Origin of the sequence: Caballeronia pedi, from assembly GCF_001544915.2 — a bacterium.
Taxonomy (GTDB): Bacteria; Pseudomonadota; Gammaproteobacteria; order Burkholderiales; family Burkholderiaceae; genus Caballeronia; species Caballeronia pedi.
Map to the genome: position 1 here is coordinate 112,974 of NZ_FCOE02000004.1, position 57,671 is coordinate 170,644.

General features: G+C 63.0%; 51 protein-coding genes (2 of these 51 cut by a window edge). 10 read left to right on the top strand and 41 right to left on the bottom strand.

What is annotated here, in order from left to right:
* On the bottom strand, window positions 1–410 hold the start of the coding sequence (locus AWB80_RS07665) for a site-specific integrase (protein WP_061174055.1). It extends 889 nt beyond the left edge of the window; only the first 410 of its 1,299 coding nucleotides appear in the window; the start codon lies at window positions 408–410; its stop codon lies beyond the left edge, outside the window.
* A 228-nt stretch (window positions 411–638) separates the two neighbouring features.
* Entirely contained in the window at window positions 639–1,646 is a 1,008-nt protein-coding gene (locus tag AWB80_RS07670; protein ID WP_061174056.1) for an aromatic ring-hydroxylating oxygenase subunit alpha, read from the bottom strand.
* Between the two features lie 202 nt (window positions 1,647–1,848).
* On the opposite strand from AWB80_RS07670, the gene AWB80_RS07675 reads away from it, so the two are divergent.
* A complete protein-coding gene (locus AWB80_RS07675; RefSeq protein WP_061174057.1) occupies window positions 1,849–2,943 on the top strand; it encodes a GGDEF domain-containing protein in 1,095 nt (364 codons plus the stop codon).
* A 1-nt stretch (window position 2,944) separates the two neighbouring features.
* Here AWB80_RS07675 and AWB80_RS07680 read toward each other — a convergent pair whose 3' ends face one another.
* The 3 genes from AWB80_RS07680 to flhF are packed head-to-tail and all read right to left on the bottom strand — an operon-like array spanning window position 2,945 to window position 6,401.
* Window positions 2,945–3,676 (bottom strand): RNA polymerase sigma factor FliA, encoded by a 732-nt coding sequence (locus tag AWB80_RS07680; protein ID WP_061174058.1) that lies wholly within the window; start codon window positions 3,674–3,676, stop codon window positions 2,945–2,947.
* A gap of 18 nt (window positions 3,677–3,694) precedes the next feature.
* Window positions 3,695–4,612 (bottom strand): MinD/ParA family ATP-binding protein, encoded by a 918-nt coding sequence (locus AWB80_RS07685; RefSeq protein ID WP_061174059.1) that lies wholly within the window; start codon window positions 4,610–4,612, stop codon window positions 3,695–3,697.
* The gene (gene flhF, locus AWB80_RS07690; protein ID WP_061174060.1) at window positions 4,605–6,401 is read right to left on the bottom strand and encodes a flagellar biosynthesis GTPase FlhF; all 1,797 of its coding nucleotides are present in this window, start codon (window positions 6,399–6,401) and stop codon (window positions 4,605–4,607) included. Before flhF ends, AWB80_RS07685 begins: the two co-directional genes overlap by 8 nt.
* 311 nt (window positions 6,402–6,712) lie before the next feature.
* Between flhF and AWB80_RS07695 the strand changes: the two genes are divergently transcribed.
* From AWB80_RS07695 to AWB80_RS07705, 3 genes are all read left to right on the top strand, one after another.
* Entirely contained in the window at window positions 6,713–8,419 is a 1,707-nt protein-coding gene (locus tag AWB80_RS07695) for a thiamine pyrophosphate-binding protein (RefSeq protein WP_061174061.1), read from the top strand.
* A gap of 79 nt (window positions 8,420–8,498) precedes the next feature.
* Window positions 8,499–8,762 (top strand): PepSY domain-containing protein, encoded by a 264-nt coding sequence (locus tag AWB80_RS07700; protein WP_061174062.1) that lies wholly within the window; start codon window positions 8,499–8,501, stop codon window positions 8,760–8,762.
* Window positions 8,763–8,782: 20 nt separating this feature from the next.
* On the top strand, window positions 8,783–9,304 hold the full coding sequence (locus AWB80_RS07705; RefSeq protein WP_061174310.1) for a cytochrome b/b6 domain-containing protein: 522 nt from the start codon (window positions 8,783–8,785) through the stop codon (window positions 9,302–9,304).
* Between the two features lie 40 nt (window positions 9,305–9,344).
* Here the strand turns inward: AWB80_RS07705 and AWB80_RS07710 are convergent, their stop codons facing one another.
* Window positions 9,345–10,493: a branched-chain amino acid ABC transporter substrate-binding protein gene (locus tag AWB80_RS07710; RefSeq protein ID WP_061174063.1), complete on the bottom strand. Its 1,149-nt coding sequence runs from the start codon at window positions 10,491–10,493 to the stop codon at window positions 9,345–9,347.
* A gap of 100 nt (window positions 10,494–10,593) precedes the next feature.
* Window positions 10,594–14,520 (bottom strand): trifunctional transcriptional regulator/proline dehydrogenase/L-glutamate gamma-semialdehyde dehydrogenase, encoded by a 3,927-nt coding sequence (gene putA, locus AWB80_RS07715; RefSeq protein WP_061174064.1) that lies wholly within the window; start codon window positions 14,518–14,520, stop codon window positions 10,594–10,596.
* Between the two features lie 309 nt (window positions 14,521–14,829).
* Between putA and AWB80_RS44335 the strand changes: the two genes are divergently transcribed.
* Window positions 14,830–14,985 carry a hypothetical protein gene (locus tag AWB80_RS44335; RefSeq protein WP_167390433.1) on the top strand — a complete coding sequence of 52 codons (156 nt, stop codon included), beginning with the start codon at window positions 14,830–14,832 and terminating at the stop codon, window positions 14,983–14,985.
* 21 nt (window positions 14,986–15,006) lie between these two features.
* On the opposite strand, the gene AWB80_RS07725 is transcribed toward AWB80_RS44335, so the two are convergent.
* Window positions 15,007–17,244, bottom strand: coding sequence for a primosomal protein N' (locus tag AWB80_RS07725; RefSeq protein WP_087131106.1), 2,238 nt, complete (start codon window positions 17,242–17,244; stop codon window positions 15,007–15,009).
* 447 nt (window positions 17,245–17,691) lie between these two features.
* Window positions 17,692–18,789 carry a uroporphyrinogen decarboxylase gene (hemE, locus tag AWB80_RS07730; protein WP_061174066.1) on the bottom strand — a complete coding sequence of 366 codons (1,098 nt, stop codon included), beginning with the start codon at window positions 18,787–18,789 and terminating at the stop codon, window positions 17,692–17,694.
* Window positions 18,790–18,971: 182 nt separating this feature from the next.
* On the opposite strand from hemE, the gene AWB80_RS07735 reads away from it, so the two are divergent.
* On the top strand, window positions 18,972–19,814 hold the full coding sequence (locus tag AWB80_RS07735) for a transporter substrate-binding domain-containing protein (RefSeq protein WP_096031969.1): 843 nt from the start codon (window positions 18,972–18,974) through the stop codon (window positions 19,812–19,814).
* Window positions 19,815–19,817: 3 nt separating this feature from the next.
* On the opposite strand, the gene AWB80_RS07740 is transcribed toward AWB80_RS07735, so the two are convergent.
* The 27 genes from AWB80_RS07740 to AWB80_RS07870 form a co-directional block, all read right to left on the bottom strand.
* Window positions 19,818–20,765: an alpha/beta hydrolase gene (locus AWB80_RS07740; protein ID WP_061174312.1), complete on the bottom strand. Its 948-nt coding sequence runs from the start codon at window positions 20,763–20,765 to the stop codon at window positions 19,818–19,820.
* A gap of 620 nt (window positions 20,766–21,385) precedes the next feature.
* Entirely contained in the window at window positions 21,386–23,116 is a 1,731-nt protein-coding gene (locus tag AWB80_RS07745) for an AMP-binding protein (RefSeq protein ID WP_061174068.1), read from the bottom strand.
* A 275-nt stretch (window positions 23,117–23,391) separates the two neighbouring features.
* Entirely contained in the window at window positions 23,392–23,817 is a 426-nt protein-coding gene (locus tag AWB80_RS07750; protein WP_029672474.1) for a F0F1 ATP synthase subunit epsilon, read from the bottom strand.
* 74 nt (window positions 23,818–23,891) lie between these two features.
* The gene (gene atpD, locus AWB80_RS07755) at window positions 23,892–25,286 is read right to left on the bottom strand and encodes a F0F1 ATP synthase subunit beta (protein WP_061174069.1); all 1,395 of its coding nucleotides are present in this window, start codon (window positions 25,284–25,286) and stop codon (window positions 23,892–23,894) included.
* Between the two features lie 44 nt (window positions 25,287–25,330).
* The gene (atpG, locus tag AWB80_RS07760) at window positions 25,331–26,221 is read right to left on the bottom strand and encodes a F0F1 ATP synthase subunit gamma (RefSeq protein WP_061174070.1); all 891 of its coding nucleotides are present in this window, start codon (window positions 26,219–26,221) and stop codon (window positions 25,331–25,333) included.
* 62 nt (window positions 26,222–26,283) lie between these two features.
* Entirely contained in the window at window positions 26,284–27,825 is a 1,542-nt protein-coding gene (atpA, locus tag AWB80_RS07765; protein WP_061174071.1) for a F0F1 ATP synthase subunit alpha, read from the bottom strand.
* Between the two features lie 58 nt (window positions 27,826–27,883).
* Entirely contained in the window at window positions 27,884–28,426 is a 543-nt protein-coding gene (locus AWB80_RS07770) for a F0F1 ATP synthase subunit delta (protein ID WP_061174072.1), read from the bottom strand.
* Window positions 28,427–28,428: 2 nt separating this feature from the next.
* Window positions 28,429–28,899: a F0F1 ATP synthase subunit B gene (locus tag AWB80_RS07775; protein WP_061174073.1), complete on the bottom strand. Its 471-nt coding sequence runs from the start codon at window positions 28,897–28,899 to the stop codon at window positions 28,429–28,431.
* Window positions 28,900–29,032: 133 nt separating this feature from the next.
* Window positions 29,033–29,302, bottom strand: coding sequence for a F0F1 ATP synthase subunit C (gene atpE, locus AWB80_RS07780; RefSeq protein WP_006050844.1), 270 nt, complete (start codon window positions 29,300–29,302; stop codon window positions 29,033–29,035).
* Between the two features lie 89 nt (window positions 29,303–29,391).
* Window positions 29,392–30,243 carry a F0F1 ATP synthase subunit A gene (gene atpB / locus AWB80_RS07785; RefSeq protein WP_061174074.1) on the bottom strand — a complete coding sequence of 284 codons (852 nt, stop codon included), beginning with the start codon at window positions 30,241–30,243 and terminating at the stop codon, window positions 29,392–29,394.
* 177 nt (window positions 30,244–30,420) lie between these two features.
* A complete protein-coding gene (locus tag AWB80_RS07790) occupies window positions 30,421–30,954 on the bottom strand; it encodes an ATP synthase subunit I (protein WP_061174075.1) in 534 nt (177 codons plus the stop codon).
* Window positions 30,955–31,176: 222 nt separating this feature from the next.
* Window positions 31,177–32,313 carry an SLC13 family permease gene (locus AWB80_RS07795; RefSeq protein WP_061174076.1) on the bottom strand — a complete coding sequence of 379 codons (1,137 nt, stop codon included), beginning with the start codon at window positions 32,311–32,313 and terminating at the stop codon, window positions 31,177–31,179.
* 11 nt (window positions 32,314–32,324) lie between these two features.
* Window positions 32,325–33,227 carry a ParB/RepB/Spo0J family partition protein gene (locus tag AWB80_RS07800; RefSeq protein WP_061174077.1) on the bottom strand — a complete coding sequence of 301 codons (903 nt, stop codon included), beginning with the start codon at window positions 33,225–33,227 and terminating at the stop codon, window positions 32,325–32,327.
* A 44-nt stretch (window positions 33,228–33,271) separates the two neighbouring features.
* Complete coding sequence (locus tag AWB80_RS07805) at window positions 33,272–34,054, bottom strand: ParA family protein (RefSeq protein ID WP_061174078.1); 783 nt, start codon at window positions 34,052–34,054, stop codon at window positions 33,272–33,274.
* A gap of 77 nt (window positions 34,055–34,131) precedes the next feature.
* Window positions 34,132–34,797, bottom strand: coding sequence for a 16S rRNA (guanine(527)-N(7))-methyltransferase RsmG (gene rsmG / locus AWB80_RS07810; RefSeq protein ID WP_061174079.1), 666 nt, complete (start codon window positions 34,795–34,797; stop codon window positions 34,132–34,134).
* Window positions 34,794–36,758, bottom strand: a complete 1,965-nt coding sequence (gene mnmG, locus AWB80_RS07815) for a tRNA uridine-5-carboxymethylaminomethyl(34) synthesis enzyme MnmG (protein WP_061174080.1) — start codon at window positions 36,756–36,758, stop codon at window positions 34,794–34,796. Before mnmG ends, rsmG begins: the two co-directional genes overlap by 4 nt.
* 158 nt (window positions 36,759–36,916) lie before the next feature.
* Window positions 36,917–37,684 carry an ABC transporter ATP-binding protein gene (locus AWB80_RS07820; protein ID WP_061174081.1) on the bottom strand — a complete coding sequence of 256 codons (768 nt, stop codon included), beginning with the start codon at window positions 37,682–37,684 and terminating at the stop codon, window positions 36,917–36,919.
* The gene (locus AWB80_RS07825; RefSeq protein ID WP_061174082.1) at window positions 37,684–39,468 is read right to left on the bottom strand and encodes a branched-chain amino acid ABC transporter ATP-binding protein/permease; all 1,785 of its coding nucleotides are present in this window, start codon (window positions 39,466–39,468) and stop codon (window positions 37,684–37,686) included. The genes AWB80_RS07820 and AWB80_RS07825 overlap by 1 nt, the downstream gene beginning before the upstream one ends.
* Window positions 39,469–39,472: 4 nt before the next feature.
* Window positions 39,473–40,528: a branched-chain amino acid ABC transporter permease gene (locus AWB80_RS07830; RefSeq protein WP_061174083.1), complete on the bottom strand. Its 1,056-nt coding sequence runs from the start codon at window positions 40,526–40,528 to the stop codon at window positions 39,473–39,475.
* A gap of 145 nt (window positions 40,529–40,673) precedes the next feature.
* Entirely contained in the window at window positions 40,674–41,846 is a 1,173-nt protein-coding gene (locus AWB80_RS07835) for an ABC transporter substrate-binding protein (RefSeq protein ID WP_061174084.1), read from the bottom strand.
* A gap of 262 nt (window positions 41,847–42,108) precedes the next feature.
* Window positions 42,109–43,287 carry an ABC transporter substrate-binding protein gene (locus AWB80_RS07840; RefSeq protein WP_061174085.1) on the bottom strand — a complete coding sequence of 393 codons (1,179 nt, stop codon included), beginning with the start codon at window positions 43,285–43,287 and terminating at the stop codon, window positions 42,109–42,111.
* A gap of 518 nt (window positions 43,288–43,805) precedes the next feature.
* On the bottom strand, window positions 43,806–44,777 hold the full coding sequence (locus AWB80_RS07845) for a branched-chain amino acid ABC transporter permease (RefSeq protein WP_061174313.1): 972 nt from the start codon (window positions 44,775–44,777) through the stop codon (window positions 43,806–43,808).
* Window positions 44,777–45,661 (bottom strand): branched-chain amino acid ABC transporter permease, encoded by an 885-nt coding sequence (locus tag AWB80_RS07850; RefSeq protein ID WP_061174086.1) that lies wholly within the window; start codon window positions 45,659–45,661, stop codon window positions 44,777–44,779. Before AWB80_RS07850 ends, AWB80_RS07845 begins: the two co-directional genes overlap by 1 nt.
* A gap of 96 nt (window positions 45,662–45,757) precedes the next feature.
* Complete coding sequence (locus AWB80_RS07855; RefSeq protein WP_061174087.1) at window positions 45,758–46,978, bottom strand: ABC transporter substrate-binding protein; 1,221 nt, start codon at window positions 46,976–46,978, stop codon at window positions 45,758–45,760.
* A 73-nt stretch (window positions 46,979–47,051) separates the two neighbouring features.
* A complete protein-coding gene (locus tag AWB80_RS07860; protein ID WP_061174088.1) occupies window positions 47,052–47,813 on the bottom strand; it encodes an ABC transporter ATP-binding protein in 762 nt (253 codons plus the stop codon).
* Window positions 47,810–48,589, bottom strand: a complete 780-nt coding sequence (locus tag AWB80_RS07865) for an ABC transporter ATP-binding protein (protein WP_008352429.1) — start codon at window positions 48,587–48,589, stop codon at window positions 47,810–47,812. The genes AWB80_RS07860 and AWB80_RS07865 overlap by 4 nt, the downstream gene beginning before the upstream one ends.
* 361 nt (window positions 48,590–48,950) lie before the next feature.
* Complete coding sequence (locus tag AWB80_RS07870; protein WP_061174089.1) at window positions 48,951–50,627, bottom strand: GMC family oxidoreductase; 1,677 nt, start codon at window positions 50,625–50,627, stop codon at window positions 48,951–48,953.
* A 115-nt stretch (window positions 50,628–50,742) separates the two neighbouring features.
* Here AWB80_RS07870 and AWB80_RS07875 point away from each other — a divergent pair, with 115 nt between their 5' ends.
* Window positions 50,743–51,645: a LysR family transcriptional regulator gene (locus AWB80_RS07875; RefSeq protein ID WP_061174090.1), complete on the top strand. Its 903-nt coding sequence runs from the start codon at window positions 50,743–50,745 to the stop codon at window positions 51,643–51,645.
* A gap of 116 nt (window positions 51,646–51,761) precedes the next feature.
* A complete protein-coding gene (locus tag AWB80_RS07880) occupies window positions 51,762–52,292 on the top strand; it encodes a class IV adenylate cyclase (RefSeq protein WP_061174091.1) in 531 nt (176 codons plus the stop codon).
* On the opposite strand, the gene AWB80_RS07885 is transcribed toward AWB80_RS07880, so the two are convergent.
* Together AWB80_RS07885 and AWB80_RS07890 are read right to left on the bottom strand one after the other, a co-directional pair.
* Window positions 52,250–52,753: an Lrp/AsnC family transcriptional regulator gene (locus tag AWB80_RS07885; RefSeq protein WP_061174092.1), complete on the bottom strand. Its 504-nt coding sequence runs from the start codon at window positions 52,751–52,753 to the stop codon at window positions 52,250–52,252. The genes AWB80_RS07880 and AWB80_RS07885 overlap by 43 nt on opposite strands.
* Window positions 52,754–53,002: 249 nt before the next feature.
* Window positions 53,003–53,233: a DUF3717 domain-containing protein gene (locus AWB80_RS07890; protein WP_061174093.1), complete on the bottom strand. Its 231-nt coding sequence runs from the start codon at window positions 53,231–53,233 to the stop codon at window positions 53,003–53,005.
* Between the two features lie 169 nt (window positions 53,234–53,402).
* Between AWB80_RS07890 and AWB80_RS07895 the strand changes: the two genes are divergently transcribed.
* Together AWB80_RS07895 and AWB80_RS07900 are read left to right on the top strand one after the other, a co-directional pair.
* Entirely contained in the window at window positions 53,403–54,089 is a 687-nt protein-coding gene (locus AWB80_RS07895; protein WP_014192702.1) for a response regulator transcription factor, read from the top strand.
* 80 nt (window positions 54,090–54,169) lie between these two features.
* Complete coding sequence (locus tag AWB80_RS07900) at window positions 54,170–55,627, top strand: sensor histidine kinase (RefSeq protein WP_061174314.1); 1,458 nt, start codon at window positions 54,170–54,172, stop codon at window positions 55,625–55,627.
* Between the two features lie 56 nt (window positions 55,628–55,683).
* On the opposite strand, the gene AWB80_RS07905 is transcribed toward AWB80_RS07900, so the two are convergent.
* From AWB80_RS07905 to AWB80_RS07915, 3 genes are all read right to left on the bottom strand, one after another.
* Window positions 55,684–56,154: an SET domain-containing protein gene (locus tag AWB80_RS07905; RefSeq protein ID WP_061174094.1), complete on the bottom strand. Its 471-nt coding sequence runs from the start codon at window positions 56,152–56,154 to the stop codon at window positions 55,684–55,686.
* A 179-nt stretch (window positions 56,155–56,333) separates the two neighbouring features.
* Window positions 56,334–57,446, bottom strand: a complete 1,113-nt coding sequence (locus tag AWB80_RS07910) for an NADH:flavin oxidoreductase/NADH oxidase (RefSeq protein ID WP_061174095.1) — start codon at window positions 57,444–57,446, stop codon at window positions 56,334–56,336.
* Between the two features lie 96 nt (window positions 57,447–57,542).
* On the bottom strand, window positions 57,543–57,671 hold the 3' end of the coding sequence (locus tag AWB80_RS07915; RefSeq protein ID WP_061174315.1) for a glutamine amidotransferase. Its footprint extends 594 nt past the window's final position; 129 of the gene's 723 nt are visible here — the last part of the coding sequence; its start codon lies beyond the right edge, outside the window — the gene reads right to left on this strand; its stop codon occupies window positions 57,543–57,545.

A 57,671-nucleotide genomic window follows, 5' to 3' on the forward strand; every position in this document is an offset into this window, starting at 1 on the left:
AGTCGCGCAATCGACGCTGCGCTACTGCGTGTGTTCGCCGCCAGCCAATCTGCGTAACGATCGTTGATAAACGCATCGAGGGTGGGCGTGCCAACGATCTTCTCCGCCTCGGCCTTCCGTCTTCGCCGCTCGAGTACATCCGCAGTCGTGTCGCCCGTCTTGTCGACATCGCGCAAAGACTTTTTTGCTAGATCGCGAGCCTCGCCCGGATTCATGTCCGGCCAGTAGCCAATTACGCGCCGCCCACGCGACCCATCTGGCTTCGTCCACCGGATCGTGTAACTAACTCGTCCTGCCGGTGTGACCTTTACGACGAACGCGCGGACGTCGGCGTCAACGAATTCCTGATACTTCCCATTGGGGCAAAGCGCCCGCAAAAAATCACGATCAATCTTGAATCTCTGACCCATGCCCTAACCCCTGCCAGGAGGGCAGAAGTATAACGTAGGGCCGAATTAGGGCCGATCGTGCCGCGAACACGCATTTACGTGTCCGAACACTAATTATCTAAGTGACTGATTTTGTTGAGATCGCAAAACCTCTATGAACAGCCAAAAACATGATTTTTGGCTCTCCGAAGGCAGGGGTTGCTGGTTCGATCCCAGCCGGGCGCGCCAAATCTTCTCCCCGACGCGCAATCATCCCGCGGCCGCTCCCGCGATCACCGTCCCCCACCCAAACCCCATCCCCGCCAGCCACCGCCTGTAAGCCACCGCCATCCGGTCACATCGCTGATGCAACTCCGCATCCAGATCGAGCGGCAGACGCTGCGGCCATTGCGACTCCACGATCGGCGTGTCCTGCATCAGGATCTCCATGTTGAAGTCGTATAGCTCCTGGTCGCTGTGCGTCGAATCATCTTCGTGAATGGAAACGAGCCACGCGCGCGTTTCCGTCTGCGTCACCGGCGACGCTGCCAGCATGATGTGCAACGCGCCCTGCCCGCCCGACGCCATCTTCGTAAGACTCGCGATCAACGGCCGCTTCACGCGATACACATAGTCGATCATCGCGCCGCCGCCTTGTCCCGGCATGCCAGCGGGCTGCCAGTATCGACATTGCCGCGCTTCGAGTCCTCCATCGGCAGTCTGCACGACGTCGTAATCCGGCACTTCCGTATGCGCCTCTTCGCCGAGAATCCCGACATGCACGAACGAGAAGTGCGCCATATCCAGAAAGTTCTCGACGACGCGCGGGGCCGATGACCTCACCGTCTGCGGCGCAAGATTGATGCGCCGGCTACTCGAAATCGCGGCTTCGGGAAAGAAATCGAGCGCATGCACGGGTTCGCTGAAGCACATCCAGATCACGCCATACTTCTCCTCGCTGATGAAGGTCGTCGCGCACGCACGCTTCGATGGACGCAACGACGGATTCGACGGAATCCGCAAACATTGCCCTTCGATGTCATAACGCCAGCCGTGATAAGGACACACGATCTGATCGCGCATCACGTGTCCGAGCGACAACTGCGCCCCGCGATGCGGACAGTAATCGCGCCACACATGCGCCGCGCCGATACTGTCGCGCCACACGACAATGCGTTCATCGGCAACGATGAACCCGCGCGCGCCGCCGTCCGGCACGTCATCGCTATTGCAGACAGGCAGCCATTCGCCCGCCAGAGAAAGCATTCCTTCGCGCATCGCAGTGAATCAAAAATAGAAGTCCGAAAGCCGTTCTTACACGAAACACAGCGTCTTCGCAAAACGTTGCAAAATAGCGGATCGCTTGCTCGGTGCAACTCGATGCAACTCCACTCGACCGATGCCATGCGACGGGGCCGCAGGTCATGACAGCAAGATAACAGCAAGATAAAAGCAAGAAATCACCAGCCAGGGGTTCAGTATGGAGCAGGCGCATCAACCGGCACGCCGGGCTTATGCCTTCGCATGGTCCGAGCACCGGAATCCCGAACGCGAGCAGGCCACGCTGCGGGTCTGGATGGGAGCGGTGGTTCTGCTGGCCTACGGCATTTTCGCGTGGCTGCGTCCGTCGCACGATGCGTTGCTGGTGGCGCGCCTCATCGCGCTCTATGTGTCTTACGGCGCGGTCACACTGCTGATCGTCAGCCGCATGGCGTCTCCATCGGAAAAGCGTCTCACCGTCACGACCATCGCCGATCAATCGATTCTCGGGCTCGCGTTCGCGGCGGGCGGCGCCGTCGCGCTGCCGCTCATCTGGGTGATGTTCTGGTTTCTGATCGGTTCGGGATGCCGTTACGGCAAGCGCACGCTCGCCGTTTCGTCCGCGACGGCGCTCGTCATCGTCGTGGCGCTGGGAATCTGGCAGCCGTGGTGGCGCGCGAACCTGCCCGCCGCGATCGGACTGGGGCTGAGCGTGCTGGGCGCATCGGTGTATCTGAGCGTGCTCGTCGACCGGCTCGGCAGCGCGAATCGCGATCTCGCGCGTCAGGCATCGACCGATCCGCTCACGGGTCTATCCAACCGATACGCGCTCGAACGAATCGTCGATCGCACAATGAGCGCGCGCGAAGCGGACGACATTCACGCCACCGCGCTCCTGCTCATCGATCTCGATGGTTTCAAGGAAGTGAACGATACCTACGGCCACGCCGTCGGCGACATGCTGCTGCAATCGTTCGCGCAATCGCTCGAAAAACGCATGCGCAAGACGGACACCATCGCACGGCTGGGCGGCGACGAGTTCGTCGTGCTCGCGCATCAGGTGCGCGACCGGGCCGCCGTGCTCGCGGTGGCCGACAACATCCACGCCGTGCTGAACGCGCTCACATCGGTGCAGGAGCGGCCGGTGTCGGTGTCGGCGAGCATCGGCGCGTGTCTGCTTTCCAGCGCGACGGCCGCGCATCAGTCCGGCATGACCGCCGTGCTGCGCGCCGCCGACCGCGCGATGTATCGCGCCAAAAGTCTCGGCGAAGGCAAAACCGTGTTCGCCGAGACACGAGACTTCGAAACGAACTGAATCAGGCCTCGACGCTCGACCACGCCTGCTCGCGCAGCTTCACGCGCAGACGGGCGACCGCCTGGCTGTGCAACTGGCACACGCGCGACTCGCTCACTTCCATCACCGCGCCGATTTCGCGCAGGTTCAGGCCGCGTTCGTAGTAGAGGCTCATCAGGAGCTTCTCGCGCTCGGGCAGCTTGTCGATCGCTTCGATCAACGCGCCGCGCAGGCTGTCGTCGAGCAGCGCGGACAACGGGTCCGAACGGTCGACGCAGTATCGGTCGAGGAACGGCTCGTCGTCGGCGGAGCGGTCGAAGTCTTCGTAGTAGATCAACTGGCTGCCGTGCAGATCCTGCAGCATCGACTGATACTCGGGAAGCGGCAGGTTCATGTGCTCCGCGATCTCCGTCTCGCTCGCGGAGCGGCCGAGGTTCTGCTCGACCTTGTGCACCGCCGATTCCACTTCGCGCGACGTCTTGCGCATGCTGCGCGGCAGCCAGTCGTTGGCGCGCAGCTCGTCGAGCATCGCGCCGCGAATGCGCTGGCTCGCGTAGGTCTCGAACTGCGCGCCCTGATCTTCCTTGTAGCGGCTCGCCGCGTCCAGCAGGCCGATCATGCCGGCCTGGATGAGATCGTCGAGATCGACGCTCGCCGGCATCTTGGCGACGAGCTGAAGCCCCAGCCGGCGAACGAGCGGTGCATATTTCGTCAGCACGTCGGACTGTGAGAGTTTGCCTTGGGCGTTATACATCTTGGTCACCTATCTTGATCACATCGACGCCGTGCTGGTCATTGCAAAGTCGTGAAGCGCAGCCGCACGATGCGACGCCTCCCGCCCGCCCTGTTCAGGGTCGCCTACCGGAATTCGCGCGTCTGTCTGGCCGCCCGCCGCGCGCATGTACGGCGCGGGGCGCATCGGCCAGTGGAGGAGCTCCGCCGCTATCGCGCGGTAGTCGCGCGCCGCGGCCGTGGCCGGGAACGCTTCGACTGCGCAGCGTGAGAGATCCTTCGCCCGAGCGACGCGCGCATCCTCGGACACATACCCTGCCTGCACGAGCGACACGGCCAGATACCGGCTCGCGACGCCCGACAGGTTGTCGAACGCGACCGCCGCGTCGGCCGGGTTCTGCACGTGATTGATGAGCACGCGGAACTGGCCGATCGCATGGGCGTAGTGCAGACGCTTCATGCACGCATACGCCTCGGTGATCGCCGACGCGGCGACCCGCGTCACGATGAGAAAGTCATGCGCCTGCGCCGCGAGCGTCGACAGCGCGCCGTGGCGATCGAGTTGCGCATCGATCAGCACGATGTCCGCCGGACCGTCGAGCAACGCGCGGCACTGCGCGGCGTCGTGGCTGATGCGCTCGTCGCGCGGTGCTGCGATCAGCGAGAAGCCGAACGGCGTGCGCTCGACGACATCCGCGAGCGCGCGGCGGCCGGACATCGCCGCGGCGAGCGCGCCTCGGTCGGACAGGCCCAGCATGCGGCTCACCGATGCCGAATCGCGATGCTCGTCGATCACGAGCACGTCCTTGCCATGCACGGATAGCGCCGCGCCGAGATTCACCACCGCCGACGAGCAGCCGATGCCCGCCGGACCGCCCGCAACCGCCACCACGCGCGAACCGGCACGCGTGAGGAGCCGTCGCAGACCTTCCGCCTGGTCGAGCACGAGCTTATCCAAAGTGCACCCCATGCATTTCGGTCGTGGCGCGCGCCGACAATGCGGACAGCAGCGCCGGCACTTCCTCGTCCTGCGGCACGAACGGCGAGCCGTCGCGCGGAATGCAGAACGCGCTCTTGATGAGAAACCGCTTGGTCGCGACGTACAGGTTCTCCGGCACCTTCTGGCCGGTCGAGACGTAATGCACGGGCAGCTTGTAGCGGATCACCGTATCGAGCACGCCGCCGAGATTGGTCGCCTCGTCGAGCTTGGTGAGGATGCAGCCCGCGAGCGGCGGCTGATCCGGCGCGCTCTTGTACGCCTGCACGACTTCGTTGAGCGTGTCGCCGTGGCTGGTCGCGTTGAGCAGCAGGATGCGCTGTACCGGATGACCCGCGCCGCACAGCATCGCGATCTGGTCGGAGACCATGCGATCGCGCTGGCTCATGCCGATCGTGTCGATCAGCACGATATGTTTGTTGCGCAGCTCGGAGAGCGCGAGCTGCAGGTCGGCGGCGTCTTTCACCGCGTGGACCGAGACGCCGAGAATCTTGCCGAAGATGCGCAGTTGCTCGTGCGCGCCGATCCGGTAGCTGTCGGTCGTGAGCAGCGCGACCTTGCTCGCGCCGAAGCGCATCACGCAGCGCGCCGCGAGCTTCGCGGTGGTCGTCGTCTTGCCGACGCCCGTCGGGCCCATCAGCGCGAACACGCCGCCGCGTTCCATCAGCGCGTCTTCGCTGTCCATCACCGGAATATTCGTTTCGAGCACCTGCTGCACCCATTCGAGCGCGCCTTCCACGCTCTCCATCTCCGGCATGTTGTCCACCACCATGCGCACGAGCTGGGCGGAAAAGCCCGCTGCGAAGAGACGCTTGGTCAGCGCGCCACCGGTCGCGTTGCGGCGCTGGCGCTCGCCCCAGAGCAGGCCGGAAAAGTGTTCTTCCATCATCGAGCGCATCGACGACAGCTCGTTCATCACCGTTTCGTTGACCACCTGTTCCATGCGCGCGCGGATCGCTTCGGTCACGACCGCGGCCGCGTTCGCGGGCAAGCCTTCGAAAGCGCCTTCCGGCGTGGCGGGCGCGGCGCTCGCGACGGGCGCTTCGGCGTGCTGCGCGCTCGCGTTGATCTTCTGTGCGGCGCGGCGCGCGGCGACTTGCGCGGCTTCGCGCGCCCAGTCGGGCGTGTCGATCTTCGATTGAACCTGCGGTTGAACTTCAGGTGCGCGAGCCGCCTGCGCCTGCGCTTGCTGGCGCAACGCGTACTTGCCCGTTTCCGGCGTCTTTTCTGCGCGCGTCTCCTGGCGCGTAACCGGCACCGGCACGCCCATGCCGCGCGCAATGGCGGCCGACGCCGACAGCGGACGGTTCGACGGCATCGCCGCCTGCTGCGCGATGCGCTTCGCGTGCTCGATCAGCCAGGGATTCGAATCGGCCATCGTGCGCGGCGCTTCGTCGTTGGCGGCTTCGTGGTCGTGGGTGAGCGCGTCTTCATCGTCGGCGTCGGTGTTCGCACCGAAGACCGACGAAAACACGTCGCCGCTCGCGTAGGGATTCGCGGCGGCCTGCCTGACCGGCAGCGCGGCGGCGGCGGCAGCCAGCGCGGCGCGCGACGTCCCCGACGAGCGCACGGCCTGCTCATTCGCGGCGGGCGAGATCGAGGCGATATCGCTGTCCGCGACGCCGACGATCTCAACGGAGCCGTCATCCAGCGTGCGATTGGACAACACCACGGCATCGGGTCCGAGCGCTTCACGAACCTGGCGCAGTGCGTCGCGGCTGTTCGCGCCGATGAATTTACGAATGTTCAAACTTGCCCCCGATGAGGTGAGACTGCGATCTTTAGCTAGCGGGCTCACTCGTTTCATTGCGATGCCCGCTTTTCAGTGAGGCCATTATTGCGAACTTCGCCTTTTGTCCATCGCTGGATAAAGGGTGAGAAAAAGGGGTATTTCGGCTGATGGGAATACGGCGGTCCGGCACTAGAGCTGGCGCGCACCGGAAAAAGATTCCGCTTCGCCGCTGGTCGAACGCTCGCCCGACGGCGTAAGCTTTAGGGCATTTCGCTCACCGTCCGGCGCGCGTTCCGGCCGCACCGGATATTCAAAGGAGACTTCTTCGCATGGTGTCCGCTGTCCCCTCCGCGCAATCCGCATCTTCCGAAGGTCGAACCACCGGCGCGCGTCTCGTCGTCGATGCGCTGGTGCATCACGGCGTCGAGCGCGTGTTCTGCGTGCCCGGCGAAAGCTTTCTGGCCGTGCTCGATTCCCTGCACGACGAAACCGCGCAGATCCAGACGATCGTCTGCCGCCACGAAGCGGGCGCGGCGAACATGGCCGAGGCGGTCGGCAAGCTGACGGGCAAACCGGGCATCGCGATCGTCACGCGCGGGCCGGGCGCGACGCACGCATCGATCGGCGTGCACACCGCGTTTCAGGATTCGACGCCGATGATCCTGCTGATCGGCCAATGCGCGCGCGATCATATGGACCGCGAGGCGTTTCAGGAAATCGACTATCGGCGCATGTTCGGGCAGATGGCGAAATGGGTCGCGCAGATCGACGATCCGCGCCGCGTGCCGGAATATCTGAGCCACGCGTTTCATACGGCGACCTCGGGCCGTCCGGGTCCGGTCGTGCTCGCGCTGCCGGAAGACATGCTGACCGAAGCGGTCGACGCCGCGCCGCCCGCGCCCCCGTATCAGCGCGTGGCCGCGTCGCCTTCGGCGGCGCAGATCGAACGCCTGCGCGATGTGCTCGCGAACGCGAAGAAGCCGTTCGTGATCGCGGGCGGCAGCGGCTGGAACACGCAGGCGACGCAGGATTTCGCGCGCTTCGTCGAACAGTGGCAGTTGCCCGTGGGCTGCGCGTTCCGCTATCAGGACACGCTGAATAACGAACATCCGAACTACGCGGGCGATGTCGGTCTCGGCATCAATCCCGCGCTCGCCGCGCGCGTGCGCGACGCCGACGTGCTCTTCGTGCTCGGCCCTCGCATGGGCGAATCGACGACGGGCGGCTACACGCTGCTCGATATCCCGAAGACGAAACAGACGCTCATCCACGTGCATCAGGGCGCTGAGGAACTCGGCCGCGTGTACAGCGCGGATCTGCCGATCGTCTCCGGCATGCCGGAAATCGCGTCGATGCTGGCCGCGCTGGAAGCGCCGTCCGATATCGCGTGGAAGGGCGAAGCCGAGGCCGCGCACGCCGCGTATCTGGAATGGCGCGCACCGCGCCCGATGCTGGGCGATGTCCAGCTCGGCGACGTCATGCGTCAGCTCGCGGAAACGATTCCCGCCGATTCGATCCTCACCAACGGCGCGGGCAATTACGCGACGTGGCTGCATCGGCACTATTCGTATCGGCACTTCCGCTCGCAGGTCGCGCCGACGAGCGGTGCGATGGGCTACGGCGTGCCCGCCGCGATCGCCGCGAAGTCGCTGTATCCGGAGCGCACCGTGATCGCGTTCGCGGGCGATGGCTGCTTCATGATGTCGAGCCACGAACTCGCCACGGCAATGCAGTATGGGCTGGCGGTGATTTTCATCGTCGTGAACAACGCGCAGTTCGGCACGATCCGGATGCATCAGGAGCGGCACTATCCGCATCGCATGCATGGCACGGAACTCACGAATCCCGACTTCGTCGCGTATGCGCATGCATTCGGCGCGCACGGCGAACTGGTCGAGACGACCGATCAGTTCATGCCCGCGTTCGAACGCGCGGTGGGTTCGGGTTTGCCCGCAGTGATCGAAATCCGCATCCCGCAGGAGCAGAGCACGCCGGGCGCGACACTCGAACAAATTCGCCAGCAAGGCCAGCGCTAAGGGACAAACTTTCAATCTTCTTGCAGCACGCTCCCGGTGGCAGTAGAGTAGCCAGTTCAAAAAACACCGGGAGTTAGCGATGCTTAAGATTCTGGCTTTGTCGTTGGCAATGGGTTTGTCGGGCGCGGCGTTCGCGAAGGCCGACTGCACGGCGCATCCCAAGAGCGAGTGGATCAAGGAGTCGGACGCCAAGGCGCAACTCGAGGCGCAGGGCTACAAGATCAAGAAGTTCAAGGTCGATGGAAACTGCTACGAAATCTACGGCCACGACAAGAACGGCAAGAAAGTCGAGATCTATTACGACACGAAGACGCTGGCCGTCGTGAAGTCGGAAGTCGAATAAGCGTGACGCCCGTGGCTCGCGTGAGAGTGTGGGACGCGTGGGTGCGACTCACGCATTGGGCGGTCGCGGGCATCGTCGTGTGGAATCTGTTCGGGCCGACGGATTCCACGCATCGTCTGCTTGGGTATATCGCGGCGGGGCTCGTGGTCGCGCGCGTCCTGTGGGGTTTCGTCGGGTCGCGTCATGCGCGGTTCTCGGCGTGGTGGCCGACGCGCTTGCATCTCATCGAATATCTGCGCTCGCTTGCGTCAGGCAAGCCGATGCATCATGTCTCGCACAACCCGCTCGGCGGGTTGATGGCGCTTTTTCTGTGGTTTCTGATTCTCGCGCTCGCGATGTCGGGCTGGATCATGCGCCTCGATGCGTTCTGGGGTGAAGACTGGCCGCAGGAGATTCACGCGTGGCTTTCGGTTGCGGTCGAGGTGTGTGTTTGCGTGCACGTCGCGGCGGCTGTGCTGATGAGCGTGTGGACGCGGGAGAATCTCGTCGGGGCGATGGTGACGGGGAATAAGCGCGACACAACAAACAAAAAAGCCTCGTGACCTGAATCACGAGGCTTTCTTTTAGCTCGACTCGGAGCCCTTACTTCCCGCCCACGCTCTGCAACGTCGTCCACTTCCCGCCGACAACCTTATACAGCGTGATGCCGCCGTTCTTCAGATCGCCCTTCGAGTCGTACGACAGGTGCTTCGCCGTCACGCCCTGCATGTCGGTCTTCGCGAGGAACGGCAGGTACTTCGCCGGGTCCGTCGAGTTGGCCGCCTTCATCGCGTTGAACATGGCCATCGCGCCGTCGTAGGCGTACGGCGAATACGTCTGCACGTCTTCGTTGAAGCGCTTCTTGTACTTCGCCGAGTAATCCGCGCCGCCCGGCATTTCGTCCATCGGCAGGCCGGCGAGCGATGCCACCGTGCCGTCAGCCGCGTCGCCCGCGATCTTCACGAAGGTGTCCGTCTTCACCATTTCGCCCGCCATCAGCGGCGCGCGGAAGCCGAGCGTCTTCATCTGCTTGACCATCGGGCCGGCTTGCGAATCCGCGCCGCCGTAGTACACGAGGTCCGGATTCATCGACTTGATCTTGGTCAGAATCGCCTTGAAGTCCACAGCCTTGTCGTTCGTGAACTCGCGCACGACGATCGTGCCGCCCGCCGCCTTCGCCGCCTTCTCGAACTGGTCGGCGAGACCCTGGCCGTAGGCCGTGCGGTCATCGACGATCGCGATCTTCTTGACCTTCAGGTTCTTCACCGCGTACTCACCCGCGACCGAGCCTTGCTGCGTGTCCGAGGTCATCATGCGGAAGGCCGTCTTGAAGCCTTGCGTCGTGTATTCGGGCGCCGTCGCCATCGCGATTTCGGGGATGCCCGCGTTCGCGTAGATACGCGATGCCGGGATCGTCGTACCCGAATTGAAGTGGCCGAGCATGCCCTTGATGCCGTCGTCGACGAGACGCTGCGCGACGGTCGTGCCCGTGCGCGGGTCAGCCTGGTCGTCGGCCGAGTTCAGCACGATGCGAACCGGCTTGCCGCCGATCATCGGCTTGGTGGCGTTGAAATCTTCGACAGCCAGCGTGATGCCGTTCTGCATGTCCTTGCCGTAGTGCGCCTGCGCACCGGTCAACGGGCCTGCGTAACCGACCTTCACGTCCTCGGCTTGCTGCGCAACTGCGGTCCCCGCGAGCGACAGGCCGGCGAGCGTCATGGCTGCTGCCAGCGTGGTCATCGTGTGCTTCATAGCTTCTCCTGGTTCCAGTGTGGATGGCAGCTTGTGCCGGGATCGCCGTGCCTGCTGCCGCTTGTTTGAATTCGTTTGAATCGAGCGCTCGAGGGGTGTCTCAACCGATCGTCATCAAATTCGCATTACCGCCCGCCGCCGCCGTGTTCACGCTCACCGAGCGTTCCGTCAGCAGACGTTCGAGCGCGTAGTCCTCGCCGTCGTGGCCAGCGTCGGCGAATGCCCCCGCCGCCACGCCCTGCACCGATACGATCGGCCCCGGGCGCTTCGCGACTTCCTTCACGAGCGACAGCAGTTCGTCGCTGTCGCCTTCGAACAGCACCGCGTCGAAGTCTTCCGCCGCGCGGCGCACTTGCACATACGGCTTCAGCGACGCCGGCAGCGACGCCGCCAGCTGCTCGCCCGCCGATCCGCTGAACAACGCGCGGTTGCCCGTCGCGAGCACGGCGGCCAGTTGCGCGCGCGCACCGCTCGCCGTCGCCGCCACGCACAGCACCGTGCCGCGCGCGCCTAGCGTGTAGGTGTTGCGCTCGCCGGTCGGGCCGTTCAGCACCGCCGTCGCGCCCGCCATCACATGCTGCAGATAGCCGTCGCAGCGCGCAGCCGTCTGCGGATCGCGTTCGCCGATCGCCCAGTCGCGCAACGCGGTGAGCGCCGCGGCGGGCGTGTCCTTCGAGGCGGCCTGATCGACCACGAGCGTGCTCGCGAGCGACTTCGGCAAACCGGTCGGGCGCTTGGCCAGCAGCCGCTGCAAGTACAGCGCGCCGCCCGCCTTCGGACCCGTGCCCGACAGACCTTCGCCGCCGAACGGCTGCACTCCGACGACCGCGCCGATCACATTGCGGTTCACGTAGATGTTGCCCACGTGCGCCCGCGCGATCACATGCGCGATGGTTTCGTCGATACGCGTATGGATGCCGAGCGTGAGCCCGTAACCGGTCGCGCGAATTTGGTCGAGGAGTTTATCAAGGTTCGAACGGCGATAACGCACCACGTGCAGCACCGGGCCGAACACTTCGCGCTTGAGTTCGTCGAGGCCGTCGAGTTCGATGAGCGTCGGCGCCACGAACGTGCCTTGCGCGCAGTTGTCGGGCAGCGGCAGTTGCGTCACGTTGCGGCCCTTGTCGCGCATGCCGGCGATGTGCGCGTCGATACCGCGCTTCGCGTCCGCGTCGATCACGGGGCCGACGTCCACCGACAGGCGGTCCGGATTGCCGACCGCGAGTTGGTTCATCGCGCCGGTCAGCATTTCGAGCGTGCGGTCGGCGACATCGTCCTGCAGGCACAGCACGCGCAGCGCCGAGCAGCGCTGGCCAGCCGAATCGAACGACGATTGCAGCACGTCCGCGACGACCTGCTCCGCAAGCGCGGACGAATCGACGATCATCGCGTTCTGGCCGCCGGTCTCGGCGATCAGCGGAATCGGGCGGCCGTCCGGATCGAGGCGCTCGGAAAGCGTCTTGTTGATGAGGCGCGCGACTTCCGTCGAGCCGGTGAACATGACGGCGCGCGTGCGCGGATCGGCGACCAGCGCCGCGCCCACGGTTTCGCCATTGCCCGGCAGCAGTTGCACCGCGCCCGCGGGCACGCCCGCTTCGCGCAGGAGGCGCACGGCTTGCGCGGCGATCAGCGGCGTCTGTTCGGCGGGCTTCGCGAGCACCGGATTGCCAGCGGCGAGCGCGGCGGCGACCTGACCCATGAAGATCGCGAGCGGGAAGTTCCACGGGCTGATACACACGACCGGACCGAGCGGGCGATGCGTATCGTTCGAGAACTCGGCGCGGATCTGCGTCGCGTAGTAACGCAGGAAGTCGATGGCCTCGCGAATTTCCGCGATGGCGTTCGGCAGCGACTTGCCCGCCTCGCGCACGACGAGGCCCATCAGCGTGTGCATTTGCGCTTCGAGCAGATCGGCGGCGCGCGTGAGGCAATCGGCGCGATCTTCGACGGGCGTCGCCTGCCAGATCGGCGCGGCGGCCACCGCGTTCGCGATCGCGGCGCTCACTTGCTCCGGCGACGCTTCCACGACCGTGCCGACGAGATCACGCAGATCCGACGGATTGCGCACGTCGCGCGCGACGCCGTCGGCAGTGTCACCGCCTTCGAGCATCGGTTCGGCGCGCCACGGATGATGCGCGCTCGCCAGCAACGCCGACGACAGCGACGCCAGACGATGCTCGTTCGACAGATCGAGGCCCATCGAGTTGAAGCGCTCGTTGCCGTACAGCTGACGTGGCAGCGGAATCTTCGCGTGCGGCGCGCCGAGCGGCGTGATCTCCTGCGCTTCGTCGATCGGATCGCGCACGAGTTCCTTCACCGGAATGGATTCATCGGCGATGCGGTTCACGAACGACGTGTTCGCGCCATTCTCCAGCAAGCGGCGCACGAGATACGCGAGCAGCGTTTCGTGCGTGCCGACCGGCGCATACACGCGACACGGACGGTTCAGCTTGTCGCGGCCGGTCACTTCTTCGTAGAGCGGCTCGCCCATGCCGTGCAGGCACTGGAACTCGTACTGGCCGGGATAGTAGTTCTGTCCCGCGAGGTGATAGATCGCGGACAGCGTGAATGCGTTGTGCGTCGCGAATTGCGGATAGACGGCATCGGGCGCGCCGAGCAGTTTCTTCGCGCACGCGAGGTATGAAATGTCCGTGTAGATCTTGCGCGTGTAGACCGGATAGCCTTCGAGGCCATCGACTTGCGCGCGTTTGATTTCCGTGTCCCAGTACGCGCCTTTCACGAGGCGAATCATCAAACGATGACGGCTGCGGCGCGCGAGATCGATCAGATAGTCGATGACGAACGGGCAGCGCTTCTGATAACCCTGCACCACGAAACCGATGCCGTTCCAGCCCGCGAGTTCCGGATCGAAGCACAGCGCTTCGAGCAGATCGAGCGAGATTTCGAGGCGGTCCGCTTCCTCGGCGTCGATATTCAAACCGATGTCATAACGGCGCGCCAGTTGCGCGAGCGAACGCACGCGCGGCAGCAGCTCGTTCATCGTGCGTTCCTGCTGCGAGCGCGAATAGCGCGGATGCAGCGCGGACAGCTTGATCGAAATGCCCGGGCCTTCGTAGATGCCGCGCCCGCCGGCCGCCTTGCCGATCGCGTGAATGGCCTGCTCGTAGGACGCGTAGTAGCGCTGCGCGTCTTCCTCGGTCGTCGCGGCTTCGCCGAGCATGTCGTAGGAGTAGCGGAATCCGCGCGCCTCGTACTTGCGGCTGTTCGCGAGCGCCTCGGAAATCGTCTCGCCGGTGACGAACTGCTCGCCCATCAGGCGCATCGCCATATCGACGCCCTTGCGGATCAGCGGCTCGCCGCCCCGGCCGATGAGGCGCGTCAGCGCGGACGACAAACCCGTCTCGCTGTTCGTCGTCACGAGCTTGCCGGTGATCATCAGGCCCCACGTCGCGGCGTTCACGAACAGCGACGGCGCCTGCCCCATGTGCGATTTCCAGTCGCCCTTGCTGATCTTGTCGCGAATCAGCGCGTCGCGGGTCGCGCGATCGGGAATGCGCAGCAGCGCTTCCGCGAGACACATCAGCGCGACGCCTTCCTGACTCGACAGCGAGAACTCGTGGATCAGCCCTTCGACGCCGCCGCCCGAACTCTTCGCACGCAGCGCTTCGACGAGCCGCGTCGCGAGCTTTTCGGTTTCGGCGGAGACGGTCGCGGGCAGACGCGCCTGACCGATCAGGAACGGCACGCACTCCGGCTCAGGCCGGCGATACGCCGCCGTGATCGCCGCGCGCAGCACGGACTGCGGCTGCACGTTCTGCGCGAAATCGAGGAAGGGATGCGGCGCGCCGTCTTCGTCGCCGTCGACGGGCGCGGCGTCGGACATTTCGGACGAACCGTTCGCGCCCGACAGCTCGGGCGGAAGCTGGCCGTGCTCGATGCGCTCGAGGTAGGCGAAGATCGCCTGCTTGATCAGCCAGTGCGGAGTGCGCTCGAGGCGCGTCGCGGCATCTTTCAGCCGGGAACGCAGGAGATCGTCGACTTTGACGCCAAGGGTTGTGCTCGCCATATTTCCTTCGTTTGCCGGTCGTGCTCAGCCGGCCAGAGACCTGAAAAGTTGGCGAATCGTACTCCGCTGATATAAAAGGTGCAACCGAGATTTTCGCTAAGGTTGCACCACGATGAACCCTTGTGCCACAAGGGCTTGAGCGGTGCACCGCCAGTCGGTCGTCGGCGCTTTCGCCCTAGTATTTTCCCTAATCCGATTTTTTTGAGACATCCCCTAAATCAATGCCCGGCCCGCGCCGATATAAACGCAATGCGCCGCATGTCGCGGCATTCGCGGCCGATTCGCCGCGATATCGGGAGAAAGACGAGCATGAGCACTTGGATGGTGATAGCCAGCGTTTGGGCAATGTTCGCAGTCTGCGTCGTGCTGTTCGTGCGAGGCGCGTCGCCGCACGTGCAGCGGTCCGACAAGATCGCCGACGAACCCGACCGGCCCGCAGGCGACGTATCCCGGGCCAAGCTCTGAACCGCCGCGCTGCCGCGGCCGTCACACGTCCAGCGGATCGACTTCGACGTTCCAGCGCAGCACGCCCTTGAGCGAGCGCAGCACCGGCTGCCACGCGCGCAGCGACGCCTGCAGCGCCGCGCGCGACGCGCTTTCGAGCAGCAATTGCGCGCGGTGAACATTGAACACTTTCACGATGGTCAGCGGCACCGCATCGTAGACCGTCACGCGGTCCGCGCCCGGTAGCGGCGCGAACGCCGCCGCCGCCTGTTCCAGAAACGCGAGCGCCGCTTCCAGCGTGCGGCCTTCGGCACGCAGCATCGCCTGATAGACGAACGGCGGCAGGCGCGCGTCGCGCCGCTCGGCGAGCGTCGAGTTGGCAAAACCTACATAGTCTTGCCGCGACAGCGCCTGATACAGCGCGTGGCGCGCATAGCGCGTCTGAATCATCACCTCGCCGGGCAAGCCCGCCCGCCCCGCGCGTCCGCTCACCTGCGTCAGTTGCGCGAACAGCCGCTCGCTCGCACGGAAGTCGTGCGAGAACAGCGCCGTATCGGCGTTCAGCACGCCGACGAGCGTCACGCGCCGGAAGTCGTGGCCTTTCGCGATCATCTGCGTACCGACGAGAATGTCGACCTCACCCGCGTGCACGTCGGAGAAGAGCGCCTGCGCGCTGCCCTTGCGGCGCGTGCTGTCGGCGTCGATGCGCAGCACGCGGGCGCCCGGCACCACGCTCGCGAGCGTTTCCTCGACGCGTTGCGTGCCGCGGCCCATCGGCGCGATATCGATGTTGCCGCAGTCCGGGCACGACTTCGGAATGCGCGACTCCCATCCGCAATGATGACAACGCAGCGCGCGCTCCGGCTTATGCAGCACGGCATAGGCGCTGCAGCGCGGGCAGCCCGCGACCCAGCCGCAGGCGTCGCAGGACAGGATCGGCGCATAGCCGCGCCGGTTCAGAAACACGAGACTCTGCTCGCCGCGCTCAAGGCGCGTCTTCAACGCGGCGATAAGCGGCCCCGCCAGCCCGTCCACCGACGCGCGGCCGCGTTGTCTTTCCTCTTCCAGATCGATGAGCTTCACGCTCGGCAACGCCGCTTCGGCGACCGCGCGGCGCGTGAGCGTCAGCCGCGTGTAGCGGCCCTGCTCCGCCTGCCACCAGGTTTCGAGCGACGGCGTCGCCGAACCGAGCACGACGGGAATATCCAGTTGCTTCGCGCGATAGATCGCCAGATCGCGCGCGGAATAGCGCAGGCCTTCCTGCTGCTTGTAGGCGGGATCGTGCTCTTCATCGACGACGATGATCGCGAGCGTCGGCATCGACGCGAGAATCGCGAGGCGCGTGCCGAGCACGATGCGCGCGCTGCCGGTATGCGCCGCGAGCCAGTTGCGCGCACGTTCGCCTTCGGCGAGGCCGCTGTGCATCGTGACGATCGAGCCTTCGGCGAGCGCCGCGAAGCGCGCGCGGAACGCGGCTTCGAACTGCGGCGTCAGGTTGATTTCGGGAACGAGCACGAGCGCTTGCGCGTCCGGGCGGGCGGCGAGCAGCGCGGCGAGCGCGTGCAGATAGACCTCGGTCTTGCCGCTGCCGGTCACGCCGTGGAGCAGAAACGGCGCGAAATCTTGCGCGCCGGAAATGGCCTCGACGGCATCGCGCTGTTCATCGGTCAGCACGGGCAAGGGCGCGGCGCCGGTCGGAGCGGTGACTTCGGGTCCGGCGATGATTTCCGTCGCCGCTTCGATCCAGCCGCGCGCGAGCCAGTCGTCGAAAGTCGCGCTCGCTTTCGGATGCAGCGCGCGTGCATCGGACAAGGCGAGCCACGGTTGTTCGGCGAGCGCATCGGCGAGACGGCGCAGAGCGCTTGCGCGCGCGGGCAACGCGTCGGGCAGATGCGCGCGTCCTTCCCGCAAGAGCCGATAACGCGGCTCGACCGCGAAAAGGCGGTCCCAGCGCGAGGCATCGCGCAGCGCTTGAGGCAGCGCCGGCAACGCGACTTCGCCCAGACCGCGTTGATAGTAATCGGCGGCGAAGCGGGTGAGCGCGATCCATGCTTCAGAGAGCGGCGCGCAGCCCTCGCAGATTCCCGTGACGGCGCGCAGTTTGTCGGCAGGCACGTCACTTGTAGGGGTGATTTCGCAGATCAGGCCGACGATTTCCCGTCGCCCGAACGGCACCCGCACCAGCATGCCGATGGCCGGTGCTTGCTCGAGCGCGTAGCGATAGTCGAACAGCACCGGCATGGGCTGATCGACGGCCACACGGACGAAGAGTTCGATCACCGTGCGCGGCCTCGCGCGCAGCGGTGCGGCACCCGGACGTGGCTGGAACCGACGAAGTTAAAGTGAAACATCAGAATCGCCTGTAAACCGCCGATTATTTTTGGATTTCCGTCGCTTTCCACAGGCCTGTGGATAACTTTGTTGAGAAGTGCGCCCGGGATTGCCGCAAAGCCTGCCGCGAAACCCTTGTGTGCGCCAGCCCACATTTCGGACAAAGCTACGAAAAATCGTTAAATATCATTGACTTGAAGCACATATAGCGACACTTTATTGGCTGCTCGGACCCATACGTCTGATGGCGCGCCGCAGCGAACAAAATGTGCATAAGTTCAGTCTTGACATCGAGGGAGGTCGCGTGAGCCGGGCGATCCGGACGGAATGATCCAGCCCCTGACAACCCGTCATGGTGCATCGACGCTGCACCGCAGCATGTTCGCTGATGGCGACTCAGCGCGCCGACAGCCCCGCGCGCATCGCACGGCTGTGACGATGGACTTCGTCGACGAGTTCCGCCACGTGCTCGGGCGGCGTGAATTGCGAGATGCCGTGGCCCAGATTGAAGACGTGGCCCGGAAAATTCCCGAAGCTGTCCAGCACAGCGCGCGCTTCGGTGCGGATCGCCGCGGGCGGCGCGAACAGCACGCTCGGGTCGATATTCCCTTGCAGCGCCACGCGCGACCCGACTTTTTGCCGCGCGGTATTCAGATTCATCGTCCAGTCGAGACCGACCGCATCGACGCCCGTCGCGGCGATTTCCTCGATCCACAAGCCGCCGCCCTTCGTGAAGGTGATGACCGGCACGCGCTCGCCGTCGTGCTCGCGCTTGAGGCCCGCAACCACCTTCGCGATGTATTCGAGCGAGAAGCGCTGATACGCGCCGTCGGCGAGTGCCCCGCCCCAGGTGTCGAAGATCATCACGGCCTGCGCGCCGGCCTCGATCTGCGCGTTCAGATACGCGGTCACGGCTTGCGCGTTGATGTCGAGAATGCGGTGCATCAGGTCGGGGCGCGAATACGCCATCGACTTGACGGTGCGATGATCGTCCGAGCCGCCGCCTTCGACCATGTAGCACGCGAGCGTCCACGGGCTGCCGGAAAAGCCGATCAGCGGCACTTTCTGACGGCCTTGCGCGTCGGTGAGCGCGCGGCGGATCTGGCTCACGGCGTCGGTGACGTAGGACAGCGTGGCGCCGATGTCCGGCACGGCGAGGCGCTTCACGTCGTCTTCCGTGCGCACGGTGCGCTCGAAACGCGGACCTTCGCCCTGGACGAAGTTCAGGCCGAGGCCCATCGCGTCGGGCACGGTCAGGATGTCGGAGAAGAGAATCGCGGCGTCGAGCGGAAAGCGCTCGAGCGGCTGGAGCGTGACTTCGGTCGCGTAGTCCGGGTTCTTCGCGAGGCCGAGAAAGCTGCCCGCGCGGGCGCGTGTCGCGTTGTACTCCGGCAGATAGCGTCCTGCCTGGCGCATCAGCCAGATCGGCGTGTAGTCGGTCGGCTGGCGCAGGAGCGCGCGCAGGAAGGTGTCGTTCAGGAGAGTGTGTGCCACGGCGCTGGATGCTGAAGGCAGAGAATCGATCATTCTACCGGACCGGACCGGCGTTTTCGTTGACTGAGCCCGGCAATTCGGGGAGTCTGATGCCGCGCGGCCTATGCCGTTCAGCCGAGTGTCCGAGACCCAAAGGCCTCGTTATGATCGACGGGCCTGCACAACTAAAACCAGGAGAATCGATGCAACGCACGTCTGTCAGTCTCGCCGCTTCTGCCCTTGTCATGTCGCTCGCGCTCACGGGCGTCGCGCAGGCTCAAACGATTCAGGCCGGCACCGTCGCCGGCGCGAAGCCTGCGGCACCCGCGCCCGCCGCCGTGGCGCCCTCGCGGCTCGACGATATCCTCGCGCGCCACACGCTGCGCATCTGCACGACGGGCGACTACAAGCCTTATTCGTTCCTGCGTCCGGACGGGCAGTTCGAGGGCATCGACGTCGATCTCGCGGACAGTCTCGCGAAGTCTCTGGGCGCGAAGGCGGAGTACGTGAAAACGTCGTGGTCGAACCTGATGAACGATTTCGTCGCCAAGTGCGATATCGCCGTGGGCGGCATCTCGACCACGCTCGAGCGGCAAAAGCGCGCGTTCTTCACCGCGCCATACATGGAAGACGGCAAAACGCCCATCGTGCGCTGCGACGATGTCGACAAGTATCAGACCGTCGCGCAGATCGATCAGCCGAACGTGCGGACCATCGTCAATCCGGGCGGCACCAACGAGCGGTTCGCGAAGCAGTTCTTTCCGCACTCGCAGTTGATCGAGTATCCGGACAACGTGACCATCTTCAAGCAGATCCTCGAAGGCAAGGCCGACGTGATGGTTACGGACGCATCCGAAACCCTGCTTCAGCAAAAGCTCAATCCCGGCTTGTGCTCGGTGCATCCGGACAAGCCGTTCCAGTTCGGCGAGAAGGCGTATCTGCTACCGCGCGGCGACGTGCCGTTTCAGCAGTATGTCGATCAGTGGCTGCATCTCGCCCGGTCGTCGGGCGAGTTTCAGGGCGTGTACGACAAGTGGCTGAAGTAACGCTCAGCGCGCCGCGCGCGTGAGTTCGCCCGCGCGTTCGCCGAGCCGGCGCAGCCAGCCGAGCGCCGCGTCCGACTGCGTATGGATGCGCGCGAAGCCGTGCGTCATGTCGCGCGCGTCGATCATCTCGACGCGGCCGCGGTTGGCTTCCAGAAAGCGCTTGAGTTCGATGGCGTCGTCGTAGAGCGGATCGTAGCCCGCCGCGACGACGATCGCGGGCGCCGGCGTGCGCTCGTACGGTTCGGACAGAGGAAACGCGCGCACATCGTGCTCGTGCGGGGCATCGCCCGACAGAAACTGCGTCCAGTACCACTTCATTTCGTCGTTGGTGAGGCCCGGACCGTTCGCATTGGCGATGCAACTAGGGCTCTCGAACTGGCGCCGCAGCGCCGGATAGAGCAGTAATTGCAAGCCGACGAGGCCGGCCACGCGTTCGTTCGCCCCGCGCGCCGCGACGACGGCCAGATGCGCGCCCGCGCTGTCGCCGCCGACGGCGAGCCGGTCGGTCGCGAAGCCGAGCCGCGAGCGATGCTCGGCGAGCCAGATCAACGCGTCGAGTGCGTCGTCGCACGGCGCGGGAAACGGATACTCGGGCGCGAGCCGGTAATCGACGCTCACGACAGCGCACTGCGAATCCTGCGCGAGCTGTTCGACGAGACCGTCGTGCGTGTCCAGATCGCCGATCACCCAGCCGCCGCCGTGAAAGTAGACGATGAGCGGCAGCGGGCCGCGCGCCGCTTTCGCCTTGTACACGCGCGCGGCAAGCGTGCGGCCTTCCAGCGGAATCTCGATGTCCTCGGCAATCACATCGCTGCCGCGCTCGCGCGCGTATGCTTTGGCGATGTCACTGAAGCGCTTGCGAACCGTTTGCGCGTCCGCATCCGCCCCCAAAGGAGGATAGGCTTCGGCAATCGCGCGGTAGTAGCGAAGCAAGGCTGCATCGATGGTCATGCGTGTCTCCATAGCTTTTCGTCAGTGAAATATCGTACGGTCAGGGTTTTGCGCATCGATTTCATGCGTCCACGCGTTCGATTTTCGCGGAAAGCTAGAATAATCGCACTAGTCCTTAAAGCGGCATTTATCGGTCGACGGGGACCGAACGCGTAAATCCTCCGAATATCAGACAACATATCCGCGCGAATCAGAAGAATCGCGCGAGAAAATTTCCCGTGAGCCTTATTCCACGGGGGTTACAACCTGAAACACTTTGTTACGGCGACCCGGAATCAATTCGCCCACAATCTGTTGAAACGGTTTCAACACGGATGTATTCGGGCGCGCTGTGCAAATTGCCGCGTGATCCGGTGGCAGACTTTGGTCGAAGCTCTCTTGGTGGGGGCATCCGTGTTGGGATCGTTCTTCGAGTGTGGAAACATTCGAAACATCCCACGTTTGGTCTCCTCGCGCTAACCCCGTAGCGTGTGGTTTTTAGCGGGCTCCAGGCCCGCTTTTTTTTCGCCTGGACAAACGTTTGCCGTGTCTGAGTTCAACGACATGCGCGTTTGGTTCCACGACAAAGGGAGCGCCACGGCGCTCCCTTTGTCATTTCATGCCGCCGCGTAGCGCGCTGCTTACGCGGTTTTCGCTTCGGCCAGCTTCAGCTCGTCGATCATGCGGGCGCGCATCACGAACTTTTGCGCCTTGCCGGTGACGGTCATCGGCAGTTCGTCGACGAAGCGGATATAGCGCGGAATTTTGTAGTGCGCGATCTGCCCGTGGCAAAACTCGCGGATTTCTTCCTCGCTCGCCTGTTCGCCCGGCCGCACGACGATCCACGCGCACACTTCCTCCCCGTACTTCTGATCCGGCACGCCGAACACCTGCACCGACTGCACCTTCGGATGGCGGAAGAGGAATTCTTCGATCTCGCGCGGATAAATGTTCTCGCCGCCGCGAATCAGCATGTCCTTCAGCCGCCCGACGATGTTGCAGTAACCTTCAGCGTCGAGCGTCGCGAGGTCGCCGGTGTGCATCCAGCCGTCGACGATCGCCTCGCGCGTCTTCGCGTCGTCGTTCCAGTAGCCCTTCATCACCGAGTAGCCGCGCGTGCACAGTTCGCCCGTCTCGCCGACCGGCACGATGTTGCCCAGCGGATCGACGATCTTCACCTCCAGATGCGGCTGAATGCGCCCAACGGTCGTCGTGCGCTTGTCGAGCGGATCGGTGGTCGAGCTCTGAAACGACACCGGACTAGTCTCCGTCATCCCGTACGCGATCGTGATCTCGCTCAGGTGCATCGTCGAAACGACGCGCTTCATCGTCTCGATCGGGCACGGCGAGCCCGCCATGATGCCGGTGCGCAGGCGGCTCAGGTCGTACTTCGAGAAGTCGGGATGATCGAGTTCGGCGATGAACATCGTCGGCACGCCGTGCAGCGCCGTGCATTTCTCCTCATGGACAGCGGCGAGCGTCGCGCCCGGGTCGAACGCTTCGCCCGGAAACACCATCGCGCAGCCGGTCGAGACGCACGCCAGCACGGCCAGCACCATGCCGAAACAGTGATACAGCGGCACGGGAATGCAAAGCGAATCCTGCTCCGTGAGCCGCATCGCCATCGCGATGTAGCGCGCGTTGTTGACAATGTTCCGATGCGTCAGCGTCGCGCCCTTCGGATTGCCGGTCGTGCCGCTCGTGAACTGGATGTTGATCGCGTCGTCCGGACCGAGCTGCGCTTCCAGCGCGTCCAGTTTCGCCGCACCGGCCTGCTCGCGGCCCGTGCGCATCACATCGTCGAAGTTGAGCATGCCGGGCGTCTTGCCTTCGCCCATGCGGATCACGGCGCGCAGTTCCGGCAGCTTCGCGGCGTTTAGCGCGTTCGGCGCGGCGCCGGCGAGTTCGGGTGCGAGCGCCTGAAGCATCTCCAGATATTTCGACGACTTGAAATGCTCGGCCGCGATGATCGCCTTGCAGCCGACCTTGTTCAGCGCGTATTCGAGTTCGGAAAGCCGGTACGCCGGATTGATGTTCACCAGCACCGCGCCCATGCGCGCGGTGGCGAATTGCGTCAGCAGCCATTCGGCCCGGTTCGGCGACCAGATGCCGACGCGGTCGCCCGCCCGGATGCCGAGCGCGAGCAGCCCGCTCGCCAGCACGTCGACTTCATTGGCGAACTCGCGCCAGGTCCAGCGGATGTTCTGCTCGCGGAACACGACCGCCGGGCGGTCGGGAAACCGGCCCACTGTTTCGAGAAGAAATCGCGAAACGGTTGCGTTCGTCAACGGGATGTCGGCCGCGCCGCGAACGTGGGAAATGCCGTCGCGCGGTTCGATCTGCGCGCCGGCTTGCGTCGGTTCAATTGCCATCGATGGTCTCCGCCAAGGTGAATCGCCGCCCGATGAAGGCTAAATGGAGGCCATTGTGCATCGCAAGACGCATACGGGCATTGAGTGTTTCCCCGCAATGCCGATTTGCCACCGGCAACAAAAATCGCGCTGGATCAATGACTTATCGACGAATCGAACGTGACCTACATAACCGTTATGCAGTTTTGCGTGCGCGATTTGCCGATTTGGAGCATAAAAAAAGCAGCCCGAAGGCTGCTTTCTCGTTCTGCTGAACGCCGCGCGGCGCGTCACGCTCAGTGCTTCGCGTGCGCCTTGCGCAGACGCTGGATTGCTGCGAGCTGAGCCGTCGCATAGGCGAGTTCCGCTTGCGCGGTCGCGTACTCGAGCTCCGAGGTGTTGTTCTGAATCGCTTCCTCGGCACGCTTCTTCGCCTGCTCTGCCTTCGCTTCGTCGAGATCGGCGCCGCGGATGGCGGTATCGGCGAGCACGGTCACGATGCCCGGCTGGATTTCGAGAATCCCGCCTGCAACGAACACGAACTCTTCCGAGCCGTCTTCCGCCTCGATGCGCACCGCGCCCGGACGAATGCGCGTGATGAGCGGCGTGTGGCCGGGCAGAATGCCCAGTTCACCCGCTTCGCCCGGCAGCGCGACGAATTTCGCCTGGCCCGAGAAGATCTGCTCTTCCGCGCTGACGACGTCTACCTTGATGGTTGCCATTTATGTCGACTCCTGGTGAGTGTTGTTCGCGGACGCCAGCCGTCAGACCGACGCCCCAGAGACACACCCGACCTTTACTGGATCTTCTTGGCCTTTTCGAAGGCTTCGTCGATCGTGCCGACCATGTAGAACGCCTGCTCCGGCAGATGATCGCACTCACCGTCGACGATCATCTTGAAGCCGCGGATGGTTTCCTTCAGCGGCACGTACTTGCCCGGCGAACCCGTGAACACTTCCGCGACGTGGAACGGCTGCGACAGGAAACGCTGGATCTTGCGCGCGCGCGAGACCGACAGCTTGTCTTCCGGCGACAGTTCGTCCATGCCCAGAATCGCGATAATGTCGCGCAGTTCCTTGTAGCGCTGCAGCGTTTGCTGCACGCCACGCGTGATCGAGTAGTGTTCTTCACCGATCACATGCGGGTCGATCTGACGCGAGGTCGAGTCGAGCGGGTCCACTGCCGGATAGATACCGAGCGAAGCGATGTCACGCGACAACACGACGGTTGCGTCCAAGTGGCCGAAGGTCGTAGCCGGCGACGGGTCGGTCAAGTCATCGGCAGGAACGTACACGGCCTGAACCGACGTGATCGAGCCGGTCTTGGTCGACGTGATGCGCTCTTGCAGCTTGCCCATTTCTTCAGCCAGCGTCGGCTGATAGCCCACTGCCGAAGGCATACGGCCGAGCAGAGCGGACACTTCCGTACCCGCCAGCGTGAAACGGTAGATGTTGTCGACGAAGAAGAGAACGTCGAGGCCTTCGTCACGGAAGTGCTCGGCCATCGTCAGACCGGTCAGCGCGACGCGCAGACGGTTGCCCGGCGGCTCGTTCATCTGGCCGTACACCAGCGCCACTTTGTCCAGAACGTTCGAGTCCTTCATTTCGTGATAGAAGTCGTTCCCTTCACGGGTACGCTCGCCAACACCCGCGAACACGGAATAACCGCCGTGTTCCTTCGCGATGTTGTTGATGAGTTCCATCATGTTCACGGTCTTGCCCACGCCCGCACCGCCGAACAGACCGACCTTGCCGCCCTTTGCGAACGGGCAGATCAGATCGATAACCTTGATGCCGGTTTCGAGCAGTTCCGTCGACGGCGACAGCTCGTCGAACTTCGGCGCTTGCTGGTGAATCGAGCGCGTCGTTTCCGAGCTGATCGGACCGGCTTCGTCGATCGGACGGCCGAGCACGTCCATGATGCGGCCCAGAGTCGGCTTGCCGACCGGCACGCTGATGGGCTTGCCCGTGTTCTTGACCACCGTGCCGCGGCGCAGACCGTCGGATGCACCCAGACAGATGGTGCGCACCACGCCGTCGCCCAGCTGCTGCTGGACTTCGAGCGTCAGTTCGGTGCCTTCCAGAATGAGCGCGTCGTAGATCTTCGGCATTTGCGCACGCGGGAATTCCACGTCGATAACGGCGCCGATGCACTGTACGATCTTGCCTTCTACCAAAGCAGTAGTACTCATCGCATTTCCTTTAGATACTATGTTCTTTCACGCGGTCAGCAAAATCAGACCGCTGCGGCGCCGCCGACGATTTCCGACAGTTCTTTCGTAATCGCGGCCTGGCGGCTCTTGTTGTAGACGAGCTGCAGTTCGTTGATCACGGTCTTCGCATTGTCCGAGGCGGCCTTCATCGCGACCATCCGCGCCGATTGCTCCGACGCCATGTTTTCCGCGACTGCCTGATAGACGAGCGCTTCGACGTAGCGCACGAGCAGCTCGTCCACCACGGTTTGCGCGTCCGGCTCGTAGATGTAATCCCACGAGGTCTTCGGCGTCTCGCCTTCTTGCTTGTCCGCTTCCTTGTGCAGGTCTTCCGCCGACAACGGCAGCAGCTGCTCGATCACCGCTTCCTGCTTCATCGTGTTGATGAAGCGCGTGTACGCCAGGTACACCGCGTTGATCTTGCCTTCCGAGTACAAGTCGAGCTGCACCTTGATCGCGCCGATCAGCTTTTCCAGATGCGGCGTGTCGCCCAGTTGCACGACTTGCGACACGACCTTGGCCTTCAGCCGGTTCAGGAAGCCGAGACCTTTGCCGCCGATCGCGGACGCTTCGATCTGCACACCGCTCTGGTCGAGTTCCCTGATCTTGCTCAGCGACGCACGCAGCACGTTCGTGTTCATGCCGCCGCACAGACCCTTGTCGGTCGTGACGAGGATCAGGCCGGCCGTCTTCACGCCCTTGTTCTCGACCATGAACGGGTGGCGATACTCAGGGTTCGCCTTGCTCATGTGCGATGCGATTGCGCGGACCTTGTCGGCATACGGACGGGCGGAACGCATGCGTTCCTGGGCGCGACGCATCTTCGATGCGGCGACCATTTCCATCGCTTTGGTGATCTTGCGCGTGTTCTGCACGCTCTTGATCTTGCCGCGAATTTCCTTCATTCCAGCCATTGCTTACTCCTTGATCGAAGCCGCGCGAAGCGTATGCCCCGCGCGATGCCTCAATATCCCGATCAATAAGCGCCCGACTTCTTGAAGTCCTTCAGCGCGGCATGCAGTGCGCCTTCGTCGTCCTTCGACAAGTCTTTATTGTCTTCGATGCGCTTAATCAGATCGCCGTGGCTGGTCTTCAGGAATTCGCGCAGGCCCTTTTCGAAAGGCAGAACTTGCGAGACTTCGAGATCGTCCAGGTAGCCGTTGTTGGCTGCGAACAGCGCAACCGACAGTTCCCACACTTGCAGCGGTTGATACTGCGGCTGCTTCAGCAGTTCCGTCACGCGGCGCCCGCGTTCGAGCTGCTTGCGGGTGGCTTCGTCCAGATCCGATGCGAACTGCGCGAACGCAGCCAGCTCGCGATACTGCGCGAGGTCGGTACGGATACCGCCCGACAGCTTCTTCACGACCTTGGTCTGAGCCGCACCACCGACGCGCGACACCGACACGCCCGCGTTGATCGCGGGACGGATACCGGCGTTGAACAGGTCGGTTTCCAGGAAGATCTGGCCGTCGGTAATCGAGATCACGTTCGTCGGAACGAACGCGGTCACGTCGCCGGCTTGCGTTTCGATGACGGGCAGTGCCGTCAGCGAGCCGCTCTTGCCCTTCACTTCACCGTTGGTGAACTTCTCGACGTAATCTTCCGAGACGCGAGCCGCACGCTCGAGCAGACGCGAGTGCAGATAGAACACGTCACCCGGATACGCTTCACGGCCCGGCGGACGGCGCAGCAGCAGCGAAATCTGGCGATACGCCCACGCTTGCTTGGTCAAATCGTCATAAACGATCAGCGCGTCTTGCCCGCGATCGCGGAAGTATTCGCCCATCGTGCAGCCGGCGTACGGTGCGAGGTATTGCATCGCGGCCGATTCCGAAGCCGAAGCCGCCACGACGATGGTGTAAGCCATCGCGCCGGTTTCTTCGAGCTTGCGCACCACGTTCATGATCGACGAAGCCTTCTGGCCGATTGCGACGTAGATACAGAAAAGGTCTTTGCCCTTCTGGTTGATGATCGCGTCGACGGCCACCGCGGTCTTGCCGCACTGACGGTCGCCGATGATCAGTTCGCGCTGGCCACGGCCGATCGGCACCATCGAGTCGATCGACTTCAGACCCGTTTGCACCGGCTGCGACACCGACTTACGCCAGATCACGCCCGGCGCGATCTTTTCGATGGCGTCCGTCGCCTTCGCGTTGATCGGGCCCTTGCCGTCGATCGGGTTGCCGAGCGCATCGACCACGCGGCCGATGAGTTCCGGACCAACCGGCACTTCGAGAATGCGGCCCGTCGTCTTGACGATGTCGCCTTCCGAGATGTGCTCGTACTGACCGAGAATAACGGCGCCGACCGAGTCACGTTCGAGGTTCAGCGCGAGGCCGAAGGTGTTGCCCGGGAATTCGAGCATTTCGCCCTGCATCACGTCCGACAGGCCGTGGATACGCACGATACCGTCGGTCACGGAGATCACGGTGCCCTGGTTGCGAACGTCCGCGCTCGCTTCAAGGCCCTGGATCCGGCTCTTGATCAGCTCGCTGATCTCAGAGGGATTGAGTTGCATTATTCGCTCCTGATAGTCAATTCTGTTGCGTGCCAGCTAAGGCGCTTCTTTGGAAGCGTCAGGCGGTCAGAGCCGTCTGCATGCTGGCGAGGCGCGCGCGGACCGAGGTATCGAGCACTTCGTCGCCAACCGTCACGCGAACGCCGCCGATCAGCGACTGATCGATTTCGACGATCGGTTTCAGCTTGCGCTGGAACTTGCGTTCGAGGCTTGCAACGAGGTCGTTCAACTGTTCGCCTTCGAGGGGGAACGCGCTCACGATGTGAGCATCGGCAGCACCTTCACGGGCGTTCTTCAGCTCGTCGAACTGGACGGCGATTTCCGGCAGCAGCGGCAGGCGATGGTTCTCCACCAGCATGCCGACGAAATTCTTCGCCTGAGGCTGGCTCTGCGCGAGCGGCGACTTCACTGCGGCGAGCAGCAGGTCGACGATTTGCTGACGGTTCACCTTCGGGTTCGAAGCGACCGATTCCACTTCGGGCAGACGCGCAACCTGTGCCAGCTCCTCGACGAAGGTGGACCAGCCCGCGAGATCGCCGCTTTCGGCTACGCGGAACAGCGCTTCTGCGTAAGGACGAGCGATGGTTGCAAGTTCGGCCATGATCAGAGCTCGGCTTTGAGTTGATTCAGCAGATCGGCGTGAGCCTTCTGATCGACTTCGCGTTTCAGAATCTGCTCGGCGCCTTTGACAGCCAGTGCCGCGACTTCAGCGCGCAGCGTCTCGCGCGCCTTCACGACCTGCTGGTCGGCGTCCGCCTTGGCTTGCGCGACGATGCGCGCGGCTTCGGCCTGGGCGTTTGCCTTGATTTCTTCCGCGACTGAGGCTGCGCGCTTTTCAGCGTCGGCGATGCGTTGCTGGCCGTCGTTGCGCGCTTGCGCGAGTTCCTGGTCGACGCGCTTGTGCGCGGCTTCGAGTTCCGCTTTGCCCTTGTCGGCGGCGGCGAGGCCGTCGGCAATCTTTTTCGAGCGCTCGTCGAGGGCGTTGATCAACGGCGGCCACACGAACTTCATCGTGAACCACGCGAGGATCAGAAACACGACCATTTGCGCAAACAGGGTTGCGTTGAGATTCACGGTGTTTCCTTAAACGTTGCTTGATCGGAGGTGAAACGGTTAAAAGGCGCTCATCGGCTTGTTGAGCTCGATCAGCGCCTCATCCGTTCCGTTCAGGCGTCTTTAAAAGTCAGACGCACAGTTCCGAGGAACCTCAGCCTGCGAGCTTCGCGAGCAGCGGGTTCGCGAACGCAAACAGCATTGCCACACCAACGCCGATCAGGAACGCCGCGTCGATCAGACCAGCCAGCAGGAACATCTTGGTCTGCAGCGGGTTCATCAGTTCCGGCTGGCGGGCACATGCTTCGATGTACTTGCCGCCCATCAGACCGATACCGATACAGGCGCCGATTGCACCCAGGCCGATGATGATGCCGATACCGATGGCGGTCAGACCCTGGATGTTGGCGATGAAAGCTTGCATGATCACTCCTTTGATTTAAAGACTTTGGAACTGGATTTATAAAAAACGAAAACCTGAAACTGAACGATTCCGGAACGTGCCGTCACGCGTCAGTGCGAATCATGCGCCTGGCCGATGTACACCAGCGTCAGCATCATGAAAATGAACGCCTGCAACAACACGATCAGAATGTGGAAGATCGCCCAGACCGTGCCCGCGACCACATGGCCGATGAAACCGAGCACGGAAGCGTCCGCACCGAACGTCCACATGCTGCCCAGAAGGGCGATCAGCAGGAACAGCAGTTCGCCGGCGTACATGTTGCCGAACAGCCGCATGCCGAGCGAAACCGTCTTGGCGACGAACTCGATGATGTTCAGCGCGAGGTTCGGAATCCACAGCAGCGGATGCGCGCCGAACGGAGCGGACAGGAGTTCATGCACGAAGCCACCTGCGCCCTTGATCTTGAAGTTGTAGTAGATCATCAGCACGAACACGCCGAGCGCGATGCCGATGGTGCCGTTCAGATCGGCCGTCGGCACGATGCGATGGTGGGGCAGAACGTGTTCGAGACCCAGCCAGCCGATCACGCGGCCCGGCAAATCAACGGGGATGAAGTCGAGCGAATTCATCAGCGCGACCCAGACGAACACGGTCAGTGCGAGCGGAGCGATGAAGCGGCGGCTGCCGTGGATCATCGACTTCGACTGGTCTTCGACCATTTCGACCAGCATCTCGATGGCGCACTGGAAACGGCCGGGAACACCGGACGTCGCCTTGCGCGCCGCAAGACCGAGAATGAGAATGGTCACGAGACCGCACACGATCGACCAGAACAGCGTGTCGAGATTCCAGACGTGGATATCGAAAATCGACGCCTGTGTGTGCGTGGAAAGATTCTGCAAGTGGTGCGCAATGTACTCGGACGGATCCAGAGCGTGCGTTCCTTCGCTAGCTGCCATATCGTTAAAGCCACCCAAATTGTCAAAAATCTTTCGCCGCCTGTCGGTGCCGAGCCGCCGCATCGCGTCGCGGCTCCAGCCCGAGAGGCCCGAGTGCGGAACATGATCCGCACCTGTACATAACTGATGCTACTTGCTACCCGTGCTGCAGGCACTTACCTGGGACGTCAAGAATCGTCACCGAAGCGCCATTGCAACCCAGTAAGTCTTCAGGGCGACGATGTACGTAACGAGCAAGGGCAGCCACAACGCGCTCTTGTACCAGTACGCGACCGCCACGAACATGGCGATCGTCGCTCCCATCTTGAGCGCCTCGCCGATCATCCAGCTCATGACCGTCTCCGCGCCGCTTTTCGCTTTCAGGCGCGAGGCGAACAAGGCGCTCGGCACCCAGCAGATTGCTCCCCCCAGAAATGCGGACAGCGCAGCATCGCCCGGCGGCTTGTAGAACAGCCACCACAACAGCGTCGCACCCAGGGACAAAACCATTTGCGCCGCCACGACTCTAAAAGGCGTGACACGCGATGGACGACTCACCTCGGGGCCAAACAGCTTCTCTGCCTGATCCCGCGTGAGCGGAACGATATTGTTTTCTTGCGCTTCGGCATCCCACGAGTCGTTCGACGAACTGCGCGGCTGATTTCCGGAGGCGTTCGCCTCGCCGGTTGCGTGAGCGTCCGGCGCTCGATTTTCCTCTCGCACCGTCTTCAAACCTTCAACCAAAAGTCCGGGAAATCACCTTGCGCTTTCGCAGCGCTTTCGAGGTGGCCTAGCTGATAAATCCGGGCGATTGTAAGCGATTGTTGTCGGGGATTCAATAGTTTAGGTGTGTCAAAAGCCAAGCGGACAAACCTTAAAAAACGGTCTCAAAAGTGAGACTTTCCTTGCAATTGCAAGGAGATTATCAGTCGATGGAAGAGCTTCCGATCAGCATCAAACGAGCGCCCAACCGATGCACATCGCCACGATCCAGAACGGTATCGACACGATGTGAAACGGCATCCACATGCCCTTTTCGCCCGACAGTCTGACCGCGATCAGATTGGCCAGCGAACCGATCGCCACGCCGAAACCGCCGACGCTCACGCCGAAAGCGAGCGCGCGCCAATCCTTGGAGAACTCCGCGAGAACGATGGCCGCGGGCACGTTGCTGATCGCTTGTGAAAGCACGGCGCCGGCCGCGTACGCGCGCACCGGCGTGCCGATGCCGAGATGCGCGATCGCCGCGTGAATCGACGGCAACGCGGCCGCGCTGCGCAGCACGATGAACATCAACACGAAGATGAGCAACAGCAGCCAGTCGATCCGGAACACGACTTCGCGACGCCACAGCAGAAAGACGATCGCGAGCACGGCGAGCGCGGGGCCGGCGTGATGCGCATCGGCGAGGGCGACAAACGCGGAGAACGCAAGCACGCTGACGCCGCACAGCACGCGATCGACGCGATGTTCTTCGACATCGCCCGATAGATCGAGCGGTTCGGCACGGAACATCGCGAACGTGACGACGCCGAGCAGCGCCATCAGCGCGGCGCACAGCGGCAACAGCGCCCACACAAACGCCGGGAAGCCGACGCCGCTCGTCTGCCATAGAAAGAGGTTCTGCGGGTTGCCGAGCGGCGTGAGGACCGATCCCGCATTGACTGCCAGCGCGATCACGATGACGAGCCGCTTGATCGGCAGCGGCGCGAGCTTGTGCAGCGACAACGCGAGCGGCACGACTGCGAAGAGCGCGACGTCGTTGGTCAGCACGGTCGACAGGCCCGCTGCGAGCGCGACGAGCAAGAGCGCAAGAGTTCGCTCACCGTGAATGTGATGCACGAGCCGATGCGCGGCCCACATCAGGAATCCTGACAATTCGATCGCTTTGGTCAGGATCAGGAGACCGGCGAGCGTGAGCACCGTCTGCCAGTCGACGAGGCCGGGCAGCGACATCATCGGCCGCGGATGCGCGATCTGCAGCGCGATCAGCGCGACGACGAGAATCGACAGAACCGGCTCTTTGGAGACGGCTCGCCAAATACGCGTGAAGAGATCGGACCGCGGGCGATCTGCGTTGAATTCGGACAAGTGGCGCGAATTCAGGCTGCGGGCGTGGTCGTCTCGATGCTGCCGCGCAGCTTCGTCAGAATGCCTTCGAGCGAGTCGAGATTGCCGAAGTCGATCGTGACCTTGCCGCGCCCTCTTCCGCCGAGCTTGATCTTCACGTTCGCGGACAGCAGATCCGACAGCTCTTCTTCCAGCCGACGCGTATCACGTCCGCCATCGTTCGCGGCGCGCGCTTTTGTCGCAGGCGCCTCTTTTGTTGTTGCTGCGACGAGACGTTCGGTTTCACGCACCGACAGGCGACGGTTCACGACGTGATTGGCAAGCTGGATCTGCGTAGCGGCGTCGACCGCGAGCAGCGCGCGCGCGTGGCCCATGTCGAGGTCGCCGGCGAGCAGCATCGTCTGCACGGGCGTTGCAAGGTTCAGCAGGCGCAGCAGATTCGACACCGCACTGCGCGAGCGTCCGACCGACTCGGCGGCCTGTTCATGCGTGAAGCGGAATTCATCGAGCAGACGCTGGATGCCCTGCGCCTCTTCCAGCGGGTTCAGGTCCTCACGCTGGATGTTCTCGATCAGCGCCATCGCCGCAGCAGCCTGATCTGGCACGTTTTTTACCAGAACCGGAACTTCGTCAAGACCGGCCATGCGCGCGGCGCGGAAACGTCGCTCGCCCGCGATGATTTCGTAGTGATCGTCACCGACCGAGCGCACGAGAATGGGCTGCATCAGGCCTTGTGCACGTATGCTCGCGGCGAGCTCCTGGAGCGCGCCTTCGTCCATGCGTGTACGCGGCTGATATTTGCCGGCCTGCAGCTTGTCGAGCGGCAGCACCGTGGGCGTGCCTTCGCCGCGCACGGCTTCCGTGATGTCGACGCTGCCGCCGAGCAATGCATCCAGGCCACGGCCCAACCCCTTCTTCTTCATCACAGCGCTCATTTCGGTTCCTCCGTCGGCGTTCTCTGCCGCATCGAATGGGTTTCTTAGTTGACGACGTCGAGCGCGCGTACGCGCTCGATCATTTCCGTGCCGAACTGGATATACGCCTGCGCGCCGCGCGACGACTTGTCGAACACGACGCCCGGCAGCCCGTAGCTCGGCGCTTCGGCGAGGCGCACATTTCGCGGGATCACAACGTCGAACAACTTGCTGCCAAAGTGTTCCTTCAATTGATCCGACACTTGCTGCTGCAACGTAATTCGGGGATCGAACATCACGCGCAGAAGGCCGATGACCTTGAGATCGCGATTCAGATTCGCGTGGACCTGCTTGATGGTATTGACGAGATCGGACAGCCCTTCCAGCGCGAAGTATTCGCACTGCATCGGAATCACGACGCCGTGTGCGGCGCAGAGCGCGTTGAGCGTCAGCAAGGAAAGCGCCGGAGGGCAATCGATCAGCACAAAATCATAGTCATCGACTACTTCGGCAATCGCGGCGCGCAGAATGCGTTCGCGATTTTCCATATCCACGAGTTCGACTTCGGCGCCTGCCAGTTCGCGATTGGCCGGCAGCACGTCGTAATTGACGGCGGGTGGCCGCACGCGCGCCTCCCGAAGCGTGATGCCATCGACCAGCACTTCGTAGACGGTGTTCTCGCAGGCCGCCTTGTCGATGCCGCTGCCCATCGTGGCGTTGCCCTGCGGATCGAGGTCGATCAGCAGCACGCGCTGATCGAGCCCTGCGAGGCTTGCCGCGAGATTGACCGCTGTCGTGGTCTTTCCAACGCCGCCCTTCTGATTTGCGACGCAGAAGATTTTTGCCATCGTTTAGTGTCCTCGTTTCTTCGCTGTCAGAAGATCAGCGTGGCTGGAATGCCGAATGGAAACCGCACGGCGGACCGTTATTCTGGATCGACGGCAATCTCGACCAGATGCCGCTCCGCATCGAGCATCGGAACGATCAGGCGCTCGATACCGAGCACCTTGGCCCCTGCCGGGAGACGCGTGGCTTCGGCATCGGGCCTCACGCCCTTCATTGCCAGAATCCGTCCATCATCGGCAACCAGATGACGCGAAAGTGTAACGAAATCGGAGAGCTCTGCGAATGCGCGCGACACGATTACGTCAAATTTTTCTTGCACTTCGACGCCCGGACGTAAACTTTCGACGCGCCCCGTCACAACCGACAGATTGCTCAGACCTAACTGCACCTTCACTTGCGACTGAAATGCAGTTTTCTTGTGAACGATATCGTTCAACGTGACACGCAGTTCCGGCAGTGCGATCGCCAGCACGACGCCGGGTAAGCCGCCGCCCGAACCAACGTCCAACGCTGCTGCAGGTTTACGCGCCGATACAGCCGGCACGATGGCAAGCGAGTCCAGGATGTGCTGGATCATCATCTGCTGCGGATCGCGGATCGCTGTCAGGTTATAAACGGCGTTCCACTTGCCGAGCAGCGCGACATAATCGAGCAGCGACTGTTTTTGCGACGACGACAGCGCAAGGCCGAGCTCGGCGACGCCCTTCTCGAGCGTCGTCGCCAAGATTGGATTGCGTTCGGTCATTGAACCGCCGTCGGGTTAGCGGATGCGGCATCGTCGCCGGCCGAATTGCGGCCACGACGACCCGCGCCGCGCTTCAGATGAACCATCAGGAGCGATATCGCGGCGGGAGTGATGCCTGAGATGCGCGATGCTTGCCCGATCGTCTCTGGGCGGTGTTGCAGCAACTTCTGGCGCGCCTCGAAGGACAAGCCACGGACCTCGTTATAGTCGAGACTCTCGGGCAAGCGCGTATTCTCCTGCGCGCCGTTGCGGACGATCTCGTCGGCCTGCCGATCGATATAACCCTGATACTTCACGCCGATTTCGATCTGTTCCTTGATCTGCGCCGCGAGTACCGGGTCTTCGGCGAGCGTCGCTTCGGGACCACATGTGCCGTCGCGCAGCGCGCAAACGCCGTCATAGGAAACGCCAGGACGACGCAGAAGATCTGCCAAGCTGTATTCGTGATCGATTGGCTTGCCCAACAGAGCCGTAGCCTCGTCCGCCGGCAGAGTCTTCGGATTGACCCACGTCGAGCGGAGGCGTTGTGTTTCACGTGAAACAGCGTCGCGTTTGCGGCTGAATGCGTCCCAACGGACGTCGTCGATTACACCCAACTCGCGTCCGACCTCGGTCAGGCGCATATCCGCGTTGTCTTCGCGCAGCGAGAGACGATATTCTGCACGGCTCGTGAACATCCGATACGGCTCAGAGACGCCACGCGTGACGAGATCGTCCACGAGAACGCCCAGATAAGCCTGATCGCGACGCGGCGACCACGCCTCTTTCTCTTGCACTTGCAGCCCCGCATTGATGCCCGCGAGCAAGCCCTGCGCTGCAGCTTCTTCGTAGCCTGTCGTACCATTGATCTGTCCGGCGAAGAACAAACCGCCGATTGCTTTCGTTTCCAACGATGCCTTCAGCGCGCGCGGATCGAAATAATCGTATTCGATCGCGTAACCCGGCCGCAGGATGTGCGCGTGCTCCAGACCGCGCATCGACCGGACGAGATTGAGCTGGACATCGAACGGCAGGCTGGTCGAAATGCCATTCGGATAGAACTCGTTCGTCGTCAGCCCTTCCGGCTCCAGGAAGATCTGGTGCGCGTCTTTCGAAGCAAAACGATGAATCTTGTCCTCGATCGACGGGCAGTAGCGCGGTCCAACGCCCTCGATGACGCCCGCATACATGGGCGAGCGGTCCAACCCGGAGCGGATGATGTCGTGCGTCTGCGCGTTCGTATGCGTGACCCAGCACGGCACCTGCTGCGGATGCTGCTCCACTCGTCCGAGGAACGAAAACACTGGAATCGGATCGAGATCGCCGGGTTGCTCTTCCAGCTTCGAGAAATCGATCGTGCGCCCGTCGATACGAGGCGGCGTGCCGGTCTTGAGCCGGCCTTGCGGAAGCTTCAGCTCCTTCAAACGCGCCGACAGTGAAACCGCTGCCGGATCGCCCGCACGACCACCGACGTAATTATTCAACCCGACGTGAATCTTTCCATCGAGGAACGTGCCCGCTGTCAGCACCACCGCACGGGAACGAAAACGCAGACCAACTTGCGTCACTGCGCCGACCACGCGATCACCTTCGACCATCAAATCGTCGACGGCTTGCTGAAAAAGCCACAAATTCGGCTGATTTTCGAGCCGATGACGGATCGCCTGCTTGTAGAGGAGACGATCCGCCTGCGCGCGCGTCGCCCGCACCGCCGGCCCCTTCGAAGAGTTGAGAATGCGAAACTGGATACCCGACTCGTCCGTCGCCGCGGCCATGGCGCCGCCGAGCGCGTCGACTTCCTTGACGAGATGGCCTTTGCCAATCCCGCCGATCGACGGATTGCAGCTCATCTGGCCCAGCGTCTCGATGTTATGGGTCAAAAGTAGCGTCTTGCAGCCCATGCGCGCGGAGGCGAGTGCCGCCTCAGTGCCTGCGTGACCGCCGCCAACGACGATCACATCAAATTCTGTGGGATAAAGCATTGGAGATCTCGTGTACGAACGACACGAACCTGAAGAGGGAATAGCTTTGAATTATAACGGTTTCCTTCCTGCCTCGAATTCGATCGACCGTCCATGGACGAAAAAAATGGCGTGTTTCACGTGAAACACGCCATCGACGGGCACTGCACGTGTCGCGTTTAAGCCACCTTTTTCGTCAGACCAAGATACGTCTCGATGACTTGCGGATCATGCTGGAGAACGTCGGCTTTTCCTTCGAGAGCGAATTCACCCGTCTCAAGCACATAGCCATAATCAGAGATTTGCAACGCGGCCCGTGCGTTCTGCTCGATTAACAGCGTTGCCACGCCAGTCTGACGCAGTGCGCTAATGATGTGAAAGATCTCCTTCACAATCAACGGTGCGAGGCCAAGGCTCGGCTCATCCAGCATGAGCAACTGCGGTTTTCCCATCAAGGCGCGCCCAACGGCGAGCATCTGCCGCTCCCCGCCCGACAGCGTTCCTGCTGCCTGTTTGCGCCGCTCCTTCAGACGAGGAAACAGTTCGAAGACGTGCTCGAGTTGGTCGAGGTAGTTTCGCTCCCCCGCCCGCTTGCGCCGATACGCCCCTAGCACGAGATTGTCTTCCACCGCCATAGTCGCGAACAATTCGCGTTTTTCGGGTACGAGGCACATCCCACGAGAAACGCGACGCTCGATCGGCAGCACCGACACCTCTTCGCCGAGATATCGCACGCTGCCCTTCGAATGACCCGTTTGCGGCAACGCGCCCATGATTGCGTTGAGCAACGTCGACTTGCCAGCGCCATTCGGCCCGATCACGGAAACGATCTGCCCCGCGCCGACCGTGAGCTTCCCATCGTGCAGCGCTTCTACCTTGCCATAGCGCACGGACAAGCCATCCACCTGCAGAATTGCGTTTTCCACTGCATTCGATTCCTTCGCCATCACTCCACCCCGCCCAGATACGCTTCGAGCACCGCCGGATCCTTCTGCACGTCCTTCGGCAAACCTTCCGCGATCTTCGTCCCGAACTCCATCACTACGAGTCGATCCGTGAGATTCATCACGAAGTCCATGTCGTGTTCGACAAGAAGAATGCTCATGCCTTCGGCGCGCAGTTTTCGCAGCAACTCGGCGAGTTGCTGCTTTTCCTGATAACGCAAACCCGCAGCCGGTTCGTCGAGCAGCAACAGCGTCGGGTCGCAGCACAGCGCCCGCGCGATTTCGAGAATCCGCTGCTGACCTAGCGCGAGACTGCCGGCTTCACTGTAAATATGTTTCTCCAGCCCGACGCGTGCGATCTGCTTCGCGGCCTCTGCCATCAACCGCGCCTCTTCCGCCGCGTTCAGACGCACGACGCTGCGCCACACGCCCGTTTTGCCACGTAAGTGCGCGCCGATTGCGACGTTCTCCAGCACGGTCATCCCCGGCAGCATCTTGACGTGCTGGAACGTCCGTCCGATGCCACGCTTGACGATTTCACGTGAAGTGAGTTTCTCGATCCGCTCGCCATGGAAGCTGATCGCGCCGCTGGTCGCCTGAAGCACGCCTGTGACGAGATTGAAGGTCGTCGACTTGCCAGCGCCGTTCGGTCCGATCAATCCGATGATCTCGCCCGCCTTCACCTCGAAACTCACGTCGTTGACCGCGACGAGTCCGCCGAACTGCTTGCGCGCCTTCTCGACGACGAGCAAGCGCTCCCCCGTCACCGGTTTGCTGCGCTGCGGCAATGAATCGCCGTGATCGGGTACGTGAGCGCGCGGCCCGCGCGGAAACAGCCGCGCGACGAACGGCCAAACGCCCTGTCTTGCGTACTGCAGCAACAACACCATCACAACGCCGAAGACGATGATCTCAAAATTGCCGTTCGCACCGAGCAGTTTGGGTAGTAGCGTCTGAAGATAGTCCTGCAGAACGGTGAGGATCGTCGCACCGAGAATCGCACCCCAGACATGCGAGACGCCACCGACCACCGCCATGAACAGGAATTCGATGCCGTGATTCAGGCCGAACGGCGTCGGGTTCACGGCGCGCTGCAAATGCGCGTACAGAAAGCCCGAAACGGCCGCCAGAACCGCCGCGTAGATGAAAATGACCACGCGCATCCACGCGGTGTTGACGCCCATCGCTTCGGCCATCGTGCCGCCGCCGCGCAGCGCGCGAATCGCGCGACCGGGCCGGCTATTAAGCAGATTCTGAACAGAGATCACCGCGAGCAGCACGACGACCCAGATCAGGTAGTAGATGCTGCGGCCGGACTCCAGTTGCCAGCCGAACAGGTTGAGCACGGGAATGCCGTTGATGCCGTCATACTTGCCGAGCAACTCCATGTTGCCGAACAGATAGAACAGCGACAGCCCCCACGCAATCGTCCCGAGCGGCAGAAAATGCCCGGAGAGACGCATCGTGATGAGCCCGAGCAGCAGCGCGATGAACGCCGTCAGCACGACGCCCGCGATCAGCGCCAGCCACGGCGACACGCCATAGCGCGTCGTCAGGAAGGCCGTCGCATACGCGCCCACGCCGACGAACGCGGCCTGTCCGAAGCTCGTCATCCCGCCGATGCCCGTCAGCAGCACCAGTCCGATCGCGACGATCGAATACAGCCCGATGTAGTTCAGCAGCGTGATCCAGTACTCGGGCACGGCGACCGGCCCTGGCAGGATCGGCAGCGCGAAGACGACGAGCAGGAACACCCAGAAAAATCGATATCGATGCAGGAATTTCATCGGCTTACTCCTCGTCCTCGTCCGAATGCGGGCTCGCCAGGCTTCGCCACAGCAGGACCGGAATAATCAAAGTGAAGACGATCACCTCCTTGTACGCGCTCGCCCAGAACGACGAATACGATTCGAGCAGCCCCACGAGCAGCGAACCCGCCGCCGCCAGCGGGTAGCTCACCAGACCGCCCACGATGGCGCCCACGAAGCCCTTCAGACCGATCAGGAAGCCCGAGTCGTAGTAGATCGTGGTAATCGGCGCGACGAGCACGCCGCAGAGCGCGCCGAGGCCCGCCGCGAGCGTGAACGCGAGTCGCCCCGCCTGCGTCGTGCCGATGCCCACGAGACGCGCGCCGAGCCGGTTCACCGAGGTCGCTCGCAGCGCCTTGCCGGAAATCGAGCGGTCGAAATAGAAGTACAGCGCGACGATCAGCACGACGGCCGTCCCGACGACCCACAGGCTCTGCCCGGAGACCGACACGCTGCCGAGATTGAACGTGGCGTCGGAGAACGCGGTCGTGCGCGAGCCTTCCGCGCCGAACATAACGAGGCCGAGGCCGACCATCGCGAAGTGCACCGCCACTGCGACGATCAGCAGCAACAGCGTGCTCGCTTCCGCGATCGGCTCATACGCGAGCCGGTAGACGAACGGTCCCATCGGCACGACGATCAGGAGCGTCAGCGCGATCTGCGCGATCATCGGCAAAGGCTGCGCAAAGGCGGCTTGCGTGATGCCCCAGACCGCTACGGGAAACAGCACATACTTGCCCGCGAGTACGGCGAGCAAACGGCCTATCCGGTGATATCGCGCCGGATGCCTGACGATACCGCCTACTTCGGCGACGAAGCAGCCGATGCCCATCGCGATGAGCAAATAACAGGTCGCGGGCAGCTTCTGCGTCTGCAGCGCGGCCAGTGTGAGCGCGCCGTACGCGACGAACTCCCCCTGCGGAATGAAAATGACGCGTGTCACGGAGAAAACGAGCACCAGAGCGAGCGCGAGCAACGCGTAGATCGCACCCGTGGTGATCCCGTCCTGCGCGAGGATCGCCGCAATCGATAAGTCCATACTTCCTCTTCGGAGCTTCTTCCGAAACAGGCGGTTAAAGAACCGCAGCCGGAACATGTTCAAAGCGGCGCGCCGTTGCCGGTGCGCCGCCCGTTCATCTTGAAAATAAGGCACGCGAACGCGCGATGAAGCGCGTTCTGTCGACTCAGTCGTTCAGCAACTTCCACTTGCCGTCGACGATCTGCACCATGACCCGCGCGCGATTGTCGAAGCCGTTGTGATCGGTCGGCGTCGTGTTCATGATGCCGTGCGACACCGGCAGGTCCTTCAGGTTTTCCAGCGCCGCGCGCAGCCCTTCGCGGAATTCCGGCGTGCCCGGCTGACCCTTCTTCAGCGCCTCGGGAATCGCGCGCTGAAGCATCTGGCCCGCGTCCCACGCGTGACCGCCGAAGGTCGACAGCGAGCCCGCGCCGTACGCCTTCTCGTACGCGTCCTTGTAGGCCGCCGACGACTTCTTCACCGGATTGCTGTCCGGCAACTGCTCGGTCACGAGCACCGGACCCGCGGGCAGGATCTCGCCCTCGCAATCCTTGCCGCACACGCGCAGGAAGTCGTTGTTGGCGACGCCGTGCGTCTGATAGACCTTGCCCTTGTAGCCGCGCTCCTTCAGCGCCTTCGCCGGCAGCGCGGACGGCGTGCCCGCGCCCGCGATCAGCACCGCGTCGGGGTTCGCGCCCATCGTCTTCAGCACCTGGCCGGTCACGGAGGTGTCGGTGCGGTTGAAGCGTTCGTTCGTGACGATCTTCAGCTTGTGCGCCGCCGCCGCCGTGTTGAACACGTTGTACCAGCCGTCGCCGTAGGCATCCGCGAAGCCGATGAAGCCCACCGTCTTCACGCCGTGCTTCTCCATGTAGCTCGCGATCGCATCGGCCATCAGGGCGTCGTTCTGCGGCGTCTTGAAGACCCACGCCTTTTTGGCGTCCATCGGCGAGATGATCGCGGCCGACGCGGCCATCGAGATCATCGGCGTCTTGCCGGCGGCGGCCGGATCGATCATCGCGAGCGAGTTCGGCGTCACCGTGGAACCGACGATCGCATCGACGTGATCTTCATCGATCAGCTTGCGCGTGTTCTGCACGGCGCGGCTCGTGTCGGAGCCGTCATCGAGCACGATCCATTCGACCGACTTTCCGCCGATCTCCTTCGGCAACAATGCGACCGTATTCTTCTCGGGAATCCCGAGCGATGCTGCCGGCCCCGTCGCCGAGAGCGTCACGCCGATCTTCACCTGGGCGAACGCCGCGCCCGCGCCTGCGAGCACGCTGCCCGCGATGGCGAGCGCAATGCCCGTCTTGATCCATGCCTTCTTCGTTTTCATTGTTCGTCTCCAAACGCGCACACTGGCGGTGCTTGCTGCGAGTTGTTATCGATGCGACTTTCGAGGCTAACCAAAGAGCCGCCCCAATCTATTTACCGCGTTACTGCGTGCCAAGGCGAGTTTTCCCTGACCGTTGCGCCGCTGCATGCGAGGCTTTGCGCCCTCTTCTTTCGCCGCGGCTTTTCACTGCCCAGCGCAGAAAAAAGGCGCGTTGTGTAGCTAACGCGCCTTTGTCTCCGAATCAGTCCATATGCGATTCTCGTCAGTTGCCCGAGAGCTTCCATTTGCCGCCGACGATCTCCACCATCACGCGTGCGCGCTGGTCCAGTCCGGAGTGATCGTTGGGGCTCATGTTGAAGATGCCGTGCGACGCCGGCAGATTCTTCGTCTCTTCGATGGCCGCGCGCAACGCTTCGCGGAACGCCGGCGTGCCGGGCTGGCCCTTCTTCAGCGCGACAGGAATCGCGCGCTGCAGAATAAGGCCCGCGTCCCACGCATGGCCGCCGAACGTCGACACCGAACCCGCGCCATACGCGCCTTCATAGGCCTTCTTGTATGTGAGCGCGGCCTGCTTGACGGGATTGCTGTCCGGCAGTTGCTCCGCGACGAGCAGCGGACCCGCCGGCAGGAACGTGCCTTCGCAGTCCTTGCCGCACACGCGCAGGAAATCGTTATTGGCGACGCCGTGCGTCTGATAGATCTTGCCCTTGTAGCCGCGCTCCTTGAGCGTCTTCTGCGGCAGCGCGGCCGGCGTGCCCGCGCCCGCGATCAAGACCGCGTCCGCGTTCTGCGACATCATCTTGAGCACTTGCCCCGTCACCGACGCGTCGTTACGCGCGAAGCGCTCGTTCGCGACGACCTTCAGCTTCGCCAGATCGGCCGCCTTCGAGAATTCCTTGAACCAGCTTTCGCCGTAGGCATCGGAAAAGCCGATGAACGCCACCGTCTTCACGCCGTGATTCGACATGTGCTGCGCGATCGCGGTCGCCATCAGGATGTCGTTCTGCGGCGTCTTGAACACCCAGGCCTTTTTCGCATCCATCGGCTCGACGATGCTCGCGGCCGCGGCCATCGAAATCATCGGCGTGTGCGTTTCAGCGGCGATGTCGGTCATGGCGAGCGAATTGGGCACGACCGTGGAACCGACGAGCGCATCGACGTGATCTTCGCTCGTCAACTTGCGCGCGTTCTTCACCGCCTGGGTGGAATCGGTGGCGTCGTCGAGGACGATGTATTCCACCTTCTGCCCCGCGACTTCTTTCGGCAAAAGCGCGACCGTGTTCTTTTCCGGAATGCCGAGCGAAGCCGCCGGACCGGTCGCCGAGACCGTCACGCCGATTTTCACGTCCGCCAAAACCTGATTGCTGAAAACCGCCGAGAAACTGATCGACATAGCCGCGACGGCCATTGCGACCGTCTTGCCGCGTAAAACCAACTTCATTGATTTGCGCCCCGTAAATCGTGTTTTGCGTGAAGAACCACCTGCCGATATGCCCGAATTTAGCGTCCGCTTCGAATCGCCGACCAGCGGGTCGGGAAATGCAGTTTAGCGGACGAGAGCGCCGTGCAGCAAGCGTTTTGAAGGGTTTCCGCTGCGCTTCGGCATTGTTTTTTCAACGCATTCGCAACGCGGCCGCACAAGGCGGAAAACCTCGGGAAAACCCGCTAAAAATCGTCCGGCGGGATTATTCGTATTATCGACGGGCAAATAAAAAAGCGCTGTTGGACTCATCCAACAGCGCTTTTCGGTCGGGCACTTTGTGCCTCATGTCTCCTCGTTCTCCACCTCAAAAATCTGGGTGCAACAGAACTAGGACGCATGTTAAAGAACGCAACACTGCGCGACAACCTAGCATTTACCCTAGTGGTGCACAAAAGCACCTCATCGGGGCGTATTTCTTGCAATACAGCGTGCTTCTCGCAATTGCACTATTGGTTCGGATCGCGAATCAAATATCTTCATCCTTGCAGCGGCCGAACCCGCGCAACGATCTCTCCGACGATCCCGCGACGGAACGCCAGCACGCACGCGATGAAGATGACGCCCGTCACGATCGTCACCGATTCGCCGAGCGAGTTGAACCACGCCACGCCCGTGATGCGCGCGATGCCGCTGCCGATATCCCCGAGCCGGTCCTCCAGCGCAACGATGATCGCCGCGCCGAGCAGCGGCCCGAACATCGTGCTCATGCCGCCGACGAGCGTCATCAGGACCACGAGACCGGACATCGTCCAGTAGGCGTCGCCGAGCGTTTCGAAGCCGAGCACGACCGTCTTGAGCGAACCGGCGAAACCGGCCAGCCCCGCCGACAACACGAATGCCAGCAGCTTGTAGCGCGAAGTGTCGTAGCCGAGCGAAATGGCGCGCGGCTCGTTTTCCTTGATCGCGATCAGCACCTGCCCGAACGGCGAATGCACGATGCGCACGATCAGCGCGAACGCGAGCAGCATCACGACGAGCACGACGTAGTAGAGCGTGATGTCGTTGCCGAGATCGACGACGTTGAAGAGCTTGCCGCGCGGCACGCCCTGCAGGCCGTCCTCGCCGTGCGTGAACGGCGCCTGCAGGAAGACGAAGTACACCATCTGCGCGAGGGCGAGCGTGACCATCGCAAAATAGATGCCCTGACGCCGGATCGCGAGCAGGCCGGCGACGAGGCCGAGCAGCGTCGCCGCCGCCGTGCCCGCGATCACGCCGAGTTCCGGCGTGAAGTTGAGCGACTGGATGGCGTAACCCGTGACATAACCCGCCGTCGCGAGGAACATCGCGTGCCCGAACGACAGCAGCCCCGTATAGCCGATCAGCAAGTTGAACGCCGCCGCGAACAGCGCGAAACACAGCACCTTCGCCATGAACAACGGATACACGCCGACAAACGGCGCCACCGCGAGGCCGATCAGCAACAGGGCGTAGAGCGCTTTTCTCTGCATCATTTTTCCTTGCCGAAGAGTCCTGCCGGGCGAATCATCAACACGATCGCCATGATGACGAAGACGACCGTCGCGGACGCTTCCGGATAGAACACGCGCGTGAAACCCTCGATCACGCCGAGCAGCAGGCCGGTGAGAATCGAACCCATGATCGAGCCCATGCCGCCGATCACGACGACCGCGAACACGGTGATGATCATCGACTGGCCCATCAGCGGCGAAACCTGAATGACCGGCGCGGCCAGCACGCCCGCGAACGCCGCGAGCGCGACGCCGAAGCCGTAGGTGAGCGTGATCATCATCGGCACGTTGATGCCGAACGCCTCGACGAGCTTCGGGTTCTCCGTGCCCGCGCGCAGATATGCGCCGATGCGCGTCTTCTCGATCACGAACCACGTCGCGAAGCACACCGCGAGCGACGCGACGACCACCCACGCGCGATAGTTCGGCAGGAACATGAAGCCGAGATTGGTCGCACCCGACAGCAGAGACGGCACGTCATAGGGCTGGCCCGACGAACCGTAGATGGAGCGGAACACGCCTTCGACCACGAGCGTGAGGCCGAACGTGAGCAAGAGCCCGTAGAGATGATCGAGCTTGTAGAGCCAGCGCAGCATCGAGCGCTCGACGAGCACGCCGAACAGCCCGACGACGAGCGGCGCGAGCACGAGCATGGCCCAGTACGGAATGCTGAGATACGAGTAGCCCATCCACGCAAGCATCGCGCCCAGCATGAAGAGCGCGCCGTGCGCGAAATTGATGACGTTGAGCAGGCCGAAGATCACCGCGAGCCCGAGGCTCAGGATCGCGTAGAACGAGCCGTTCACCAGCCCGAGCAGCAGCTGGCTCATCATTGCGGCGAGTGGAATGCCGAATATTTCCATTGAACCTGCCGTCAGAAACGTGTTGACGCGGGTGCGACGGCGAAGCGGCCCTTTCGGCCGCCCGCCGCGCGAACGCGCTTAGGCACTACCGAACGCTTACTTCCAGAGCTTGCAGCGCGACTCTGCCTTCGTGCCGAACGCCTGGTCGCCCGGAATCGTCGCGGTGATCTTGTAGTAGTCCCACGGCTCCTTCGATTCCGACGGCTTCTTCACTTCCATCAGGTACATGTCGTGGATCATCGCGCCGTCTTCGCGGATCGTGCCCTTCGCGTAGAAGTCGTCGATCTTGGTCTTCTTGAGCTGCGCCATGACCTTGTCGCTGTCCGTCGTGCCGGCCGCCTGCACGGCCTTCAGGTACGTCGTCACGGCGGAGTAGTCTGCTGCCTGCAGGCTCGACGGCATCTTCTTCATCTTGCCGAAGTACCGCTGCGCCCACTTGCGCGTGGTTTCATCCTTGTTCCAGTACCAGCTGTCCGTCGCGACGAGGCCTTGGGTCGTCTCCAGTCCCAGGCTGTGAATATCGTTGATGAAGATGAGCAGCGCGGCGATCTTCATCGACTTGGTGATGCCGAATTCCTTCGCGGCCTTGATCGAGTTGATCGTGTCGCCGCCCGCGTTCGCGAGGCCGAGCACCTGCGCCTTCGATCCCTGCGCCTGCAACAGGAACGACGAGAAGTCCGACGCGGACAGCGGATGGCGCACCTCGCCGAGCACCTGGCCGCCGTTGGCCTTCACGACATCCGACGTGTTCTTTTCGAGCGCCTTGCCGAACGCGTAGTCGGCGGTCAGGAAGTACCACGTCTTGCCGCCCTGCTTGGTCACCGCGGAACCGGTGCCCTTCGCGAGCGCCATCGTGTCGTACGCGTAGTGAACCGTGTAGGGCGAGCACTGCTCGTTGGTCAGGTTGTCCGCGCCCGCGCCGATGTTGATGTACGGCGTCTTCTTCTCCGCCGCGACTTGCGCGGTGGACAGCGCCGTCGCCGAATTGGTGCCCCCGATGATCACGTTCACGCCATCGCGGTCGATCCATTCGCGGGCGCGCGAAGCAGCGATATCGGCCTTGTTCTGGTGATCCGCGTAGACGAGTTCGATCGGCTTGCCGTTGACCTTGCCGCCGAAATCGGCGATCGCCATGCGAATGGCCTCGAGGCCGCCGGGGCCGTCGATGTCGGCATACAGGCCCGACAGATCGGTGACGTAGCCGATCTTCACGCTGTTGCCGTCGGCGGCGCTGGCGCTCGTGCTCATCACCGCCACACTCGCCGCCGCAGCCGCAAAGCACAGAGTAGAGAGGCGCGCGAGGGTCTTCTTTTTCATTCCAGTCTCCATGAGTTTTGATTCGATGCGGTGTTACTGGTGTTGCCCTGCTGATGTACTGCGCTGAAGAGAACTACACCCCGAGCAATTCGTGCAGCACTGGCATCTTCGCTTCGAGTTCCCCCGCGCCGAAATGCTCGACGATGTTTCCGTGCTCCATCACGTAAAAGCGGTCCGCGAGCGGCGCCGCGAAACGAAAATTCTGTTCGACCATGACGATTGTGTAGCCGCGCGACTTCAGCATGAGAATCATGCGCGCGAGTGTCTGCACGATGACCGGCGCGAGACCTTCCGAAATTTCATCGAGCAGAAGCAGATTCGCGCCCGTGCGCAGAATGCGCGCGACGGCCAGCATCTGCTGCTCGCCGCCCGAAAGACGCGTGCCCTGGCTGGCGCGGCGCTCCTTCAGGTTCGGGAACATCGAGTAGATCTCGTCGAGCGACATCGCGTCCTTCGCCGGGCCGATGAGCGGCGGCAGGAGCAGGTTCTCCTCGCACGAGAGGCTCGAAAAAATGCCGCGCTCCTCCGGACAATAGCCGACCCCGTAATGCGCGATCCTGTGTGTGGCAAGCCCGATGGTTTCGTTTCCCGCGACGCGAATCGAGCCCGTCCTTCGTCCCGTCAAACCCATGATGGCGCGCAGCGTGGTGGTGCGGCCCGCGCCGTTGCGGCCGAGCAGCGTCACCACTTCGCCGCGATTCACCTTGAGGTCCACGCCGTGCAGGATGTGCGATTCCCCGTACCACGCCTGCAGACCCGAAATTTCCAGCGCGGGCGCATTGTTCGCCCCGCCGTTCGCCTCGCGCGAGCGGCGCTCCTCCACGATCGTACTCATGCATGCGCTCCGGTGAGCGCCGCATCGGCGCTGCCCATGTAGGCTTCCATCACGAGCGGATTCTTCGACACTTCCGCGTAGCTGCCTTCGGCCAGCACTTCGCCGCGCTGAAGTACGGTGATGGTGTCGGAGATGCCCGCGATCACGTTCATGTTGTGCTCGACCATCAGGATGGTGCGGCCCGCCGACACTTTCTTGATCAGCGCCGTGACGCGATCGACGTCCTCGTGGCCCATGCCTTGCGTGGGTTCGTCGAGGAGCATGAGCTCGGGCTCCATCGACAGGGTGGTCGCGATTTCCAGCGCGCGCTTGCGGCCGTACGAAAGCTCGACGGTTTTCGTATCGGCGAAATCGGTGAGGCCGACTTGCGTGAGCAGGTCCATCGCGCGGTCGTTGAGCGCATCGAGCGAACGTTCGCTGCGCCAGAAATGGAACGACGTGCCCAATTGCCGCTGCAGCCCGATGCGCACGTTCTGCAAGACAGTCAGATGCGGAAACACGGCGGAAATCTGAAACGAGCGGATGATGCCGCGCCGCGCGATATGCGCCGGCCGTTCGCGCGTGATGTCCGTGCCGTTGAATACGATCTGACCCGCAGTGGGTTCGAGAAACTTCGTGAGCAGGTTGAAGCAGGTGGTTTTGCCTGCGCCGTTCGGTCCGATCAGCGCGTGGATCGATCCGCGGCGAACGCGCAGGTTCACGCCATTCACGGCCGTGAAGCCTTTGAATTCCTTTGTGAGCCCTCGCGTTTCCAGAATGGTGTCGCCGAGAATCATGTCCCCTTCCATGCGAAGTGAGACGCTGGGCAAACTGTGTTCGCCTGCGCCTTATTATTTCTTTCCGCGCGCACCGAACGTTGTCCCCATTCCGGTACTGCTTCGCTTCGCGCACCGCTGTTGCGGCCGCACAAAGTGTGCACGTGGCATGCCGAGCATCACTAATTCCGGGGCCATTGTCGCGCCAATGATGCAGCGCAATCATTGGGATTTGCACTAACTAACGAAATGCTTGGAGCCTTTGGCCATGCACGCAATAAGGGCATGACGAATGCTTATTCCCCGTGCGTATAAGCATTGCGTCATGCACGCGCCATGCCCATGTCATCCCGACATGTGGAGCGTGGGTTTCATCGATCTGTCACGCAAGCGCCGTCGCGATCACTTCCTGCGCTTCGATGCTACGACGGTCCTCGCGAATCATGTCGCTTGCGCGTTCGGCGATCATCAGCGTCGGCGAGTTGGTGTTGCCCGATGTGATGGTCGGCATCACCGATGCGTCGACCACGCGCAGCCCGCGCACGCCGATCACGCGCAAGCGGCTGTCGACGACCGCGCCCGGATCGTTGTCCGTGCCCATGCGGCACGTGCCGACCGGATGGAAGATCGTCGTGCCGATCTTGCCCGCGGCTTCGGCGAGCTCTTCCTGCGTCTGATACTGGATGCCCGGAAGAATTTCTTCGGGCGCGTATTGCGCCAGCGCGGGCGCGCCGACGATGCGCCGCGTGAGACGCAACGAATTCGCGGCGACTTCGCGGTCGCGCTCCGTCGACAGATAGTTCGGCGCGATCAGCGGCGCCGCATGCGCATCCGGCGATTCGATATGCACGCTGCCACGCGATGTCGGCCGCAGATTGCACACCGATGCCGTGAACGCGTTGAACGCATGCAGCGGCTCGCCGAAGCGTTCGAGCGACAAAGGCTGGACGTGGTATTCGACATCGGCCCGCTTGATCGATGCATCGTCGGGATTGGACTTCGCGAACGCGCCGAGTTGCGACGGCGCCATCGACATCGGACCGCTTCGCATCAACGCGTATTGCATGCCGATGAACAGCTTGCCCCACCAGTGCGCCGACAACGTATTGAGCGTACGCACGCCGTTGACCTTGTACGCCATGCGCAATTGCAAGTGGTCCTGCAGATTTTCGCCGACGCCGCGCAGGCTCTTCACGACATCGATGCCGAGCCGTTGCAGACGCTCGCCATTGCCGATGCCCGACAGTTCGAGGATCTGCGGCGAATTCACCGCGCCCGCGCTGAGGATGACTTCGCGACGCGCACGCGCGATGTAATCGACATCGCCGCCGCGATACTCCACGCCGACGCAGCGCATGCCTTCGAACACGAGACGCTGCGTATGCGCACCGGTGATCGTGGTGAGATTGGGACGCTTCATCGCTTCGCGCAAGAAAGCTTTCGCGGCGTTCCAGCGAATCCCGCCGCGCTGGTTCACTTCGAAATAACCGACGCCCGTGTTGTCGCCGCGATTGAAATCGTCGGTCGCGGGAATGCCGCTTTGCTGCGCGGCCTGCGCGAAGGTCTCAAGAATCTTCCACTTCAGACGTTGCTTCTCGACGCGCCATTCGCCGCCCGCGCCATGCCATGAATTGCCGCCGCCGTGATGATCTTCGCTGCGCACGAACACGGGCAGCACCGAATCCCACGACCAGTTCGGATCGCCGCTGACATGCGCCCACTCGTCGTAATCTTCGCGCTGGCCGCGCATGTAGATCATGCCGTTGATCGACGAGCATCCGCCGAGCACGCGTCCGCGCGGATACGCGAGCGTGCGGCCGTTCAGACCCGCTTCGGCCTGCGTCTTGTAGAGCCAGTCCGTGCGCGGATTGCCGATGCAATACAGATAGCCGACCGGAATGTGGATCCAGTGATAGTCGTCCTTGCCGCCGGCTTCGAGCAGCAGCACGTTCACGTCCGGATCTTCGGTGAGCCGATTCGCCAGCACGCATCCCGCCGTGCCCGCGCCGACGATGATGTAGTCGAATTCACCTTCCAGCTTGCGCGCGTTCTGTTTCATCGATGTCTCCTTCGTACGCCGTCTCGTGCGACTCAACCCGAGCGTACTGCCGGATGCGCCCCCGAATCCAATGAGATATGTTCAACTGGGATATAAGAAGCTTTAATATCAGCCGATGGACTACACCCTACTGCGCGCCTTTATCACTGTTGCACGCGAAGGCAATCTGACGCGTGCCGCCGCGCAACTGCATCTCACGCAGCCGGCCGTCAGCCTGCAGATCAAGAACCTGCAGGAGATGCTGGGCGTCGTGCTGTTCTCGCGCACGTCGCACGGTCTGCTGCTGACGCGCGATGGCGAAGCGCTGCTGCCGCACGCCGAACGCGCGCTCGCCGCGGCCGCCGACGTGCAGCGCGCGGCGGCCGCGCTACGTCATGAAGTGAGCGGCACGCTTCGCATCGGCACGATTCTCGATCCCGAGTTTCTGCGCCTCGGCGGCTTTCTGCGCCAACTGGTGGAGACCCATCCGCGCATCGAGACGTCGCTGCGGCACGGCATGTCGGGCTGGGTGCTGGAGCGCGTGCGGGCGCGCGAGCTGGACGTGGGCTATTACATCGGCGATCCGGCTATCGACGGCACGCGTGATGGTGAGCGCTTTCACGTCGTCAGGCTCACGCCGTTTCTGTATCGCGTGCTCGCGCCGGCGGGCTGGCACAACCGCGTCAACAAGGGCAAACGGAGCTGGGCGGCGCTCGCCAAGCTGCCGTGGATCTGGACGCCGCCCGAATCCGCGCATAACCGGCTCCTGTCGCGCATTTTTCGCGAGGCCGGCGCGATGCCGGTGATCGTCGCGGAGGTGGATCAGGAGCCGTCGATGCTCGATCTCGTGAAATCGGGCGTCGGGCTTTCGCTCGCGCGGGATTCGATCGCGCTCGCACAGGCGCATGCGCATGCGCTGACGATCGTCGAGGGCGTCACCGTGCCGACGCAGCTGTCCTTCGTCACGCTCGCGGAGCGCCGCGAGGAACCGGCGATCGCAGCGGCGCTGCGGCTGATCGACGCACAATGGGCCGTCTGAGAAGACATCTCGGTGGAAATACCGGGTCGGCGCGCAGGTGCATTCAAGCGGGCTTCATCGAATGTTTGCTAGGCTGAGCCCTCGCTCATCCATCCCATTGTGTTCGAGGAGCCTTCATGGCACGCAACATCGAAATCAAGGCGCGCGCGCATCGATTCGAGCAACTCCGCGAGCGCGCGGCCGCGCTCGCCCCCGACGCACCGCTGGTTTTCCGCCAACAGGACTTCTTCTACGACGTGCCCACCGGCCGCCTCAAGCTGCGCCAGTTCGACGACGGCACGCCGTCCGAGCTGATCTTCTATCAGCGCGACGACCGCGACGGCCCGAAAGTCTCGTACTACTCACGCAGCCCGGTCACGAATCCGGAAGCAATGCACGCGCTGCTCGCGCAGGCGCTGACGACGCGCGGCATCGTCTCGAAGGAGCGGCACGTGTATCTGGTCGGGCGCACGCGCATTCATCTGGACCGGGTAGACGGCCTCGGCGATTTCGTCGAACTGGAAGTGGTGCTCGGCCAGGACGACGACGAAGCCGGCGGCGAACAGGAAGCGCACGCGATGTTCGCGCGCCTCGGCGTCGCGCAGACGGACCTCGTGCCGCTCGCTTACGTGGATTTGCTCAGTCCTGGGTCATCCTCGGCCAGATGAGTGAGCGGCAACGGGCCATTGCGCTTGAACGTCGTCAGTACGATGTTCGAGCGCACGCTGTCGACGCCCGGCACACGCATCAGTTTTTTCATGACGAAGCCTGAGAGCGCGTTCAGATCCGGCGCGACGATCCGCAGCAGATAATCGGCATCGCCGACGGTCGCGTGACATTCGAGCACTTCGGGCAGCATCTCGATCTGCTGCTGAAACTGCTCGATGATCGAATCCCCGTGATGCTTCAATTTCAGGCTCGTGAATGCGGTCACGCCGAGACCGAGCTTCTCAGGCCGCAATACCACCCGATACCCTTCGATAACCCCAGTCGCTTCCAGCCGCTGCAGACGCCGCCCGATCTGCGATGGCGAGAGCGGCACTTGCTCGCCCAGTTGCTGATGCGTGGCGCGCCCGAAACGCTGAAGGACGTCGAGCAGGGCGAGGTCGAAATGATCGAGTTCGAGCATGAGGCGGATGCGCGCGGAAACCGTAGTGAATGCGACTTTATCGCATTAACGCTCCCTACCTCACAAACCCTTTGCGCAAAAGGGCCGTTTCGCGCACACTTTACGAATTCATTACGGCGGCAAACAAGGTAACACGCGTGTTACCAACCATGACATCGCTGAAAGGCGGAATCAACGCGGATTTTTGACGAATCAGCGCAAATGCAAGCATTCGAGCATTAAACAGAAAGCTTGAACGTCAAATACCTTTCAGTTCCGAATGCCATTCTTGAAGCACGCGTAAGCTTCCCACGCGGCGCGCGCCTCGTCGTCGAGTTGCTCGGGCGTCGTGCTGGACTGACGCTGTACAATCAGCAGCGCATAGGGCCTGGACAGCGCGCTCGCCTCCTTGCAGAGGCTGAGTTCGTCGCCGCTCGACGGGGAGCGGCCGCGCCAGTAGTTGATCGCGGCTTCGAGTTCGTGGATCGGGATGACAGCCATGTCCGGGCAGAAATACAAAGGTGTACGGCCGCACGCGGCTTCCGGGATACGGTCGCGCAACGCCGCATGAGATGTGAGTTTTAACCGGCTCGAGCCCGCGCCGCCTCGTCGTGCAAGTCACCGACCGCCCCGCCCGCCCGAGCTCAACCCATTGTACTTGAGCGACTCCATGCGAATCCTTCTGATCGAAGACGACCGCCCCATCGCGCGCGGCATTCAAAGCAGCCTCGAACAATCCGGCTTCACGGTAGACATGGTGCACGACGGCATCTTCGCCGAGCAGGCGCTCGCGCAGAACCGCCATGAACTCGTCATTCTCGATCTCGGCTTGCCCGGCATCGACGGCATGACGCTGCTCTCGCGTTTCCGCCAGAGCAACCGTCACACGCCGGTGATCATCCTCACCGCGCGCGACGAACTGCACGATCGCGTGCAAGGCCTGAACAGCGGCGCCGACGACTACATGCTGAAGCCGTTCGAGCCGCAGGAACTGGAAGCGCGCATCCGCGCCGTGATGCGCCGCAGCGGCCCGCACGGCGACGTGCCGCGCCCCGAGGTATCGCTCGGCGGCTTGCGCCTCTCGGGTGTCGATCGCCGCATCTTCAACGACGAACGTCCGCTCGAACTCTCGCCGCGCGAATTCGCGGTGCTCGAAATGCTCCTGCTGCGTCATGGCCGCGTCGTGAGCAAGGCGCAATTGCAGGATCACCTGACGCACTTCGGCGGCGATCTCGGCGATACGGCCATCGAAGTCTATGTGCATCGCGTGCGCAAGAAGCTCGAAAACACGCGCGTGGAGATCGTGACGGTTCGCGGTTTCGGCTATCTGCTTCAGGAGATCCGGCAAGCGGCGTAATGCTTCTGCCGTAGACCGCCTTGCGATTTCCCACCCGCCGCGCGGGCGACCAGCGTTTCGCCCGCGAAGACTGGCTCGATCTGGCGCGCTCGAAAGCCGCCGAGACGCCGGTGCCTCCGAGTCTGCGGCGCACGCTGCTGCGCCGCCTCGCCGCGCCGCTGTCCCTGCTCGCGCTGATGAGCGGTCTCATGGCGTACTGGCTCGCCTGGCAGTACACGCAACATGTGGTCGACCGCTCGCTCGCGGATCTCGCCACCGCGATCTCAAAGCAGATCCAGCTCGCGGGCGTCGATGCCCCCGTCACCGTGCCGCCGCTCGCGCAGGCGATGTTCTCCGATCCCGTCGAACAGCTCATCTACCGCATCAGCACGGGCGACGAGGAAATCGCCGGCGAGCCCGATCTGCCGCTCACCGGCACCAGCGTGCGGCGCATTCATTACGCGTACGTTTTCGAGACGCACTTTCAGGGCGTATCCGTGCGCGCGGCGCAAGTGCGCGTGCCGCAGCCGACGGGCAATCCGATCGTCGTCGAGGTGGCGCAGCGCGTGGGCTCGCGATATCGCATCGCGGTGGAATTCCTGATCGCGATCATGATGCCGTTGCTGTTGCTGCTGCTCGCCGGCTGGGTGATCGTCTGGCGCGTCGTGAATCAGCAATTGAATCCGCTCACCGATCTCGCCGACACGCTCAATCAGCAGACCCACATCTCGCTCGAACCGGTCGATGAAACTTTCGTGCCGAGCGAAATCCGCCCGCTCACGAGCGCGATGAACGGCCTGCTCGTGCGCCTGCAGGCCGCGCTCGACGCGCAGCGCAAATTCATCGCCGATGCCGCGCATCAGTTGCGCACGCCGCTGACCGCGGTCAAGCTGCACGCGGAACAGGCGCTCAGCTCGCGCGATCCCGCGAAGGCGATCGAAGCGGTCAAGGAGCTGCGGGCATCGGCGGATCGTGCGGTGCGTCTGTCGAACCAGTTGCTTTCGCTCGCGCGCGCCGAACCGGGCGAACAGGCCGCGCGTTTCGCCGATTTCGATCTCGCCGCGCTCGCTTTCGAAACCGGTGCCGAATGGGTGCCGCGTGCGCTCGCCGCGCGTGTGGATCTCGGCTTCCAGCGTCTCGACGATCCCGACAACGAGCATCCGCTGATCGTGCGCGGCAACATCGTGCTCAGCCGCGAAGTGCTCGCGAACCTGATCGACAACGCGCTCAAATACATTCCGCCGTTTCGCGCCGAAGGCGCGCGCATCACGCTGACGGTCACGGAATGGCACGACGCGAACGGCCGCCGCTTCGGCGAAGTCGTCGTGGAAGACAACGGCCCCGGCGTGCCGCCGGATCAGCAGCCGGATCTCTTCAAGCGCTTTTTCCGCGGCGACGGGCAAAGCGTCGAAGGCGGCGCGGGCCTCGGGCTCGCGATCGTTCACGACATCATGGTGTTGCACGGCGGCACCGTGCACTACGAGGACGCGCCTGAAGGCGGTGCGCGTTTCATCGTGCGCATGCCGCTGAAGGAAGAGAAGCCGCCCGTCGCGGAATGAAAAAGAGCCACGCGTTTGCGTGACTCGTTCGAACCGAAGCAGCGCGTGCGCGCGGCCTACTTTTTCTTCTTTTCCTTTTCCTTCTTTACCGCGAGCATCGTGCCGCGGCACTTCTTCGCGCCGCATCGGCACTCGTATTCCTGCTTGAGCTTCTTCGTGATGCGGCCGTCGATGACGAGTCCGTAGTCGTAGTTCAACTCTTCATCCGCCTCGATGGCGCGCAGCGCGTGAATGAACACGCGGCCTTCGACTTCCTCGGCCTCGCAATTCGGCGCGCACGAGTGATTGATGTACTTCGCGCTGTTGCCGTCGATCTTGCCGTCGATCACGCGGCCGTCGTCGAGTGCGAAGTAGAACGTGTGGTTCGGCTCTTCGGGATTGTGGGGATGGCGGCGCAGCGCTTCCTTCCACGAAATGCGCTCGCCCTTGTATTCCATCACCTGCTCGCCCGCGGCAATCCGCTTCACGGCAAACACGCCCTTGCCATGTACGCCGGAGCGGCGAACGGTGACCCTGCGTGAACTCATCGAACGAATCCTTAAATAACGCTTCGCTCCCGCGCGATCGGGATGAACCTCGGGATGAAAAAAAACGCGGTGGCCTCGACGGCGCCGCGTTCGCTCGGTTGAACGCTCACGCTCAACAGACCGGTATCCTACACTCCCGGCGCGTGAATGCTCAACCGTCTGGATGATGTTCGCGCTTTTCAGCGTTGCCCGATGGTGATCTCGCCAAAGAGATTCTTCTGATCGCGCGGCTGCGAGCGCCAGTACTGCGGCGGCGCCGTGACGGTCGCGCCGAGCTCGGCCGCCGCGTGCCACGGCCAGCGCGGATCGTAGAGCATCGCGCGCGCCATCGCGACGTAATCGGCCTGGCCGCTCGCGACGATTTCCTCCGCTTCCTTCGCCTCGGTGATCAGTCCGACCGCGACGGTGTTCACGCCCGTGGCTTCCTTCACGGCCTGCGCGAACGGCACCTGATAACCCGACGACAGCGGAATCTTCTGCAACGGCGACACACCGCCCGACGATACATCGACCCAGTCGACGCCGCGTTTCTTCAGCTCCGACGCGAACGCGATCGTGTCTTCGATGCCCCATCCGCCCTCGACCCAATCGGTCGCGGAGACGCGCACGCCAACGGGTTTGTCGGAGGGAAACGCGGCGCGCACGGCATCGAAGATTTCGAGCGGGAAACGCATGCGATTTTCGCGCGAGCCGCCGTATTCGTCGGTGCGCTGATTGGCGAGCGGCGACAGGAACTGATGCAGCAGATAACCATGCGCGCAATGCACCTCGATACCGTCGATGCCGAGCCGCGCCGCACGCTTCGCCGACGCGACGAACGCTTCCTTCACGCGAATCAGGCCAGCGGCGTCGAGCGCGAGCGGCGGCGTTTCTTCCGGCTTGTGCGGCACGGCGGACGGCGCGAAGGTCATCCAGCCGCCATCGGCGACGGAGATCAGTTGGCCGCCTTCCCACGGCTTGCGGCTCGATGCCTTGCGGCCCGCGTGCGACAACTGCATCGTCACCGCGATCTTAGAATACCGCCGGATCGCGGCAAGCACCGGACGCAGCGCGGCTTCGGTGACGTCATCCCAGAGGCCGAGATCGCCCGGCGTGATGCGGCCGTCCGGCTCGACGGCCGTCGCCTCGATAAACAGCATGCCCGCGCCCGACAGCGCGAGCTGGCCGAGATGGATCATGTGCCATGCCGTGGCTTCGCCGCGCTCGGCGGAGTACTGACACATCGGCGACACAAAAATGCGATTGGGAATCTGGAGGCTGCGGAGGGTCGTGGGATTGAACAGCGCGCTCATGGCGGTGGCTCGTCGCAAGAAGTAAGCGATCGAGAATAGCACCGCGAATCGCGGCGTGCAGAACGCCCGCCGCCCGATGCTTCATACCATCACACGTCAGCGCGTCGCCACGGTGAAGCGGTCGAGCCATTCGCCGAACATCGCGCGCGCCGCGCGTTCGAGATTCGCGCCGTGACGCGCGGTTTCCTCGCGCAGCGCGGCAACGGTGCTGCCGCTCCTCGCGAT

Bases quoted from the DNA above. Each gene is read 5' to 3' on its own strand.
- AWB80_RS07670 (WP_061174056.1), bottom strand. From the start codon at position 1,646: ATGCGCGAAGGAATGCTTTCTCTGGCGGGCGAATGGCTGCCTGTCTGC.
- AWB80_RS07675 (WP_061174057.1), top strand. From the start codon at position 1,849: ATGGAGCAGGCGCATCAACCGGCACGCCGGGCTTATGCCTTCGCATGG.
- AWB80_RS07680 (WP_061174058.1), bottom strand. From the start codon at position 3,676: ATGTATAACGCCCAAGGCAAACTCTCACAGTCCGACGTGCTGACGAAA.
- AWB80_RS07695 (WP_061174061.1), top strand. From the start codon at position 6,713: ATGGTGTCCGCTGTCCCCTCCGCGCAATCCGCATCTTCCGAAGGTCGA.
- AWB80_RS07700 (WP_061174062.1), top strand. From the start codon at position 8,499: ATGCTTAAGATTCTGGCTTTGTCGTTGGCAATGGGTTTGTCGGGCGCG.
- AWB80_RS07710 (WP_061174063.1), bottom strand. From the start codon at position 10,493: ATGAAGCACACGATGACCACGCTGGCAGCAGCCATGACGCTCGCCGGC.
- putA (WP_061174064.1), bottom strand. From the start codon at position 14,520: ATGGCGAGCACAACCCTTGGCGTCAAAGTCGACGATCTCCTGCGTTCC.
- AWB80_RS44335 (WP_167390433.1), top strand. From the start codon at position 14,830: ATGAGCACTTGGATGGTGATAGCCAGCGTTTGGGCAATGTTCGCAGTC.
- AWB80_RS07735 (WP_096031969.1), top strand. From the start codon at position 18,972: ATGCAACGCACGTCTGTCAGTCTCGCCGCTTCTGCCCTTGTCATGTCG.
- AWB80_RS07740 (WP_061174312.1), bottom strand. From the start codon at position 20,765: ATGACCATCGATGCAGCCTTGCTTCGCTACTACCGCGCGATTGCCGAA.
- AWB80_RS07745 (WP_061174068.1), bottom strand. From the start codon at position 23,116: ATGGCAATTGAACCGACGCAAGCCGGCGCGCAGATCGAACCGCGCGAC.
- AWB80_RS07750 (WP_029672474.1), bottom strand. From the start codon at position 23,817: ATGGCAACCATCAAGGTAGACGTCGTCAGCGCGGAAGAGCAGATCTTC.
- atpD (WP_061174069.1), bottom strand. From the start codon at position 25,286: ATGAGTACTACTGCTTTGGTAGAAGGCAAGATCGTACAGTGCATCGGC.
- atpG (WP_061174070.1), bottom strand. From the start codon at position 26,221: ATGGCTGGAATGAAGGAAATTCGCGGCAAGATCAAGAGCGTGCAGAAC.
- atpA (WP_061174071.1), bottom strand. From the start codon at position 27,825: ATGCAACTCAATCCCTCTGAGATCAGCGAGCTGATCAAGAGCCGGATC.
- AWB80_RS07770 (WP_061174072.1), bottom strand. From the start codon at position 28,426: ATGGCCGAACTTGCAACCATCGCTCGTCCTTACGCAGAAGCGCTGTTC.
- atpE (WP_006050844.1), bottom strand. From the start codon at position 29,302: ATGCAAGCTTTCATCGCCAACATCCAGGGTCTGACCGCCATCGGTATC.
- atpB (WP_061174074.1), bottom strand. From the start codon at position 30,243: ATGGCAGCTAGCGAAGGAACGCACGCTCTGGATCCGTCCGAGTACATT.
- AWB80_RS07800 (WP_061174077.1), bottom strand. From the start codon at position 33,227: ATGAGCGCTGTGATGAAGAAGAAGGGGTTGGGCCGTGGCCTGGATGCA.
- AWB80_RS07805 (WP_061174078.1), bottom strand. From the start codon at position 34,054: ATGGCAAAAATCTTCTGCGTCGCAAATCAGAAGGGCGGCGTTGGAAAG.
- rsmG (WP_061174079.1), bottom strand. From the start codon at position 34,797: ATGACCGAACGCAATCCAATCTTGGCGACGACGCTCGAGAAGGGCGTC.
- mnmG (WP_061174080.1), bottom strand. From the start codon at position 36,758: ATGCTTTATCCCACAGAATTTGATGTGATCGTCGTTGGCGGCGGTCAC.
- AWB80_RS07820 (WP_061174081.1), bottom strand. From the start codon at position 37,684: ATGGCGAAGGAATCGAATGCAGTGGAAAACGCAATTCTGCAGGTGGAT.
- AWB80_RS07825 (WP_061174082.1), bottom strand. From the start codon at position 39,468: ATGAAATTCCTGCATCGATATCGATTTTTCTGGGTGTTCCTGCTCGTC.
- AWB80_RS07830 (WP_061174083.1), bottom strand. From the start codon at position 40,528: ATGGACTTATCGATTGCGGCGATCCTCGCGCAGGACGGGATCACCACG.
- AWB80_RS07835 (WP_061174084.1), bottom strand. From the start codon at position 41,846: ATGAAAACGAAGAAGGCATGGATCAAGACGGGCATTGCGCTCGCCATC.
- AWB80_RS07840 (WP_061174085.1), bottom strand. From the start codon at position 43,287: ATGAAGTTGGTTTTACGCGGCAAGACGGTCGCAATGGCCGTCGCGGCT.
- AWB80_RS07845 (WP_061174313.1), bottom strand. From the start codon at position 44,777: ATGCAGAGAAAAGCGCTCTACGCCCTGTTGCTGATCGGCCTCGCGGTG.
- AWB80_RS07850 (WP_061174086.1), bottom strand. From the start codon at position 45,661: ATGGAAATATTCGGCATTCCACTCGCCGCAATGATGAGCCAGCTGCTG.
- AWB80_RS07855 (WP_061174087.1), bottom strand. From the start codon at position 46,978: ATGAAAAAGAAGACCCTCGCGCGCCTCTCTACTCTGTGCTTTGCGGCT.
- AWB80_RS07860 (WP_061174088.1), bottom strand. From the start codon at position 47,813: ATGAGTACGATCGTGGAGGAGCGCCGCTCGCGCGAGGCGAACGGCGGG.
- AWB80_RS07865 (WP_008352429.1), bottom strand. From the start codon at position 48,589: ATGATTCTCGGCGACACCATTCTGGAAACGCGAGGGCTCACAAAGGAA.
- AWB80_RS07870 (WP_061174089.1), bottom strand. From the start codon at position 50,627: ATGAAACAGAACGCGCGCAAGCTGGAAGGTGAATTCGACTACATCATC.
- AWB80_RS07875 (WP_061174090.1), top strand. From the start codon at position 50,743: ATGGACTACACCCTACTGCGCGCCTTTATCACTGTTGCACGCGAAGGC.
- AWB80_RS07880 (WP_061174091.1), top strand. From the start codon at position 51,762: ATGGCACGCAACATCGAAATCAAGGCGCGCGCGCATCGATTCGAGCAA.
- AWB80_RS07885 (WP_061174092.1), bottom strand. From the start codon at position 52,753: ATGCTCGAACTCGATCATTTCGACCTCGCCCTGCTCGACGTCCTTCAG.
- AWB80_RS07890 (WP_061174093.1), bottom strand. From the start codon at position 53,233: ATGGCTGTCATCCCGATCCACGAACTCGAAGCCGCGATCAACTACTGG.
- AWB80_RS07895 (WP_014192702.1), top strand. From the start codon at position 53,403: ATGCGAATCCTTCTGATCGAAGACGACCGCCCCATCGCGCGCGGCATT.
- AWB80_RS07905 (WP_061174094.1), bottom strand. From the start codon at position 56,154: ATGAGTTCACGCAGGGTCACCGTTCGCCGCTCCGGCGTACATGGCAAG.
- AWB80_RS07910 (WP_061174095.1), bottom strand. From the start codon at position 57,446: ATGAGCGCGCTGTTCAATCCCACGACCCTCCGCAGCCTCCAGATTCCC.